The 54,082-nt window shown below is 69.2% G+C and carries 57 protein-coding genes (2 of these 57 only partly in view); 27 read left to right on the top strand and 30 right to left on the bottom strand.

Annotated elements, in window-relative coordinates; genetic code table 11:
• From BZG35_RS14410 to BZG35_RS14400, 3 genes are all read left to right on the top strand, one after another.
• Positions 1-386: the 3' portion of a DNA-3-methyladenine glycosylase gene (locus BZG35_RS14410; RefSeq protein WP_077358174.1), read on the top strand. The gene continues 271 nt to the left of window position 1, outside the view; the window shows 386 of its 657 coding nt (coding positions 272-657); its start codon lies off the left edge, out of view; it ends in the stop codon at positions 384-386.
• Entirely contained in the window at positions 383-1,057 is a 675-nt protein-coding gene (locus BZG35_RS14405) for a trimeric intracellular cation channel family protein (protein ID WP_077356584.1), read from the top strand. The genes BZG35_RS14410 and BZG35_RS14405 overlap by 4 nt, the downstream gene beginning before the upstream one ends.
• Positions 1,058-1,192: 135 nt before the next feature.
• On the top strand, positions 1,193-1,756 hold the full coding sequence (locus BZG35_RS14400) for an HNH endonuclease (protein ID WP_171982037.1): 564 nt from the start codon (positions 1,193-1,195) through the stop codon (positions 1,754-1,756).
• 62 nt (positions 1,757-1,818) lie between these two features.
• Here the strand turns inward: BZG35_RS14400 and BZG35_RS14395 are convergent, their stop codons facing one another.
• Both BZG35_RS14395 and BZG35_RS14390 read right to left on the bottom strand, forming a co-directional pair.
• Positions 1,819-2,466, bottom strand: coding sequence for a hypothetical protein (locus tag BZG35_RS14395; RefSeq protein ID WP_077356580.1), 648 nt, complete (start codon positions 2,464-2,466; stop codon positions 1,819-1,821).
• A gap of 46 nt (positions 2,467-2,512) precedes the next feature.
• Complete coding sequence (locus BZG35_RS14390) at positions 2,513-2,854, bottom strand: hypothetical protein (RefSeq protein WP_150126056.1); 342 nt, start codon at positions 2,852-2,854, stop codon at positions 2,513-2,515.
• A gap of 260 nt (positions 2,855-3,114) precedes the next feature.
• On the opposite strand from BZG35_RS14390, the gene BZG35_RS14385 reads away from it, so the two are divergent.
• A complete protein-coding gene (locus BZG35_RS14385) occupies positions 3,115-3,915 on the top strand; it encodes a transglutaminase family protein (RefSeq protein ID WP_077356576.1) in 801 nt (266 codons plus the stop codon).
• Between the two features lie 4 nt (positions 3,916-3,919).
• Here BZG35_RS14385 and BZG35_RS14380 read toward each other — a convergent pair whose 3' ends face one another.
• The 3 genes from BZG35_RS14380 to rpmB form a co-directional block, all read right to left on the bottom strand.
• Positions 3,920-5,611 (bottom strand): M1 family metallopeptidase, encoded by a 1,692-nt coding sequence (locus BZG35_RS14380; RefSeq protein ID WP_077356574.1) that lies wholly within the window; start codon positions 5,609-5,611, stop codon positions 3,920-3,922.
• Positions 5,612-5,622: 11 nt separating this feature from the next.
• Complete coding sequence (locus BZG35_RS14375; protein WP_077356572.1) at positions 5,623-7,368, bottom strand: M1 family metallopeptidase; 1,746 nt, start codon at positions 7,366-7,368, stop codon at positions 5,623-5,625.
• A gap of 125 nt (positions 7,369-7,493) precedes the next feature.
• Entirely contained in the window at positions 7,494-7,790 is a 297-nt protein-coding gene (rpmB, locus tag BZG35_RS14370; RefSeq protein WP_077356570.1) for a 50S ribosomal protein L28, read from the bottom strand.
• A gap of 229 nt (positions 7,791-8,019) precedes the next feature.
• Here rpmB and BZG35_RS14365 point away from each other — a divergent pair, with 229 nt between their 5' ends.
• Positions 8,020-8,478 carry a DUF3617 family protein gene (locus BZG35_RS14365; protein ID WP_077356568.1) on the top strand — a complete coding sequence of 153 codons (459 nt, stop codon included), beginning with the start codon at positions 8,020-8,022 and terminating at the stop codon, positions 8,476-8,478.
• Here the strand turns inward: BZG35_RS14365 and BZG35_RS14360 are convergent.
• Positions 8,475-9,380 carry a LysR substrate-binding domain-containing protein gene (locus BZG35_RS14360; RefSeq protein ID WP_077356564.1) on the bottom strand — a complete coding sequence of 302 codons (906 nt, stop codon included), beginning with the start codon at positions 9,378-9,380 and terminating at the stop codon, positions 8,475-8,477. The two genes, BZG35_RS14365 and BZG35_RS14360, sit on opposite strands and share 4 nt — an antisense overlap.
• A gap of 393 nt (positions 9,381-9,773) precedes the next feature.
• Between BZG35_RS14360 and BZG35_RS18010 the strand changes: the two genes are divergently transcribed.
• Together BZG35_RS18010 and BZG35_RS14350 are read left to right on the top strand one after the other, a co-directional pair.
• On the top strand, positions 9,774-9,950 hold the full coding sequence (locus tag BZG35_RS18010; RefSeq protein ID WP_171981970.1) for a hypothetical protein: 177 nt from the start codon (positions 9,774-9,776) through the stop codon (positions 9,948-9,950).
• 161 nt (positions 9,951-10,111) lie between these two features.
• A complete protein-coding gene (locus tag BZG35_RS14350; protein WP_077356560.1) occupies positions 10,112-11,995 on the top strand; it encodes a M61 family metallopeptidase in 1,884 nt (627 codons plus the stop codon).
• 15 nt (positions 11,996-12,010) lie between these two features.
• On the opposite strand, the gene BZG35_RS14345 is transcribed toward BZG35_RS14350, so the two are convergent.
• Both BZG35_RS14345 and BZG35_RS14340 read right to left on the bottom strand, forming a co-directional pair.
• Positions 12,011-12,922 carry an NAD(P)/FAD-dependent oxidoreductase gene (locus BZG35_RS14345; RefSeq protein ID WP_077356557.1) on the bottom strand — a complete coding sequence of 304 codons (912 nt, stop codon included), beginning with the start codon at positions 12,920-12,922 and terminating at the stop codon, positions 12,011-12,013.
• A gap of 6 nt (positions 12,923-12,928) precedes the next feature.
• Positions 12,929-13,141 (bottom strand): DUF2945 domain-containing protein, encoded by a 213-nt coding sequence (locus BZG35_RS14340; protein ID WP_077356555.1) that lies wholly within the window; start codon positions 13,139-13,141, stop codon positions 12,929-12,931.
• A gap of 309 nt (positions 13,142-13,450) precedes the next feature.
• On the opposite strand from BZG35_RS14340, the gene BZG35_RS14335 reads away from it, so the two are divergent.
• The 6 genes from BZG35_RS14335 to BZG35_RS14310 all read left to right on the top strand — a co-directional run bounded on the left by BZG35_RS14335 (position 13,451) and on the right by BZG35_RS14310 (position 19,781).
• Positions 13,451-14,434, top strand: coding sequence for an NAD-dependent epimerase/dehydratase family protein (locus tag BZG35_RS14335; RefSeq protein ID WP_077358172.1), 984 nt, complete (start codon positions 13,451-13,453; stop codon positions 14,432-14,434).
• A gap of 98 nt (positions 14,435-14,532) precedes the next feature.
• Positions 14,533-15,894, top strand: a complete 1,362-nt coding sequence (locus tag BZG35_RS14330; RefSeq protein ID WP_077356553.1) for a dicarboxylate/amino acid:cation symporter — start codon at positions 14,533-14,535, stop codon at positions 15,892-15,894.
• Complete coding sequence (locus BZG35_RS14325) at positions 15,894-17,195, top strand: MFS transporter (RefSeq protein WP_077356551.1); 1,302 nt, start codon at positions 15,894-15,896, stop codon at positions 17,193-17,195. The genes BZG35_RS14330 and BZG35_RS14325 overlap by 1 nt, the downstream gene beginning before the upstream one ends.
• A gap of 101 nt (positions 17,196-17,296) precedes the next feature.
• Positions 17,297-18,517: an NADP-dependent isocitrate dehydrogenase gene (locus BZG35_RS14320; protein ID WP_077356549.1), complete on the top strand. Its 1,221-nt coding sequence runs from the start codon at positions 17,297-17,299 to the stop codon at positions 18,515-18,517.
• Positions 18,518-18,657: 140 nt separating this feature from the next.
• Positions 18,658-19,236 carry a DUF2939 domain-containing protein gene (locus BZG35_RS14315; RefSeq protein WP_253189188.1) on the top strand — a complete coding sequence of 193 codons (579 nt, stop codon included), beginning with the start codon at positions 18,658-18,660 and terminating at the stop codon, positions 19,234-19,236.
• Entirely contained in the window at positions 19,236-19,781 is a 546-nt protein-coding gene (locus BZG35_RS14310) for a DUF2939 domain-containing protein (protein WP_077356545.1), read from the top strand. Before BZG35_RS14315 ends, BZG35_RS14310 begins: the two co-directional genes overlap by 1 nt.
• Here BZG35_RS14310 and alaS read toward each other — a convergent pair whose 3' ends face one another.
• The gene (alaS, locus tag BZG35_RS14305; protein WP_077356543.1) at positions 19,782-22,430 is read right to left on the bottom strand and encodes an alanine--tRNA ligase; all 2,649 of its coding nucleotides are present in this window, start codon (positions 22,428-22,430) and stop codon (positions 19,782-19,784) included.
• A gap of 100 nt (positions 22,431-22,530) precedes the next feature.
• Positions 22,531-22,734, bottom strand: a complete 204-nt coding sequence (locus BZG35_RS14300; RefSeq protein ID WP_077356541.1) for a hypothetical protein — start codon at positions 22,732-22,734, stop codon at positions 22,531-22,533.
• Between the two features lie 143 nt (positions 22,735-22,877).
• On the opposite strand from BZG35_RS14300, the gene BZG35_RS14295 reads away from it, so the two are divergent.
• On the top strand, positions 22,878-23,228 hold the full coding sequence (locus BZG35_RS14295) for a thiol-disulfide oxidoreductase DCC family protein (protein ID WP_077356539.1): 351 nt from the start codon (positions 22,878-22,880) through the stop codon (positions 23,226-23,228).
• A 147-nt stretch (positions 23,229-23,375) separates the two neighbouring features.
• On the opposite strand, the gene recA is transcribed toward BZG35_RS14295, so the two are convergent.
• The 5 genes from recA to chpT all read right to left on the bottom strand — a co-directional run bounded on the left by recA (position 23,376) and on the right by chpT (position 28,643).
• On the bottom strand, positions 23,376-24,458 hold the full coding sequence (gene recA / locus BZG35_RS14290) for a recombinase RecA (protein ID WP_077356537.1): 1,083 nt from the start codon (positions 24,456-24,458) through the stop codon (positions 23,376-23,378).
• A 216-nt stretch (positions 24,459-24,674) separates the two neighbouring features.
• Positions 24,675-26,561: a M28 family peptidase gene (locus BZG35_RS14285; RefSeq protein WP_077358170.1), complete on the bottom strand. Its 1,887-nt coding sequence runs from the start codon at positions 26,559-26,561 to the stop codon at positions 24,675-24,677.
• Between the two features lie 88 nt (positions 26,562-26,649).
• Entirely contained in the window at positions 26,650-27,465 is an 816-nt protein-coding gene (locus BZG35_RS14280; RefSeq protein WP_077356535.1) for a protein-glutamate O-methyltransferase CheR, read from the bottom strand.
• 32 nt (positions 27,466-27,497) lie between these two features.
• Entirely contained in the window at positions 27,498-27,869 is a 372-nt protein-coding gene (locus tag BZG35_RS14275; RefSeq protein WP_077356533.1) for a PleD family two-component system response regulator, read from the bottom strand.
• A gap of 90 nt (positions 27,870-27,959) precedes the next feature.
• Positions 27,960-28,643, bottom strand: coding sequence for a histidine phosphotransferase ChpT (gene chpT, locus BZG35_RS14270; protein ID WP_077356531.1), 684 nt, complete (start codon positions 28,641-28,643; stop codon positions 27,960-27,962).
• Positions 28,644-28,707: 64 nt separating this feature from the next.
• Here chpT and cysQ point away from each other — a divergent pair, with 64 nt between their 5' ends.
• On the top strand, positions 28,708-29,502 hold the full coding sequence (gene cysQ / locus BZG35_RS14265; RefSeq protein WP_077356529.1) for a 3'(2'),5'-bisphosphate nucleotidase CysQ: 795 nt from the start codon (positions 28,708-28,710) through the stop codon (positions 29,500-29,502).
• Between the two features lies 1 nt (position 29,503).
• Here cysQ and BZG35_RS14260 read toward each other — a convergent pair whose 3' ends face one another.
• Positions 29,504-29,932 carry a helix-turn-helix domain-containing protein gene (locus BZG35_RS14260; protein ID WP_077356527.1) on the bottom strand — a complete coding sequence of 143 codons (429 nt, stop codon included), beginning with the start codon at positions 29,930-29,932 and terminating at the stop codon, positions 29,504-29,506.
• Between the two features lie 83 nt (positions 29,933-30,015).
• Between BZG35_RS14260 and BZG35_RS14255 the strand changes: the two genes are divergently transcribed.
• Positions 30,016-30,750, top strand: coding sequence for an SDR family NAD(P)-dependent oxidoreductase (locus tag BZG35_RS14255; RefSeq protein WP_077356525.1), 735 nt, complete (start codon positions 30,016-30,018; stop codon positions 30,748-30,750).
• 48 nt (positions 30,751-30,798) lie between these two features.
• Here BZG35_RS14255 and BZG35_RS14250 read toward each other — a convergent pair whose 3' ends face one another.
• The gene (locus BZG35_RS14250; protein WP_077356523.1) at positions 30,799-32,049 is read right to left on the bottom strand and encodes a hypothetical protein; all 1,251 of its coding nucleotides are present in this window, start codon (positions 32,047-32,049) and stop codon (positions 30,799-30,801) included.
• Positions 32,050-32,200: 151 nt separating this feature from the next.
• Between BZG35_RS14250 and BZG35_RS14245 the strand changes: the two genes are divergently transcribed.
• Positions 32,201-33,298, top strand: a complete 1,098-nt coding sequence (locus BZG35_RS14245; RefSeq protein ID WP_077356521.1) for an alkene reductase — start codon at positions 32,201-32,203, stop codon at positions 33,296-33,298.
• A gap of 43 nt (positions 33,299-33,341) precedes the next feature.
• Here BZG35_RS14245 and BZG35_RS14240 read toward each other — a convergent pair whose 3' ends face one another.
• The gene (locus BZG35_RS14240; RefSeq protein WP_077356519.1) at positions 33,342-34,034 is read right to left on the bottom strand and encodes a hypothetical protein; all 693 of its coding nucleotides are present in this window, start codon (positions 34,032-34,034) and stop codon (positions 33,342-33,344) included.
• A gap of 172 nt (positions 34,035-34,206) precedes the next feature.
• On the opposite strand from BZG35_RS14240, the gene BZG35_RS14235 reads away from it, so the two are divergent.
• On the top strand, positions 34,207-36,447 hold the full coding sequence (locus BZG35_RS14235) for a bifunctional diguanylate cyclase/phosphodiesterase (protein WP_077356517.1): 2,241 nt from the start codon (positions 34,207-34,209) through the stop codon (positions 36,445-36,447).
• A 39-nt stretch (positions 36,448-36,486) separates the two neighbouring features.
• On the opposite strand, the gene BZG35_RS14230 is transcribed toward BZG35_RS14235, so the two are convergent.
• Both BZG35_RS14230 and BZG35_RS14225 read right to left on the bottom strand, forming a co-directional pair.
• Positions 36,487-38,133: a peptide chain release factor 3 gene (locus BZG35_RS14230; RefSeq protein WP_077356514.1), complete on the bottom strand. Its 1,647-nt coding sequence runs from the start codon at positions 38,131-38,133 to the stop codon at positions 36,487-36,489.
• A 41-nt stretch (positions 38,134-38,174) separates the two neighbouring features.
• Positions 38,175-38,756: a Uma2 family endonuclease gene (locus BZG35_RS14225; protein WP_077356512.1), complete on the bottom strand. Its 582-nt coding sequence runs from the start codon at positions 38,754-38,756 to the stop codon at positions 38,175-38,177.
• A 158-nt stretch (positions 38,757-38,914) separates the two neighbouring features.
• Here BZG35_RS14225 and BZG35_RS18005 point away from each other — a divergent pair, with 158 nt between their 5' ends.
• Positions 38,915-39,073, top strand: a complete 159-nt coding sequence (locus BZG35_RS18005; RefSeq protein WP_171981969.1) for a hypothetical protein — start codon at positions 38,915-38,917, stop codon at positions 39,071-39,073.
• Between the two features lie 15 nt (positions 39,074-39,088).
• Here BZG35_RS18005 and BZG35_RS14220 read toward each other — a convergent pair whose 3' ends face one another.
• Together BZG35_RS14220 and BZG35_RS14215 are read right to left on the bottom strand one after the other, a co-directional pair.
• Positions 39,089-39,469: a hypothetical protein gene (locus BZG35_RS14220; RefSeq protein WP_077356510.1), complete on the bottom strand. Its 381-nt coding sequence runs from the start codon at positions 39,467-39,469 to the stop codon at positions 39,089-39,091.
• A gap of 239 nt (positions 39,470-39,708) precedes the next feature.
• Entirely contained in the window at positions 39,709-40,044 is a 336-nt protein-coding gene (locus BZG35_RS14215; protein WP_077356508.1) for a DUF1491 family protein, read from the bottom strand.
• Between the two features lie 56 nt (positions 40,045-40,100).
• Between BZG35_RS14215 and BZG35_RS14210 the strand changes: the two genes are divergently transcribed.
• The gene (locus BZG35_RS14210) at positions 40,101-40,973 is read left to right on the top strand and encodes a hypothetical protein (RefSeq protein WP_077356506.1); all 873 of its coding nucleotides are present in this window, start codon (positions 40,101-40,103) and stop codon (positions 40,971-40,973) included.
• Positions 40,974-41,015: 42 nt separating this feature from the next.
• Here BZG35_RS14210 and BZG35_RS14205 read toward each other — a convergent pair whose 3' ends face one another.
• Complete coding sequence (locus BZG35_RS14205; RefSeq protein ID WP_077356504.1) at positions 41,016-42,731, bottom strand: HAMP domain-containing sensor histidine kinase; 1,716 nt, start codon at positions 42,729-42,731, stop codon at positions 41,016-41,018.
• Positions 42,732-42,918: 187 nt separating this feature from the next.
• Here BZG35_RS14205 and BZG35_RS14200 point away from each other — a divergent pair, with 187 nt between their 5' ends.
• Positions 42,919-43,350, top strand: a complete 432-nt coding sequence (locus BZG35_RS14200) for a SufE family protein (RefSeq protein ID WP_077356502.1) — start codon at positions 42,919-42,921, stop codon at positions 43,348-43,350.
• 242 nt (positions 43,351-43,592) lie between these two features.
• Here BZG35_RS14200 and BZG35_RS14195 read toward each other — a convergent pair whose 3' ends face one another.
• Positions 43,593-44,348: a DUF6456 domain-containing protein gene (locus tag BZG35_RS14195; protein ID WP_077356500.1), complete on the bottom strand. Its 756-nt coding sequence runs from the start codon at positions 44,346-44,348 to the stop codon at positions 43,593-43,595.
• Complete coding sequence (locus tag BZG35_RS14190; RefSeq protein WP_077356497.1) at positions 44,345-44,719, bottom strand: hypothetical protein; 375 nt, start codon at positions 44,717-44,719, stop codon at positions 44,345-44,347. The genes BZG35_RS14195 and BZG35_RS14190 overlap by 4 nt, the downstream gene beginning before the upstream one ends.
• A 291-nt stretch (positions 44,720-45,010) precedes the next feature.
• Here BZG35_RS14190 and ctrA point away from each other — a divergent pair, with 291 nt between their 5' ends.
• From ctrA to BZG35_RS14175, 3 genes are all read left to right on the top strand, one after another.
• Positions 45,011-45,718 (top strand): response regulator transcription factor CtrA, encoded by a 708-nt coding sequence (ctrA, locus tag BZG35_RS14185; protein WP_077356495.1) that lies wholly within the window; start codon positions 45,011-45,013, stop codon positions 45,716-45,718.
• 194 nt (positions 45,719-45,912) lie between these two features.
• Positions 45,913-46,629, top strand: coding sequence for a Crp/Fnr family transcriptional regulator (locus BZG35_RS14180; RefSeq protein WP_077356491.1), 717 nt, complete (start codon positions 45,913-45,915; stop codon positions 46,627-46,629).
• Positions 46,630-46,714: 85 nt separating this feature from the next.
• Positions 46,715-47,002 (top strand): hypothetical protein, encoded by a 288-nt coding sequence (locus tag BZG35_RS14175; protein WP_077356490.1) that lies wholly within the window; start codon positions 46,715-46,717, stop codon positions 47,000-47,002.
• Here the strand turns inward: BZG35_RS14175 and BZG35_RS14170 are convergent.
• The gene (locus BZG35_RS14170) at positions 46,955-47,179 is read right to left on the bottom strand and encodes a hypothetical protein (RefSeq protein ID WP_077356488.1); all 225 of its coding nucleotides are present in this window, start codon (positions 47,177-47,179) and stop codon (positions 46,955-46,957) included. The genes BZG35_RS14175 and BZG35_RS14170 overlap by 48 nt on opposite strands.
• Positions 47,180-47,311: 132 nt before the next feature.
• Between BZG35_RS14170 and BZG35_RS14165 the strand changes: the two genes are divergently transcribed.
• Positions 47,312-47,875, top strand: a complete 564-nt coding sequence (locus BZG35_RS14165) for a peptidase S14 (RefSeq protein WP_077356486.1) — start codon at positions 47,312-47,314, stop codon at positions 47,873-47,875.
• A 4-nt stretch (positions 47,876-47,879) separates the two neighbouring features.
• Here the strand turns inward: BZG35_RS14165 and BZG35_RS14160 are convergent, their stop codons facing one another.
• From BZG35_RS14160 to fliI, 4 genes are all read right to left on the bottom strand, one after another.
• Positions 47,880-48,926, bottom strand: a complete 1,047-nt coding sequence (locus BZG35_RS14160; RefSeq protein WP_077356485.1) for a Ca2+-dependent phosphoinositide-specific phospholipase C — start codon at positions 48,924-48,926, stop codon at positions 47,880-47,882.
• Positions 48,927-48,956: 30 nt separating this feature from the next.
• The gene (locus BZG35_RS14155) at positions 48,957-49,907 is read right to left on the bottom strand and encodes an endo-1,4-beta-xylanase (protein ID WP_253189187.1); all 951 of its coding nucleotides are present in this window, start codon (positions 49,905-49,907) and stop codon (positions 48,957-48,959) included.
• A gap of 261 nt (positions 49,908-50,168) precedes the next feature.
• On the bottom strand, positions 50,169-50,579 hold the full coding sequence (locus tag BZG35_RS14150; protein WP_077356481.1) for a flagellar FliJ family protein: 411 nt from the start codon (positions 50,577-50,579) through the stop codon (positions 50,169-50,171).
• 13 nt (positions 50,580-50,592) lie between these two features.
• Positions 50,593-51,933: a flagellar protein export ATPase FliI gene (gene fliI, locus BZG35_RS14145; protein WP_077356479.1), complete on the bottom strand. Its 1,341-nt coding sequence runs from the start codon at positions 51,931-51,933 to the stop codon at positions 50,593-50,595.
• Positions 51,934-52,030: 97 nt separating this feature from the next.
• On the opposite strand from fliI, the gene BZG35_RS14140 reads away from it, so the two are divergent.
• Positions 52,031-52,921, top strand: coding sequence for a sterol desaturase family protein (locus BZG35_RS14140; protein WP_077356477.1), 891 nt, complete (start codon positions 52,031-52,033; stop codon positions 52,919-52,921).
• On the top strand, positions 52,902-54,082 hold the 5' portion of the coding sequence (locus tag BZG35_RS14135) for a GH3 auxin-responsive promoter family protein (RefSeq protein ID WP_077356475.1). The gene runs 517 nt beyond the window's last position; only the first 1,181 of its 1,698 coding nucleotides appear in the window; its start codon is at positions 52,902-52,904; its stop codon lies beyond the right edge, outside the window. Before BZG35_RS14140 ends, BZG35_RS14135 begins: the two co-directional genes overlap by 20 nt.

The following is a 54,082-nucleotide window of genomic DNA, read 5'->3' as shown; positions in this document are numbered from 1 at the left end:
CGCGGCAGAAGGCGACCTATGGCCAGGGCATGGCGCGGGCGCAGCAGGAGGGGACGATCGACCTGGAGCATCTGGCCACCCTGGACGACGCCGCGGCGATCGAGGCCCTGGTGGCCTTGAAGGGCGTCGGCCTGTGGACGGCGGAGGCCTATCTGCTGCTGTGCGAGGGGCGGACGGACGTCTTTCCCGGCGGCGACGTGGCCCTGCAGGAGGCGATCAAATGGGCCGACGGCACCGAGACTCGGCCGGACACCAAGGGAGCCTATGCCCGGGCCGAGGTCTGGCGGCCGTGGCGCGGGGTGGCGACCCATCTGCTGTGGGCGTGGTATACCGGTGTGAAGAAGGGCGAGATCGTCCTGGACCCGCCGGAGCGCAGCGCCGCATGAGCGTGATGGTCGACCCATCCCTGCTGTCGCCCGCCCTGGCGCATCCGGAGACGGTGCTGGGCGCGCTGGACTTCGCCGGGGTGGCCGTGTTCGCCGCGACCGGAGCCCTGGCGGCGGCGCGCGAAAAGCACGACCTGGTGACCTTCGCCTTCTTCGCCGCCATCACCGGCGTGGGCGGCGGAACGCTGCGGGACGTGCTGATCGAGGCGCCCGTCTTCTGGGTGCAGGACTGGCGCTATATCGCGGTCTGCCTGGCCGGGGCGATGGCGGTGTGGCTGATCGGAGCCGGGGCCTGGCGGTTCCGCGCCCTGCTGTGGCTGGATGCGATCGGGCTTGGGGCCTACGGCGTGCTCGGCGCGGCCAAGGCGGAAGCGTTTGGCGTTGCACCGCTGATCTGTATCGTCATGGGCGCGCTGACGGCCTGTTTCGGCGGCATCGTGCGTGATCTGCTGGCCGGCCAGCCGTCGATCCTGCTGCGCCGGGAGATCACCGTCTCGGCCGCGATCGTGGCGGCGACGGTCTATGTGGTGGCGCGGGCGGCCGGGCTGGAGCAGTGGCCCGCCGCCGCCATCGCCGCCCCCGCGGGCTTTCTCCTGCGCGCCGGGGCGCTGATGTGGGGCTGGAGCCTGCCCGGGTTTCCAGGCGGTCTGGTCCGCAAGGGCGCGTCATGAAACCGCTGCACAGTCGTCATGGCGGCGGGTGCGAATCGGGTCTAGGCTGAACGGGTTAGAGCGAAGGAGAGACGTCTTCAGTCCGCATTCCTCGATACAACTGGCCCCGAGCCAGCCCGGCGTGAGCGGGAGGACCTGATGCAGGTGCTCCACAAGCCGCCGTCCGGTTTTCCAGCCCTGGTGCTGAACGCCGATTTCCGCCCCCTGTCCTACTATCCGCTGTCGCTCTGGCCGTGGGAGGAGGCGGTGAAGGCCGTCTATCAGGACCGCGTCGACGTGGTGTCGGTGTACGATCAGGTCGTGCGCAGCCCGTCGATGGAGATGCGCATCCCCAGCGTGATCGCGCTGAAGAGCTATGTCGATCAAAACCGCAGCCCGGCCTTCACCCGGTTCAACGTCTTCCTGCGCGACGGCTTCACCTGCCAGTATTGCGGCACCTCGGCCGAGCTGACCTTCGACCATGTGATCCCGCGCAGCCGGGGCGGGCGCACCACCTGGGAAAACATCGTCGCCGCCTGCTCGCCCTGCAATCTGAGAAAGGGCGGCCGCACGCCACAACAGGCCGGCATGCCGGTCCGTCGCGCCCCGCATCGCCCCAACTCGTACCAGCTGCAGGACGCCGGCCGCCGCTTCCCGCCGCACTATCTGCACCAGAGCTGGCTGGACTATCTGTACTGGGACATCGAGCTGGAGCCCTAGGGGCCGGCCACGAAAAACCCCGCCGGCGCGAGGCCGGCGGGGCGTTCCTGTCTTGGATCAGCCTAGCGGTAGAGGCCGCGCTCGCGCGAGATCTCGTCGCTGCTGTAGGGCTGCGCCGTTTCGTCGAAGCCGGTCCAGCCGGTGTCGCGATAGGCCTGGCCGCGCGTGCTGGCGTCGAAGCCCTGCTGGCCGTGCAGGATGGCTTCGATCCGGTCCTCGTCGTCGCCCGAGGTGCGGACGCTGACCAGGGTGCCGCCGCGACGGACGCCCTCGGCATAGACGTTGGCGTCCTCGTCGGAGTGACCGGCCTCCTTCAGCGCGCCGAGCAGGCCGCCCGTGGCACCGCCGGCCGCCGCGCCGACAGCGGCGCCGACGGCGGTCGAGGCCAGCCAGCCGGCGGCGACCACGGGGCCGAGACCCGGAATGGCCAGCATGCCGAGGCCGGCGAGCAGACCGGCGCCGGCCCCAATCAGGCCACCCGAGGTGGCACCCTTGCCGGCTCCGTCGGCGACGTCGTTCTCGCCGTCGCCGTTGCGGTCACCCAGCGGACCCGCGCCGGTCTTGTCGGGATGCTCGTGGCCGGCATGCCAGTTGTCGGTGTTGTTGGAGACGATGCTGATGTCGTCGGCACGGATGCCGGCGGCTTCCAGATCGGACACGGCGTCCAGCGCCTGGGTGTGGGTGTCGTACAGTCGGGTGACGGTGGCCATGGTGAGGCTCCTGATTGAGAGGATTTGAAGTCGGGGAGACGTCCGCCTATTGGGCGGTCACCACGCCCTTGTAGTCGACGGAGACGGTGGTCTCGGTGCCCTCACGGGTCGCCGGAGCCGACCAGATGCCGTTCTCGTTCTGGCTGAGGGTGCCGACGCCGGTATAGCCCTGCTTTTCGATGGCTTCGCGGGCCTGAGTCTCCGTGAAGGAGTTCGCTCCGGGCGTCAGGGCTGCGTCCTGGGGGGTCTCGGTCGTGTCGACCGCTTCATTGCGCGGCGCGTCCGATGCCGCGACGGCCGGGCCTTCGACTGGACCCGTCTCTTCGTTGCTGCCGCAAGCGGCAAGGAACGCAGCGGATGCCGCGAGGACGATGATGGGTTTGATCATGGATAGCTCCCTTCCAAGGTGCCTCAAGAAAGCTCGCCGGCTTGCGGACCGTTCCCGAAAGTCGGCATTTCGTCGGTCTCTGAATGGTGGTTCCGGACGTGAATTGCTCGTCTACGGACGATGGGTGCGGGCACCCGAAAGCCCTGTGGGGGCCGCCCCTATACGGGCCGCGCCAACCTGCTAGACACCGAGCCTCCGCGCGTGCGGAACAGGGGCAAAGCCCCGCGCGTTGCGCCCTCGTCCCATCTCCCAGGTCAATCATGAAAATCCGCGTCCGCGCCGAGCTCGTCTATCGTTTCGACCCGCCGACGGATGCGATCTACAAGATTCAGGTGGCCCATTGGCCCGGCCAGACAGTGCTCGAGGAGCGCCTGGTCAGCACGCCGCCCCAGGCCTTTCATGAGGACGAGGACGCCGATTTCGGGGCCCGCACCCTGCGCGCCCGCCTGGGGGGCGAGGTGTCGGTGGTCTATGACGCCCTGGTCGAGAACGGCACCCTGCTGGGCCTGCCGCCAGGCGTGACCCAGCACGACTGGAACGACCTGCCCGCAGAGGTCCTGACCTATCTGTGGCCCAGCCGCTATTGCCCGTCGGACCAGTTCGGCCGGTTCGTTGAGCGTCAGTTTGGGGAAACCAACGGGGGCGAACGGGTCCTGGCGATCCTGGGCTGGATCACCGAGAATCTCGACTACGAGCCGGGCGTGTCGGATTCGGAGACCACGGCGGCGCGGACCTTCATCGACCGGGCGGGCGTATGCCGCGACTTCACCCATATGGGGATCACCCTGTGCCGGGCGTCCGGCATTCCGGCCCGAGCGGTCAGCGCCTTCGCCCACCAGCTGAACCCGCCGGACTTCCACGCCATCTTCGAGGTCTGGCTGTCGAACGGCTGGTGGCTGGTCGATCCGACGGGCCTGGCCCCGATCGAGGGCCTGGTGCGCATCGCCTGCGGCCGCGACGCCGCCGACATCGCCTTCCTGTCGACCCAGGGCACCTGCGAACTGGTCCGCCAGTCGATCACCGCCGCCGCCGAAGACGACGGGTCGCGGCAGGCGGCCTGAAGGCTCAGCGCGCCGGCCGGGCCCGATAGGCCTCCACGAAGTCCAGCCGGCGCAGCACCTTGTTGGCCGGATCGACGATGACATGGGCCCCCGCCGGCACGGTCAGGGAGCCGCGCCCGTTGGTCATCGGCACGGTCTGGACCTGGCCGTCGACCTCGAGCTCGACCGGCATGGGGAAGACCCCGCCGTCGCCGGTGGTCCAGCTCAGGTTCAGCCGGTCCCCCTCTCGGGTCTGGTTCAGAACCGGCAGGGCGGCGTTGTAGAGATAGCCCTGGAAGAACCAGCCATAGTCCTGCCCCGTCACGGCGTTGACGATGCGCAGGAAGTCCGGCGTCGAGCGGTACAGGGGCGCGAAATTCCCCGGCTTCGGATCCGGCCGACCATAGACCAGGGTGGTCACCGCCTCTTGGAAGGCCGCGTCCCCGATCCGCATCCGCAGCGAATGGGCGATCAGCGCCCCCTTTGAGTAGATGTCGTTGCCCGGCCCCTTGTCGCCGTCATAGACCTCTTCCTCGCGCATGGGCCGCCCCGACACGATCGGATAGCGGTTGATCAGCCCCTGCTGCATCTTGGCCAGCTCGGTCTGCATATAGCGGTCGCCGTTCAGCCAGCGGCCGTACAGAGGCTGCATATAACTGCCCAGCCCCTCGTGCAGCCACATGTCGTCGGCGTTGACGTTGGTCAGCTGGTTGCCGAACCATTCGTGCGACAGCTCGTGCTGCAGCAGCCAGTCATAGCCGCGCCCGTCCAGCTTGTAGGCATTGCCATAGGCGTTGATGGTCTGGTGCTCCATGCCCAGGTGCGGCGTCTCCACCACCCCCATCTTTTCGTCGCCGAAGGGGAAGGGACCGACCGTGGCCTCGTAGAAGTCCATCTGCTGCGGGAATTCGGCGAACAGGGCGGCGGCCTGGGCCGGGTCGTCGGACGTCAGGTGCCAGAACTGCATGGGGAAGGTGTTGCCGAAGCGGCTGCGATAGTCGGCGCTCAGCATCGTGTAGGGGCCGACGTTCAGGGCGATTGCATAGGTGTTGGGGTTGGCCGCCGACCAGTTCCAGGTGGTCCAGCCGTCGCCGTGATCCTCGCTACCGACGAAGCGCCCGTTCGACGGGGCGGACAGGCCGGTCGGGACGGTGACGTGCAGGTCCACCCGCTTCGGCTCGGCGAGGGGGCTGTCGATGCAGGGCCAGAACAGGTCGCAGCCCTCGCCCTGGACGGCCGTGGCGATCCAGGGCTCGCCGCCGGGGGCGGTCGACCAGACGAAACCGCCGTCCCACGGCGCACGGGGGGCCTCGCGCGGCGAACCGGCATAGGCGATCCGCAGGGTCGTCGTCTCGCCGGCCGCCAGGGGGCGGGGCAGGGCGACGGTCATCCGGCCTTCGGGGTTGGACCATTCGGCCGGACGGCCGTCGACGGACACGGCCGAGACGGCGAAGCGGGTGTCCAGCTCGACCACCAGCGCGGCCACGGGGGCGGTGGCGGTGAAGGTCAGGACCGCCACGGCGTCGATCGCCTTGGCCTCCGGGATGACCTTGATCGACAGGTCGGCCAGATCGATCCGCAGCGCCTCCTGCTCCGGTGTCCGGGGCTGGTCGGTCTGCAGGGTGAACGGCGTGGACTCAGGCGCGACCGGGTCCTGGGCCAGGGCCGAACCGGCGGTCGACAGGAGGACGGCGAGGCTGGTCAGGACAGGGCGCATGCGGCGACCGATCAGTCGGCCGTCGCGGTGCGCGCCGCCCGGGCTTCGCGCCTGTAGGCGGCGTAGTCGTCTTGGAAATCCAGCTGGCGCAGGATCTTGTTGTCCGGGTCGATCAGGATCAGGGCCTTGGCCGGCACCGTCAGGGTCGCCTGGCCGTCCGTCATCGGCACCGTCCGGGCCTGGCCGTCGACCTCGATGTCCACCGGCATGGGGAAGGCGCCGTCCCCGCCGACGGTCCAGGACAGGGTCAGCTGATCGCCGGACCGGGTCTGGTTCAGCACCGGCAGGGCGGCCTGGTACAGATAGGCGTCGAAGAACCAGTCATAGTCCTGGCCGGTGACGTCGTTGACGATGGCGTTCATCTCGACGGTCGAGCTGAGCTGGGGCGCGAAATTACCCGGCCGCGGATCGGGCCGGCCGTAGACCAGGCGGCGGATCACCTCGAAGAAGGCGTCGTCGCCGATCGTCATGCGCAGGGTGTGGGCGATCAGGGAGCCCTTGTTGTAGATGTCGCCGCCCGGACCTTCCGATCCGCCATAGACCGCGTTGACCGTGCGGTTGGTGCGAGACACCACCGGAAATTGGTTGGCCAAGCCTTCGCGTTGATCCTTCAGTTCGGCCTGCATGTAGCGCTCGCCGTGCAGGAAGCGGGCGTAGAGCGGCTGCATATAGCTGCCGAGCCCTTCGTGCAGCCACATGTCGTCGGCGTTGCGGTTGGTCAGCTGGTTGGCGAACCACTCGTGGGCGAACTCGTGCTGCAGCAGGGTGTCGTAGCCGTGGCCGTCCACCTTGTACGCGTTGCCGTAGGCGTTGATGGTCTGGTGCTCCATGCCCAGGTACGGCGTCTCGACCACCCCCATCTTCTCATGGCCGAACGGATAGGGGCCGACGGTCGATTCGAAGAAGTCCAGCATCGGCGCGAACTCGGCGAACAGCCGCGCCACCTTGGCCGGGTCGTCGGAGCGCAGGTGCCAGTAGGACATCGGGAAGGTGTTGCCGAACCGGCTGGCGTAGGGGGCGGTGACCTCCTCATACGGGCCGACGTTGATGTTGATGGCATAGATGTTCGGCCGCTCGGCGCGCCAACTCCAGGTCTTGGTGCCGTCGGCGTTGTCGGTCATGCCCTGAAAGACGCCGTTGCCCGGGGCCATGACATTGGCCGGGGTGACGACGTGCAGATCCACGACGCCGGGCTCGGCATTGGAGTTGTCGATACAGGGCCACAGCAGGTCGCAGCCGTTCAGCTGCATGGCCGACCCGACCCAGGCCTCGCCCGTCGGGGCGGTCGACCAGACGAAGCCGCCGTCCCACGGCGAGCGCGGCGCGACGCGGGGCTGACCGGCATAGGCGATGGTCAGGGTGGGGGTGTCGCGCTCCGCCAGGCCGGTCGGCACCTCGACCGTCAGGCGGCCGTCGGGGTTGGACCAGCGGTCGGCCGGCACGACCGCGCCGTCCAGCCGCACCTCCGAGATGACGTAGAGCGTGTCCAGCTCGACCGCGAGGCGCTGAATGGGGGCGGTGACGGTGAAGTCCAGCACCGCCACGCCGTCGATGGCCTTGTCATCGGGCAGGACCTTGATCGTCAGGTCGGCCTTGTCGAAGCGCACGGCCTCCTGCTCGGGGGTGCGGGGATTGTCGGTCTCGAGCGTGAAGGGCGTCGAGACCCGCGCCGGGCCCTCCTGGGCCATGGCGGCGCCGGCACAGGCCAGCAGCAGGACCGAGACCGCAGGCACGATCAGGCGAGACGAGACAGACATGGGCAACCCCCGAAAGACAATCCGGTCAGACTAGGGGCGCATCGGCCGCGCGCAAAGAAAAAGGCCGGGCTTTCGGCCCGACCTTTCGCAGATTTAATGTACAGCGGCGGGGCCGCCGGGGCCGATCAGGCGGCGGCTTGCTCGGCCAGCTTGGCCTTGACCTGGCGCTTGATGCGCTGGGCCGCGACCGACAGCTTCTCGTCGTCGGCCTTGACGATGAACGGATCCAGGCCGCCCTTGAAGTCCAGGGTGCGCAGCGCCGCGTTCGAGATGCGCAGGGTGTAGGATTGCCCCAGGGCTTCCGACGCCAGCTTGACCTTCTTCAGCGACGGCAAGAACCGGCGCTTGGTCTTGATGTTCGAGTGGCTGACCAGGTTACCGACCATGGGGCCGATACCGGTGAGTTCGCAACGACGCGACATCGTCAGATCCTTAAGAGCACGGCGTCCGTTCCGAAGCATGGGGGACGCATGAAACAAATGCGCGCGGGGTGGCTCCCCGCGCGAGAGGGGGCCGTATAGAGGAACCGATCCCGCGCCGTCAAGGCTGGACATGATCCTTTGGGCGAGCACGTCCTTCATTCATGCGTCGTTCAATCGCCATCGTCCACGGCTTAGGATAGTCGGGACCGTCCCGAACGAGAGACCGCCGATGACCCTGCCCGCCCTTGTTGTTCGCACCCTCGCCGTCGCCGCCCCCGCCCTCGCAGGGGCCCTGCTGCTGGCCGCGCCGTCCTCGGCCCAGGCCCCGACCAGCGAGGTCCTGCCCGGCTACTGGGAATACACCACCAGCGCGGTGGGCATCCGAAGCACGGAACAGAAATGCGTGCGGCCCAGCGAGATCAACCGGTTCTTCGGCGGCCTGTCGACCCGGCGCTGGCGCTGCGTCTATCCGACCCGCGAGGTCGGCAACGGCAATGCCCGCTTCGAGGGAACCTGCACCGACCCGCGCGGTCGCCGCGTCAACGTCCGCCTGAGAGGGCCCTACCAGGCCGAGACCTTCCGCTTCACCGGCGGGGCCCAGCTGGCGCGCGGCACGCCCTATCTGCCGGCCAGTATCACGGCCCGTCGCATCGCGGCCGTCTGCCCGGCCGACGCCGAGTATTTCTAGAGGGCGGCGATGATCGCGGGGTCGGCGGCCGCCTCGGCCAGCAGCCAGTCGCGGAAGCGGGCGATCTTGCGCGACCGCCGCCGGTCCTCGGGCCAGGCGATCCAGTAGCCCTGGGACAGCGTCACCGTCTGGGGGAAGGGGCGGGTCAGCAGGCCGGCGGCGATCTCGCGCGCGAACAGGATGGGAGACCCCAAGGCGATGCCCTGTCCACCCAGGGCGGCGGCCACCTCCAGCCCCTGGATATCGGCGCGCAGCCGGGTCGCCGGCGTGGTCGGCGGCGTGACCCCGGCGTTGGCGAACCAGGCCGCCCATTCCTTCTCGTCGCCGACCCGGGGCGCGTCCAGCAGGTCTTCCGGTCGCTGCAGGTTCAGGGTGGCGCACAGAACCGGGCTGCACAGGGGCACGAAGACGCTCGGCATCAGCAGGGCGGCCTCGGTCCCCGGCCATTCCCCGTCGCCCGATCTCAAGGCGACGTCGACGTTCGATCGGGCCAGGTCGACGATGGTCGGACTGGTGTCCAGCCGCACCGCCAGGCCGGGGTTGGCCAGCTGAAAGGTCCCCAGTCGCGGCGCCAGCCACTGGGTCGCCAGGGTGGTCAGGGTGGTGACGGTCAGAACGCCCTGATCGACCTCCGTCACCTCGGCGAAGGCGCGTCTCAGGATGGTGATGGCCTCGGTGGCGGCGCGCGACAGCCGTTCGCCCGGCTCCGTGGGCCGCACCTCGCGCGGCAGACGGCGGAACAGGCTCAGCCCCAGCCGTGTCTCAAGCGCCTTGATCTGCCAGCTGACCGCCGCCTGGGTCATGCCCAGCTCCTCCGCGGCACGCGTGAAACTGTTCAGCCGCGCCGCCGCCTCGAACACGCGGATGGAGGACAACGGCAGGCCGGACAGTGGATCTGACATAAGGTCCCCTAGGTGTTGACTCGACTACTACTGGTTTGCGATCCGCGGCTCAAGCGGCGATTACGCACTGCACAAAGCCTTTCACCAAGGAGAACGTCGTGGAAGAGATGTATCGCACCCATAAGGAACCTCCCTTGGGCTGATTCGGCTTGCTGCTGGAGGCCGTGACGCGCCTCCGGACTCGCACACCGGCCTCTCGCGGCGGCGTGGTCACGCCCTGGAGCAGCCGTTCCCCAAAGGGCTGGTCCGCCTGATCGTCCTTGCCGTGCGTTCGCGATCCGCGCGCGGTATCGTTCTCGACCATAAGTCTCTGTTGAAGTTGATCACCACAAGTGACGACGCGGCGGCTTGCGATTGCCTGCATCATGTCTTCACCGCATGGGGGGAAGACGGGTGGCGCAGCACAGTAGATCTCTGTCTCAACTGGGTGTCGAGAGCGAAGGCGCGACGACACTGGGGCGTTCGCTCAAGACCTCGATCATCCTCATCATGATCGGCTTGTTGGTCGGCATCGTCTGGCGAGAGGTGATCAACCTCGTCATCGGCGCAGTCGGCTATCTGACTCCTTAGGGCGACGGCTTCATCTCATCCCGCGCGGTCAGGCCTTCGGCTTCTCGAACGCGATCCGGCCTATCGGCGATCGCGATCGGTTCTGGCAAATGGATCGCGGTTCAGGCAACCGGTAACCTCGGGAAATCAGCGGCCGTCCGGCCCTGAGGGGGATGAGAACGATGCAAACCAAGGTCTGGGCGTTAGCGACGACAATTCTGGTGGGCTGGAGCGGTCTGGCCCAGGCTCACACAGCGGGGGCCCACACGGCGGGGGCCCAGGCGGCGAGGGCAGGGGCGGCGGCGAGCGCGCCCGTCGAATATGACCTGCGGTTCGACAATGCCGTACACCAGGAGGCGCGGATCACGGTGACCTGGCGGGAGATCGGCGACCGACCGCTGCGCGTGCAGATGTCCCGGTCCTCGCCAGGCCGCTACGCGCTGCATGAGTTCGCCAAGAACGTCTATTCGGTCTCGGCCACGGACGGGGCCGGACGGCCCCTGTCGCTGCAACGCACCGATCCCTACGGCTGGACGGTTCCGGGCCACGACGGCACGGTCGTGCTGACCTATACCCTGTACGCCGACCGGGCGGACGGCACCTATTCGCAGATCGACGCGACCCACGCCCATCTGAACATGCCCGCGACCCTGATGTGGGCGACGGGGTTCGACGATCGTCCGGCCCTCGTGCGCTTTCGGCCCTATGCCCCGGACTGGACGATCGCGACCCAGCTGGAGCCCACGGCGGCGGCCGACACCTTCACGGCTCCGGACCTGCAGTATCTGATGGACAGCCCGACCGAGCTCAGCGCCCACGCGGTGCGCGCGTGGCAGGTCGACGACGACGGGGTGGCGCGCACGATCCGGCTGACCGTGCACCATGCCGGCACGGAGGCCGAGGTCGATACCTTCGCCGCCAAGGCCAAGAAGGTGGTGGACCAGCAGATCGCCGTGTTCGGGGATGTGCCGGACTTCGACTACGGCACCTATACCTTCCTCGCCGACTACCTGCCGCATGTCACCGGCGACGGCATGGAGCATCGCAACTCCACCGTCATCAGCAGCACACGGTCCTTTCAGCAGACGAATTTCGGTCAGCTGGGCACCCTCAGCCACGAGTTCTTCCACGCCTGGAACGTGGAGCGGATCCGCCCGGCCGAACTGGAGCCGTTCGACTTCACCCGCGCCAATCCGACGCCCTCGCTGTGGTTCGCCGAGGGGTTCACGAACTACTATGGCCCCCTGGCCATCCGGCGGGCCGGCGAGTCCACCGTCGACGCCTTTCTGGCGGACCTTTCGCGGACGCTGAGCGGCATCGTCAACGCGCCGGGGCGGGCCTATGGATCGCCGCAGGAGATGAGCCTGCGCGCCCCGTTCGCGGACGCGGCGGCGGCCATCGATCCGACCAATCCCAACATCTCCACCTCCTACTACCCCTACGGCCAGATCGTCGCCCTGGCGCTGGACCTGAGTCTGCGCGAGCGGTTCCCGGGGGTGACGCTGGACGACTACATGCGTCGGATGTGGCAGGTGCACGGCGTGACCGAGCGGCCCTATACGCCCGACGACCTTCGCCTCGTGCTCGGGGCCGTGACGGGCGACCAGGCGTTCGCCGACGCCTTCTTCGCGACCAGTGTAGAGGGCAGCGCCCTGCCGGACTTCGCGCCCCTGCTGGCCCAGGCCGGGCTCGTTCTCGCGCCGGCCCGGCCGGAGGCGGCCTGGGCGGCAGCGGCTCCGATCCGCGCCACGGGGACGGCGCTGATGGTGACCGAAGCCCCGGCACCGCAGACGCCGCTCTATGAGGCCGGGCTGGATCGCGGCGACGAGATCGTCAGCGTGGACGACACGGCGATGGACTCCGACGCCGACTGGACGGGGATGCTGCGGGCGCGTCAGCCGGGCGACACGGTGCAGATCCGCTTCCTGCAGCGCGGCGTTGAGCGCACGGTGGCTGTGCGCCTGGCCGCCGATCCCGCATTGCAGATCGTTCGCGCCGAAGCGACCGGTGGCGCGCTGACCGACGCGCAGCGCGCTTTCCGTGCATCCTGGCTCGGCGTTGAATAGGGGACGGTTACCGGCTCACACGGTCAGGCCGTCGGCCCGGCGCAGGCTGTTGTGAATATCGGTGGCGGCGACCGCGGCCTCGGCCGTGGCCACCGCGATCTGATTCAGCCCACGCACCACGTCCCCGGCGGCATAGAGGCCGGGGATGCTGGTGGTCTGGTGCAGGTCGGTCTCGACGCGGCCGTCCTCCGCCACCCGCACGCCTATGCCTTTCAGCAAGCTGTTGTTCGCGGTGGTGCCCAGCGCCGAATACACCGTGTCGAAGGCGCTGAACGCCCCGTTCCAGCACAGGGCGGTGACCCGGTCGCCCTCGATGCGGACATTCTCGATCGCGGTCTCGACCAGCTGGATGCCCAGTCGCGTCAGGGCGTCCCGTTCGGTCAGGGCTTCGGACGGGCCCGTGTGGATCAGCGTCACCTGGTCCGAATAGGACAGCATGAAGGCCGCCTCGCGCACCCCGGCGTCGCTATCGCCGATGATGGCGATCCGCTGATCGGTCGCCTCGAAGCCGTCGCAGATCGGGCAGATGCGGATCAGGGCCCGTTCGATCGCCCGCTCGACCCCCGGCAGGTCGGGATGGTGGTCCACGACCCCCGTCGCGACGAGCACGGCGCGGGCCGTGATCGTTCGGCCATTCAGGCTGGCGACGAAGCCGGTCTCGCCCTGTGTCAGCTCCTCGACCCGGCCGTCCTCGACCACCGCGCCGTATTCCTCGGCCTGTTCGCGCATCCGGCGCAGGATGGCGTCGCCGGTGATCCCGGCCGGGAAGCCGGGCATGTTGTGGCTCAGGGGAATCCAGCTGGCCCGAGCGTCCCCGCCGTTGGCGACCAGGACCGAGCGCCGGAATCGTCCGAGATAGGTGGCGGCCGTCAGTCCCGCGGGCCCCGCGCCGACGATCAGGACATCGACATCAGGGCGATCGGTCATTTGAGGTCAGGCCTTGCGCAGTTCCGACGGTTTGTGGGCCGCCTTGGCACCGGTCTTGGTGCTTTCCACCAGATATTCGGGATTGTCCTTCGACGCCGCAACCTTGTGCGACTTGATCTTGGTGGGCGACGTCAGTTTTTTGACCACCTTGCCCTTGGTCGTGCCCTGGCTGTGGTCCCAGGCGACCGTATCGCCGGCCTTGAACGTCTTGTCCGTCATCGTCTGTCCTCTTGCGGCAGGGGGCCGTCCAATACAGCGCGCATCAACACGGGATCGACGATGATCGGCATCTCGCAGAAGGTCACGATCCACCGCTGGACAAGCGCCTCCGTCTCCTCATCCCAACTCATCGCCATACCAAGCCTCACGCGCACAGGTTGTCGAAACACGTGGGCGAGCAAGCGGTTCACGAGAAGAACGTGCCGCCTACGGATTCAGTTGTCCCCAGCCCGGGCTTGAAAAAGGGCGCGGCCTGGCGGCATGGGAGCGTGGCGCGACGCCGCCGTCGCCGAGTCGGAGGAAGTTGCGATGCCTGTCCTGGTCACGGGCGCGGCCGGGTTCGTCGGCATGCATGTCGCCGAACGTCTGCTGGCCGAGGGTCGGTCCGTGATCGGCGTGGACATCTTCAACGCCTATTATGATCCGGCCCTGAAACGGCTGCGCGCCGAGCGTCTGGCGGCCTTTCCGGCGTTCCGGATGGTCGAGGCCGATATCGCCGAACCCGAGGTGATGGCGGCCCTGGTTCGCGACAACGGCGTCAAACAGGTCATCCATCTGGCCGCCCAGGCGGGTGTCCGATATTCGATCGACCACCCCTTCACCTATGAGCGATCAAACCTGGCGGGGCATCTGTCGATGCTGGAAGCGTGCCGACACGGCGGCGTCGAGCATCTGGTCTATGCCTCGTCCAGCTCGGTCTACGGCGACCGGCCGCTGGAGGGGGCGGGGTTCCGGGAGGACGATCCCACCGTCTCGCCCGTGTCGCTGTACGCCGCCACCAAACGCTCGTGCGAACTCTTGAGCCAGAGCTATGCGGCCCTGTACGGCTTTCCCCAGTCGGGGCTGCGGTTCTTCACCGTCTACGGGCCGATGGGTCGGCCCGACATGGCCTATTTCGACTTCACCGAGAAGATCATGCGGGGCGAGCCGATCGACGTCTATGGCGAGGGCCGGATGGCGCGGGACTTCACCTATATCGACGACATCGTCGACGGGGTGCTGGGCGTGCTGGACCACCCGCCGGAGCGGGGCGGGCATGAGGTCTACAACATCGGGGATTCCAAGCCGGTCGGACTGATGGACATGATCGCCATCCTGGAGCTGGCCCTGGGCCGCGAGGCCATCAAGATCATGCGGCCCATGCAGCCCGGCGACGTGACGGCCACCTATGCCGACATCGGCAAGCTGCAGGCCCTGACGGGCTATGCGCCCAAGGTGGCCCTGGCCGACGGCCTGCCCCGGTTCGTGGACTGGTGGCGCAGCTGGAACGGACGGAATCAGGCCCGGGGCTGACCGGCCCACGAGACCGCATCGGCTGGCCCCAAGGCGAAAAATCATGGTGCTTGCGTCGCTTATCGTGTTCGAAAGGGGCTGAACCGCAGGAGACCGATTTGGCCGGACCCGTTCCATCCTCCCCGCCGACCCCAGCGCCGCACCGCCCCTGGTACCGGCACCTGTATGCCCAGGTCCTGGCCGCCATCGTGCTGGGCGGGCTGATCGGGCATTTCTTCCCCGCGTTCGGCGAGAGCCTGAAGCCGCTGGGCGACGGCTTCATCAAACTGGTCAAGATGATCATCGCCCCGGTGATCTTCCTGACTATCGTCACCGGCATCGCCGGCATGCGCGACCTGGGCCGGGTCGGGCGGGTGGCGGCCAAGGCCTTCGGCTATTTCCTGGTGTTCTCGACCCTGGCCCTGATCGTCGGCCTGGTGGTCGGCAATCTGATCCAGCCGGGGCGGGGGCTGAACATCGATCCGGCGACGCTGGATCCGGCGGCGGTGGCCCAGTATTCGACCGCCGCCCATGAGACGACCCTGATCGGCTTCCTGCTGGGCGTCATTCCCGACACCTTCGTCAGCGCCTTCTCGACCGGCAACATCCTGCAGGTGCTGTTCGTCTCGGTGCTGTTCGGCATCGCCCTGGCCAGCGTGGGCGACGCGGGCAAGCCGGTGCTGACCCTGCTGGAGGCGGTCTCGACCGCCTTCTTCAAACTGGTCGCCATCCTGATGAAGGCCGCGCCGATCGGGGCGTTCGGGGCCTTCGCCTTCACCATCGGGGCCTATGGCATCGCCACGGTGGTCAATCTGATCGCCCTGGTCGCCACCTTCTACCTGACCGCCGCCATCTTCGTGCTGGGCATCCTGGGCCTGGTCGGGGTGGCCAACGGCTTCTCGATCTTCAAGCTGATCCGCTATCTGAAGGAGGAGCTGCTGCTGGTGCTCGGCACCTCCTCGTCGGAGGCGGCCCTGCCCAGCCTGCTGCAAAAGATGGAGCGGGCCGGGGCGTCCAAGTCGGTCGTCGGCCTGGTCGTGCCGACCGGCTATTCGTTCAACCTGGACGGCACCAACATCTACATGACCATGGCGGCCCTGTTCATCGCCCAGGCGCTGAACATCGAGCTCAGCCTGCAGGACCAGGTGCTGCTGCTGCTGGTCGCCATGCTGAGCTCCAAGGGGGCGGCGGGCATCACCGGGGCGGGCTTCATCACCCTGGCCGCGACCCTGGCCGTGGTGCCCAGCGTGCCGATCGCGGGCATGGCGCTGATCCTGGGCATCGACCGGTTCATGAGCGAGTGCCGGGCCCTGACCAACTTCATCGGCAATGCCGTGGCCACGATCGTCGTCGCCCGCTGGGAAGGCGAGCTAGACCGCGACGCCCTGCGCGCGGCGCTGGACGGCGCGCCTCGCGCCCTGGCGGCGGGGCCCGATCCGGCCGCCGGCCCGGGTGACGACCTGGTCGTGACGAAGGATTGATGGACACCTCGCTCCCCGTGCACCGGCCGATGTCGCGGGGCTCGATGGCCATCGCGGCCTTCTCGACCGTGGTCGAATGGTACGACTTCACCCTGTATCTGTATCTGGCCACGGTGCTGTCGCGGGTCTTCTTCGGCGGCGGGGAGGGCTCGCTGCTGGTGACCCTGGGCGGGTTCGCGGTGGCCTATCTGATGCGGCCGATCGGGGCGGTGGTGTTCGGCCATATCGGCGACCGGCTGGGCCGACGCCGCGCGCTCCTGCTGTCGGTCGCCCTGATGACGGCCGCGATGCTGGCGACGGCGGTGCTGCCGACCTACGCCCAGATCGGGCCGGCGGCGGGGCTGCTGCTGCTGCTGATCCGCTGCGTGATGGGGTTCTCGGTCGGGGGCGAATACACCGGCGTCGTCGCCTATCTGCTGGAGGGAGCCCCGGCGCATCGGCGTGGCCTGGTCGCCTCGTCCGCCTCGGCCGCCAGCGAGATCGGGGCCCTGCTGGCCGTCGGCATCTCGGCCCTGACCGTGCATCTGCTGAGCCCGCCCGATCTGGACGGCTGGGGCTGGCGCATTCCCTTCCTGATCGGAGCGGCCTTGGCGGGCAGCGTCTGGATCGCCCGGTCGACGATGCAGGAATCCCCCGATTTCGAACGCCAGCAGGCCGCCGGCACCGTGCCCCGCCATCCGCTGAGACACGCCCTGACGCATCACCGCGTCGGCATCGCGCGGGCCTTCGCCATCTCGGCTCTGGGGTCGATCACCTACTATGTCGGCATCACCTATGTGCCCGCCTTCCTGACCTCGGCCGGGGCGTTCGGCGAGACCGAGGCGCTATGGCTGGCGACGATCGCCGCCGTGGTGGTGATCGCCGTGACGCCCTTGGCCGGTCTGCTGTCGGACCGCATCGGGCGGAAGCCCGTGCTGATCGGACTGGCCGTCTGCGCCGCCGTCCTGCCGATGACGATGTTCTGGCTGATGGGCGAGGGGACCACCGCCCGGGCCCTGCTGGGGGCCGTGGTCCTGGCGGGGGTGGCGGGCGGGGTCAGCGCGGTGGGCGCGGTGGCCACCGCCGAACAGTTCCCGGGCGAGGGGCGGCTGACCGGGCTGGCGCTGGGCGCGACGGCGGCGACGGCCGTGTTCGGCGGCTTCACGCCTTGGGTGGCCGAACTGCTTGTGGCCCGCACCGGATCCAGCGTGGCCCCCGGGGCGATGATCGCCGTCGTGGCCCTGGCCGTGATCCCGATCTTCTTCCTGGCCCCGGAAACGGCCCCGCTCGGCAAGGCGGGGTCGGGTTCCGGCGACGCTTGAGCGAGGGCGAGGGCCGCTCGCGCTCCGCCTTTGCGTCCCGGCCCCGGCCTCGCTATACCGCCCGCCACCTCCCTGTTTTTCCAGCATCCAAGGACCCTCCCATGGCCAAGATCCAGGTCGCCAATCCCATCGTCGACATCGACGGCGACGAGATGACCCGCATCATCTGGCAGTGGATCAAGGACAAGCTGGTCTTTCCGTTCGTCGACCTGAAGCTCGACTACTACGACCTGTCGATGGAGAACCGCGACGCCACCGACGACCAGGTGACGATCGACGCCGCCCACGCGATCCAGACCCACGGCGTCGGCGTCAAATGCGCCACCATCACCCCGGACGAGGCCCGGGTGAAGGAGTTCGGCCTGAAGAAGATGTGGAAGTCGCCCAACGGCACGATCCGCAACATCCTGGGCGGCGTGGTCTTCCGCGAGCCGATCATCTGCTCGAACGTTCCGCGCCTGGTGCCCGGCTGGACCCAGCCCATCGTCGTCGGCCGCCATGCCTTCGGCGACCAGTACAAGGCCACGGACTTCCTGGTCCCCGGCCCCGGCAAGCTGACCATGAAATGGGTCGGCGCCAACGGCGAAGAGCAGAACTATGAGGTGTTCGACTTCCCCTCGGCCGGCGTGGCCATGGGCATGTACAACCTGGACGACTCGATCACCGACTTCGCCCACGCCAGCTTCGCCTTCGGCCTGCAGCGCAACTATCCGGTCTATCTGTCGACCAAGAACACCATCCTGAAAGCCTATGACGGCCGCTTCAAGGACATCTTCCAGGCCGTGTTCGACGAGCACTATGCCGCCGAGTTCAAGGCCAAGGGCCTGACCTATGAGCACCGCCTGATCGACGACATGGTGGCCGCGGCGATCAAATGGTCGGGCGGCTTCGTCTGGGCTTGCAAGAACTATGACGGCGACGTCCAGTCCGACATCGTGGCCCAGGGCTTCGGCTCGCTGGGCCTGATGACCTCGGTCCTGCTGACCCCGGACGGCCGGGTGCTGGAATCCGAGGCCGCCCACGGTACGGTGACGCGTCACTACCGCCAGCACCAGAAGGGCGAAGCCACCTCGACCAACTCCATCGCCTCGATCTACGCCTGGACCCGCGGCTTCGCCCACCGGGCCAAGCTGGACGATAACGCCGAACTGGCCACCTTCGCCGCCACCCTGGAGCGGGTCGTGGTCGAGACGGTGGAGGCCGGTTACATGACCAAGGACCTGGCGCTGCTGGTCGGCGACCAACAGGGCTGGCTGACCACCGAAGGCTTCCTCGACAAGGTGGCCGAGAACCTCAAGGCCTCCCTGCCCGAGATCGGCTGAGCGATCACGGTTCGGAATATTTCGACCCCGCCGGAGCTTCTCCGGCGGGGTTTCGTTTGAGCCGAGGCTTCGCCCGTGCATGATGCTGTGGACGCCGGAGGAGGGGAGACCACCGCGTGAAGATCATGCTAGGAAGGCTTTTGCTGACTGTCATCGCCTCGGCGGTGGCGTCGTTCTTCGCCGCCCCGGTGGTCGCCTTCTTCGGCATCCGTTCGGCGGCCCAGGTCGACGATGTCGCAGGCCTGCAGCGGCTGGTCGATTTCGATGCGGTGCGCGCTTCACTGCGGCCTCAACTGTCGGCGCGGGCCGAGGCCCTGGCCCCGCCGCCGTCCTTCATGACCGATCCGATCGGGGCGGTGCGCCGCCAGTTCCAGGACACGGTCGCGCCCCAGGGGCCGAACCCCGACGCCTATCTGACGCCTGACGCCATCGACGGCCTGACCCGGGGGGAGGGGCGGGCAGCCCTCCTGCGCACGCCGACCCTCGCCAAGGACGCCGATCCCGCCCCCTGGCCCCGGCCGACCTATTGGGGTGTCAACCGCGCCCGCATGGCGGTCAGGAATGCGGCGGGGGCTGACACGGCCTTCACCTTCGAGCGGCGCGGCCCGTTCGAGTGGAGGCTGGTGCATATCGGCCTGCCCGATGGCGCCGCCCCGGCCCCTGCCCGCGCGACGGCTCCCCGAGCGACCACGACCACCCCGACCCCGGAGACGAATTGATGACGCGCCTGTTCAAGGGACTGATCGGGCTGGCCGTGATCGGCTTCCTGGTCGCCTATTTCGGCAGTCCCTTGCTGACGGTTCGGGCCCTGGTCGCGGCGGCGGAGGCCGGCGACGAGGCGGGGCTGGAGCGGATGGTGGATTTCCCGGCCTTCCGCGACAGTCTGAAGGACGAATTGACCGCCCGACTGATGGCCGAGGCCCAGGCCGACCCCCGGGTGCGCGACAGTGGTCTGGGCGGGCTGGGCATGATGCTGGCACCCATGCTGGTCGGGGGGGCGGTGGACGCCTTGGTCACCGCGCCGACCGTCGCCGCCATGGTGCGGACGGCCGATGTGCCCGATCCGACCGAGGGCGCGACCGCGCCAGCCCCGGCCGAAAACGACAGCCCCGAGATCCGCCGCAGCTACGGCTATCGCGACCTGAACACCTTCGCCGTCCGCCTGACCAACGTCGAACGGCCGAACCAGACCCTGAAGCTGCTGCTGACGCGCCAGGGTCTGTTCGACTGGCGGCTGACGGGCATCGACCTGCCGGAGGGCTGATCAGCCCCCCAGCGTCGCCCGCACCGCCGCCAGGCCGGCCTCGGCCTTCGAGCCGTCCGGCGCTCCGCCCTGGGCGAAGTCGGCCTTGCCGCCCGCGCCCTGACCGCCCATGGCAATCACGGCGGCGCGGGCCAGGTCGGCGGCGTTGACCCGGTCGGTGACGTCCGAGGTCGCGGCCACGGTGACCGCCGCCTTGCCGTCGGTGACGCCGATCAAGGCCACCACGCCGGAGCCGACCTGTTTGCGGAAGTCTTCGGCCACGCCGCGCAGGCCCTTGCCGTCGACGCCGTCCAGGATGCGGGCGATCAGCTTGATGCCGGCGATCTCCTCCGGGGCGGCCGCGGCCGAGCCGCCGCCACCCAGCGCCAGCTGCTTCTTCAGATCGGCGACCTGCTTCTCCAGCGCGCGGCGGTCGGCGACCAGGGCCTCGACCCGGGCCGGGACGTCCAGGGGCTGGACCTTGAACGACTGCGCGAGGGTTCTGGCCACCCCGGCCTGGGCCAGCAGATACTGGCGGGCGGCCTCGCCGGTCAGGGCCTCGATGCGGCGGATGCCGGCGGCGACGCCCGTCTCTGACACAATCTTGAACAGGGCGATGTCGCCGGTGCGGGCCACATGGGTGCCGCCGCACAGTTCGACCGAATAGGGCTTGGCCGCATCCACCAGCGACCGGCCCAGGGTCAGGACCCGGACCTCGTCGCCGTATTTCTCGCCGAACAGGGCGATGGCGCCGGCCGCGATGGCCTCCTGGGGGGCCATCAGCTGGGTCTCGGCGGGCAGGTTCTGGCGGATGACGGCGTTAACCTCGTCCTCCATGGCGGCCAGTTCGGCCTCGGTCACGGGCGCATTGTGGCTAAAGTCGAACCGCATCCGGTCGGCGTCGACCAGCTGACCCTTCTGGGCCACGTGCGGGCCCAGCACATGAGCCAGGGCCGCGTGCAGCAGGTGCGCCGCCGAGTGGTTGGCGCGGGTCGTCAGGCGCGCCTCGGGAGCCGCGCGCAGCTGAGCGCGGGTGCCGACGGTCAGGCTGCCGGCGATGACCTCGACGGTGTGGGCATAGAGGTCGCCGGTGGGCTTGAGCACGTCGAGAACGCGGGCACTGCCGCCCTCCCACTCGATCTCGCCCTTGTCGCCGGACTGGCCGCCGCCCTCGCCATAGAAGGGGGTCTGGTCGAACAGGACCTCGGCGGTCTCGCCGGTCTCGACGCTGTCGGCGGCGCTGCCGTCCTTCAGGATGGCCAGGACCTCGCCCGAGCCGTCGACGGCGTCATAGCCGGTGAAGACGGTCGGCCCCAGACGGTCCTTCAGCGCCAGCCATTCGCCGGTCGAGGCGGACTGGCCGGAGCCCTTCCAGTTGGCCTTGCCGCGCGTCTTCTGCTGTTCCATGGCCGCATCGAAGGCGGCGGTGTCGACGGTGAAGCCGCGCCGGCGCGCCTCGTCCTGGGTCAGGTCCAGCGGGAAGCCATAGGTGTCGTACAGGGTGAAGGCGGTCTGGCCGGGGATGACCCCGCCCTCGGACAGGTCGCGCGTGGCGTCCTCCAGCAGGCCCATGCCGCGGCCGAGGGTGGTGCGGAAGCGGATCTCCTCCTGCTTCAGCGTGTCCTCGATCGAGGCCTGGGCGCGGGCCAGCTCCGGATAGGCCTCGCCCATCTCGCTGACGAGCGTCGGGACCAGACGGTGCATCAGGGGATCTGCGGCCCCCAGCAGGTGGGCGTGGCGCATGGCGCGGCGCATGATGCGGCGCAGGACATAGCCCCGGCCTTCGTTCGACGGCGTGACGCCGTCGGCGATCAGGAAGGACGAGGAGCGCAGGTGGTCGGCGATGACGCGGTGGCTGGCGGCGCGGTCACCTTCCGACTTCGTCGAGGTGGCGTCCTCGGAGGCGGCGATCAGGGTCTGGAACAGGTCGGTGTCGAACACCGAGTTCTTGCCCTGCAGCACGCTGGTCATCCGCTCCAGGCCCATGCCGGTGTCGACGCTGGGCTTAGGAAGGCTGCGAACGATCTCGTCGTTCTCCTTCTCGAACTGCATGAAGACGTTGTTCCAGATCTCCACATAGCGGTCGCCGTCCTCGTCGGGCGAACCCGGAGGGCCGCCGGCGATGTGGTCACCGTAGTCCCAGAAGATCTCGGTGCAGGGGCCGCAGGGACCGTTGTCGCCCATGGCCCAGAAATTGTCAGAGCCGGCGATGCGGATGATCTTGTCGTCGCCGAAGCCGGTGACCTTCTTCCAGATCGCGGCGGCCTCGTCGTCGTCGATATAGACGGTGACGAGCAGCCGGTTCGGATCGAGCCCGTAGCCTTCGGTGACCAGTTTCCACGCCTGTTCGATGGCGTGGTCCTTGAAATAGTCGCCGAAGCTGAAGTTGCCCAGCATCTCGAAGAAGGTCAGGTGCCGGGCGGTGTAGCCGACATTGTCCAGATCATTGTGCTTGCCGCCCGCGCGGACGCATTTCTGCGAGCTGGTCGCGCGCGGGTAGGGGGGCGTGGCCGCGCCGGTGAAATAGTCCTTGAACGGCACCATGCCCGCATTGACGAACATCAGCGTCGGGTCGTTCTGCGGCACCAGGGGGGCCGAGTGAACCTTGGCGTGACCGTCGGCCGCGAAGAAGTCGAGGAAGGTCGAACGGATCTGTTTCAGGCTGGACATGGCGTTTCAGTCGGCTGCGCGCGGGAGAGAGCGGGGCGTGGGGAAACGCATATAGAGACGGGCGGCGCGGTCAGCCAAGGCTTTCCGCGCCGGGGGGACCTCAGTCGGCGTCGTCCACGGCGTCGACCGCGTCGTCCTCGTCGGACAGCAGGGCGTCGAGCGCCTCGATGATGGCGTCGATCTGCTCGGCCGAGGCCGCCAGTCGCATCACATTGCCGTCGTCGCCGCCGATTTCCAGCAGATAGCCGTCGTCGGTCTCGGCCAGGTTGAACTGGGTCAGGGTCTGGATGTCGCTGTCGGCCATGGTCGTCTCCTTGAGTGGTCGAAGAACCACCGACCGGGCGGAAGGTTCAAGCGGTTTATCGGGTTTTGTCCACGACGGCCTTGGGCAGAGCGCGGCGTCGCGGCGCGGCGACGAAACCGGCCAGCGGGTCTAAGGGGGAGGGCATGAACACGCTGGACGTCTGGTTCGACGGGGACTGCCCCCTGTGTCGGCGCGAAATCGCCTTGATGCGCCGGCTGGACCGGCGTGGAGCCATCCGTTTCATCGATGTGGCGACGGGGCAGGGGCAGTGTCCGATCGACCGCGCCGACCTGCTGGCCCGGTTCCATGCGCGCGAGGACGGGCGGCTGGTCTCGGGGGCCGAGGCGTTCGCGGCCATGTGGCGCGCCATTCCGGTGCTGGCCCCGCTGGGGCGGCTGGCGCGCAACCGGCGGGTCCTGGAGGTGCTGGAGCGCCTGTATGTGGCGTTCCTGCGGGTCAGGCCCCGGCTGCAGCGGGCCTTGCGGGACCGCTGAGGCGCGCGGGGAAGAAAGAAGGCCGCCCGGCTTGCGCCGGGCGGCCTGACTCCGCCCGGCCCGAGCCCCGCGGGGGTCGGCGGCGGGTCGCGGGGACCAGCCGGGCGGAGTGTTCGTGGAGCGCGGACCTCCAGGTCCGCCTTTCCTCTAGCCCTCGAGGTCCTGGCCCTCGTCCGGCTCGGGCGAGCCCAGCAGCTCCTCGGCGATCTTGGAGGTGGATTTGCGCACCCGGTCCTCGATGGCGTCAGCCATGTCGGGGTTGGCCTTGAGGAAGGCGCGCACGTTCTCGCGGCCCTGGCCGATCCGGGTCGAATCGTAGCTGAACCAGGAGCCGGACTTCTCGATGATGCCGGCCTTGACCCCCAGGTCGATGATCTCGCCCAGTTTGGAGATGCCTTCGCCGTACATGATGTCGAAGATGACCTCGCGGAACGGGGGGGCGACCTTGTTCTTGACCACCTTGACCCGGGTCGTGTTGCCGACGACCTCGTCGCGGTCCTTGATCGCGCCCGTGCGGCGGATGTCGAGACGGACCGAGGCGTAGAACTTCAGCGCATTGCCGCCCGTGGTCGTCTCGGGGCTGCCGTACATGACGCCGATCTTGTGGCGGATCTGGTTGATGAACAGGACGATGCAGTTGGACTTGGAGATGGAGGCGGTCAGCTTGCGCAGGGCCTGCGACATCAGACGGGCCTGAAGACCCGGCAGGCTGTCGCCCATTTCGCCCTCGATCTCGGCCCGCGGCGTCAGGGCGGCGACGGAGTCGACCACCACGATGTCCACGGCTCCCGAACGCACCAGGGTGTCGACGATCTCCAGCGCCTGTTCGCCGGTGTCCGGCTGGGACACCAGCAGGTCGTCGAGGTTGACGCCCAGCTTCTGGGCATAGCCGGGGTCCAGCGCGTGTTCGGCGTCGACGAAGGCGGCGGTGCCGCCCGATTTCTGGATCTCGGCCACGGTGTGCAGGGCCAGGGTCGTCTTGCCCGAGGATTCCGGGCCGAACACCTCGATCACCCGCCCGCGCGGCAGGCCGCCGATGCCGAGCGCCATGTCCAGGCCGAGCGAGCCGGTGGACACCGAGGGGATCACGTCGGCGATCCCGCCCTTGCCCAGTTTCATGACCGAGCCCTTGCCGAAGGCGCGGTCGATCTGAGCGATCGCCGCCTCCAGCGCGCGCTGCTTGTCGCCGTCGTCCTTGCCCACCAATTTCAATGCCGCCTGCGATGCCACCTTGCCACTCTCCCTTGCCATGATTCCCGTTGAGACCCTGTCCTGAGGACGCTGGGGGAGAGGCCCGCCTTCGGTCCGATGACCGTGACCCGCTCCCGTGTGAGCCCAGAGAGTACACGGTTTGTTCCGGTTGGCAATTTGTTCTTTTCCGTCCCATCGAGTTCATACGTCCGATTTTGACGTAGGAGGCAGCGGAGCGGAGAAGCTCTGGCTGCCCTAGGTCGGGCCGTCCGCGCTCGGCGGCGGCATGGGCTCGACCGAACGGGCGGTGAGCGACAGGCCGCAGGCTAGGATCAGGCTCGCGGCCGCGGCGGCCGCGAGGGTGGCGCGGGCGTCGGGCGGGGCCAGGGGGCGGGCGAACAACAGGATCAGCAGCGCCATCAGGGCCAGGACGCCGGGAATGTCCATGCCGACACCCAGGAAGACGGGATGGGCCAGGGAGACGATCCAGGCACCGCCCAGCACCGTCGCCAGCGCCGCCGGGAGCAGGGCGCGGGGATGTTCGAGCCGGGCCCCGATCAGGGCGCAGCCCGCGGCCGCGAGGGCCGCCAGCAGGCCCGGCCAGACGAAGATCAGCGCGGCCTCGGGGGCTGCGGCCTGGGCCACCCCGCCCAGGATCAGGACGAGTGTCATCAGGCCCAGCCAGCCGCCCCAGACAGTCCGGGGGGCCGCCTGGCTCCAGAGCGAGAGCGTGAGGGCCACCGCGCCGGCCCCGAGCACCAGGGGGTCGACGCCGTTCAGCAGCGTGACCGTCGCCACCGCCGCGACGACGACCCCCGCGAGAACCCGGGGTCCGAGCGCCGCCCGCCCCGCCAGCGCCGCCAGCGCCACGGCGAGCACGGCCAGACCGGTGCCCGCCTCCATCCACGGCAGGCGTCGCAGAAGGGTGTAATAGACGTCGGCCGATTCGGCCCGCGCCGCCGAAGGTCCCGCCAGGGCGCGAACCCCGTGGGTCACAACGATGCCCATGGCCAGCAGCCACAGACCCGACAGCAGGCCGCGCCCGACGTCGGCCGCCGGCAGCCGCGTCGCATGGCGCGCGCCCCAGGCCGCGAAGGCCAGCAGGCCGGCCGTCAGCGCCAGCAGCGTCCAGCCCAGGCCGGTCGAATGGACGATGAACAGACGTCCCAGCACGTCGCCATAGACGACATTGGCGCTTGCGGCCGGCAGGGCCCGAGTGCGCAGGTGGGCGTCGGTCGCCTCCAGGGCCTGGGCGCCGATATGCTGCAACGCGCCCCGGTCGAGATTGTCGGGCGTGGCGGTCGGCGAATGGTACTGCGAGGGGCGGCCGATGAAGGCGAAGTTGACCCCCGCGATGCCCCGGTTCTTCGGAATGGTGAAGTCGGTGCCGTTGGGCATGGTCTCGTAGACGAAGATCGACAGGGCGTTGGAAGTCGCGCCACCGTCGGCCCGGGCCGAGGCGCGGGCGAACAGGGCGATGGTCTGGGCATTGCCCCGTCCGGTCTCGAACATCATCGCCCGACCGCCCCCGCCGCGCGCCTCCAGATTGACCACCGCCCCGACCCGATCCCGCAGGGGGTGTTCGGAGAAGAAGATGCGCGCGCCGTCGAGATTCAACTCCTCAGCGTCGGTCAGCAGGACGATCAGGGTGCGGTCCGCTCCGCCCCGCGCCCGGATGGCGCGCACCGTCTCCAGCACCGCGGCCACGCCCGCGCCGTCATCCGCTGCGCCCGGGGAGCCCCAGGCGCTGTCGTAATGGGCCATCAGCACGACCGCCGCGGCTGCCGGATCGCGCCCTGGCAGGATGCCGACGACATTGACCGCCGCATTGTCCGCCGCCGCCGGGTCGCCACCCCAGCGCGTTAGGCTGTTGACCGCCGCGGGCGACAGGGCCCCCGCCTGCAGGACCGGGTTCAGCCCCAGGGCGCGCATCCGGTCGACCAGCCAGGCCTGGACCCGGGCGTGATCGGCCGAGCCGACCGGGTGAGGTCGCGCCCCGATCACGCGGACATCGGCCATGGCGCGTTCGGCCGAAAAGGCGGTCGCCGGCGCGTCCAGGCCGCGGGGCGCCGGCACCTGCAGCGCCCAGATGCCGATCATCAGGGCGAGCGCAAGCGATCCCAGAAACAGCGCCCACCGCATGATCGTCATCCCCGACACACGGGGAGGATAGGGGGCGGGAAGCGGTGGTGTCGACCGTACAATTCCGACCTGATGGGGGAGGGTCTGCCTAGGCCGCCCGGCTGAGGGCCGAGGGGGCCTTGACGTAGAGGCCGCGGCGGCCGTTGACGGGGCGGAAGGCGACCGTGTCGCCGTCGATCCGTTCGTCCATGCCCAGGATCAGCACGCCGTCGTCGACCAGACGACGCTCCAGATTGTCCACCACCGCGCCGCGTCGGGTCGGCTCCATCTCGGACAGGACGTTGCGACAGACGATGATGTCGAAGCGCGCCTCGTCGGTCGGGGCGTCCAGCAGGTTGTGCCGGGCGAAGCGGACGGCGCTGCGGAGCTGGGGCCGGGCCGCCCAGGCATCCTCGGCCGGCTCGAACCATTGCAGCATGGTCTGGGCCGACAGGCCGCGCTGGATCTCGAAGGCGCTGAAGATGCCGGACCGCGCCTTGTCCAGAGCGCGCTGCGAAAGGTCGGTGGCCAGCACCTCGACATTGGCGCCCCCGTCCAGCGCACCCATGGCCAGGGAATAGGCTTCCTGTCCGCTGGAGCAGCCGGCCGACCAGACCCTGACCAGGCCTGCGGGCCGGACACGACCGATGGCGGGCAGCAGCTCGCGGCTGAAGGTGTCGAACACCGCGCGGTCGCGGCGGAACCAGGTCTCGGGATTGAGCAGGGCCTCGATCACGGCCCAGCCCAGCGATGCCACCGGCTTGACCCACAGGGTGGCCAGCAGGGCGTCCACGCTGTCGAAGCCCTCGCGGCGGGCCACCGGGGCCAGCCGGTGCTCGGCCAGGTGGATGCGCTCGCGGCCCAGGCGGAAGCCGGCTCGCGAGGCCAGCAGGGCCTGCAAGCGATCGAAATCGTCCTCGGTCATGGCTGAACTACGGAAGAGGGCATGGCGCGGCTTCAGACGGCTCCGACTTCGGACAGTTTCGACTGCAGGATCTCGCCGTCGAACGGCTTCATGATGTAGTCGTCGGCCCCGGCCCCCAGGGCCTCGGCGATCCGCTCGGGCGCGGTCTCGATGGTGCAGAACAGCACCTTGGGGTGGCCGCCGTTAGGCTGGGCGCGCAGGCGGCGGATGAAGGTCAGCCCGTCCATGACCGGCATGTTCCAGTCCAGCAGGATCACGTCCGGCATCAGGCCGGCGCAATGGGACAGGGCCTCGATGCCGTCGGCCGCCTCGTCGACCTCGAAGTCCAGAGCCTCGACGATGCGACGCGCCACCTTCCGGATGATCCGGCTGTCGTCCACGATGAGGCAGGTCCGGACGTCCACGGCGTGTCGTTCTCCCAACGGACGGAATCAGGCCGCCGTTTCCCCGGCATCATCGACGATCGTGGGTTAACGAGCCGTTCGGATGTTGGATTAAGACGTCATCGTTGCCCTCAAAACCACACGACCGTCGACGGTCTCGACGTCCAGGGTCCCGCCGGCCTGCTGCACGGTCAGCCACAGCCAGTAGGGCTGGACCCACTGGCCCGCAAGACCTTCCGTCAGCCGCTGACCCGCCAGCCCCGTCGCCGCCTCGGGCTTGAGCCGGGCGCGCGCGCCCTCGGCGACCCCCTCCAGCACGAGCCCGGCCGCTCCGGCGCGCGCCGTGACGACGGCCTGGCCGCCCATCGGCAGGGCCGCGATCGTCAGATAGGCCAGGTTCATCAGGGCCCGGGCCTGGGGCTTGGCGTATTCCGCGACCTCCAGCCGCCAGTCCAGGGTGGCCCGCCCGCCCTGGGTCACGCCGTCGACCAGGGCCTGGAGCTCGCTGCCCGTGAACCGCTCGGCCGTGGTGGCGGCCCCGAAGGCGACGCGGCAGAACTGCACCAGGGCGACCATCTTCTTGGCGCTGTCGGTGATCAGGGCGATGGCGTCGTCGCGCATGTCCTGCGCCGACGGATCGTTCAACAGGTCCAGGCCCGAGACGATCGCCCCGGACGGGCTGATGAAATCGTGGCACAGCTTGGCCGCAATCAGACTGGCCAGTTCGGGGCCATCCATCGGCAGGCGATCCAGCGGCAGAGTCTGCAACGGGGCGTCGAAGGCGGTATCGGTCATGGTTAGCAAGCTGGGGTGATTTGCCCCTTCGCGAAACCACCCCGGATGGTCTATCCCCCGCGAAATGACCTCAGACCTCGCTTCCGACCTCGCCTCCGGTGCCCTGCACGACCGTATCGCCGACATCGCCGAGGACGCCGCGCGGGTCATCCTGCCGTTCTGGCGGGCGGGGGGCGAGGTCTTCACCAAGGCCGACGACAGCCCGGTCACCCTGGCGGACCAGCAGGCCGAGGCCCTGATCCTGTCGCGTCTGGCGGCCCTGTATCCCGACATCCAGGCCGTGGCCGAGGAGCAGTCGGAGGCCGAGGGCAGGCCGGCCAGCGCTGACGCGGTGTTCTGGCTGATCGATCCGCTGGACGGCACCAAGGGGTTCGTGGCGGGCAAGGAGAGTTTCACCGTCAACATCGCCCTGATTCAGGACGGTCGTCCGGTCGCCGGCGTGGTCACCGCCCCAGCGACGGCCACGACCTGGCGCACGGCGCCAGGCGGCGGGGCCGAGATGCGCCGCTATGCCGAGAGCGGCAACGACCCTTGGCGCGCCATCAAGGTCCGCAACCGGCCGGACGAGGGCATCGCCCTGCTGAGCCACAGCGTGACGGACGAGGAGGCGACCCGTCTGGCCGCCCGCCACGGCTGCACGAAATGGCAGGGGACGGATTCGTCGTTGAAGTTCTGCCTGATCGCCGAGGGCCGGTTCGACGCCTATCCCCGCACTGGCCCGACCTCGGAATGGGACACGGCGGCCGGCCAGGCGGTGCTGGAGGCAGCGGGTGGTCGCGTGCTGGCCGCCGACGGATCGCCGCTGGGGTACGCCAAGCCGGGCTTCCTGAACGGGCCGTTCGTGGCGATGGGCGGCTAGGTCAGACGCCGGCCGTTCCCTCGGCGCGCGACGCGGCCAAGGCCTCGCGTCGGGCATAGACCTTCTGAACCTCCGCCATGTTCTCGGTGCCCCAGGTGCAGAGTCCGACGAGGGCCTGCGCCAGGCTCTGCCCGAGCGGGGTCAGGCTGTAATCCACGCGGGGCGGGACTTCCCGATAGTCGTTGCGCCGGACCAGGTCGTCGGCCTGTAGTTCCTTCAGCTGCTGGATCAGCATCTTGTCGCTGACGTCCCGGATCGCCCGCCGCAACTCGCCGTAGCGGGTCGGCCCGCCCTGCGCCAGGAAGTAGAGGATCAGCGGCTTCCACTTGCCGGAGATGACCCGCAGGGTCGCGTCCAGGCCGCAGGTGAAGCCGGGCAGCGTGGGGGTGCAGGTCTGGGCGGGCGAGGGATCGACGGGTTCAGCGGACATTCTGCCTACTTACCAAAAGGTGCATACTTGTCCATAGGTGGGTAGGCCGCCAGCTTCTGTCCACTCAATGACAGGAGCACATCATGAGCAGACTTCAAGGGAAGACGGCGGTCATCACCGGCGGTGGCACGGGCATCGGGTTCGGGGCGGCCAAACGCTTCATCGAGGAAGGGGCGTTCGTCTACCTGTTCGGCCGGCGGTCGGCGCAGCTGGACGCGGCGGTGGCGCAACTTGGGACCAACGCCCGGGCGGTGGTCGGATCCATCACCGACCCCGCCGACCTGGACCGGCTCTATGCGACGGTGAAGGCCGAGCGCGGCGGGTTGGACATCCTGTTCGCCAACGCCGGGACCGGAGCCTTCGCCGCCCTGAGCGAGATCACGCCCGAGCACTACGACCAGACCTTCGACATCAATGTGAAGGGCACGGTCTTCACCGTGCAGAAGGCCCTGCCGCTGATGTCGGCGGGCGGGTCGATCATCCTGACGGGGTCGAGCACGGGGGTGATGGGGACCCCGGCGTTCAGCATCTACAGCGCCACCAAGGCCGCGATCCGCAACCTGGCCCGCAGCTGGGCCCTGGACCTGAAGGGCAGCGGCATCCGCGTCAACGTCCTGTCGCCCGGGCCGATCACGACCGAACTGGCGTCCGAGGTCCTGGGGGCCGAGGGCCTGGCGGCCATCGGGGCCTCGACGGTGCTGGGGCGGATGGGCGAGCCGTCGGAGACGGGCGCGGTCGCGGCCTTCCTGGCGTCGTCGGATTCCAGCTTCATGACCGGGGGCGAGGTGTTCGTCGACGGCGGGCTGGCCCAGGTCTAGGCCATCCGAACCCTGGCCCGAATCCCCGCGGCCTGATGCCGAGACGACTCAGGCCCGGACCGCCAGGCCCAGCATCAGCCCCTTGGCCCGGTCGGCCAGCACCGGCACGCCGTGGTCGCGGACGGCCTCGGCCGCTTCGGACAGGACGAAGGCGGCCTGACCGGGGTCGGCGTCCATCAGGCCGGCGCGGGCGATCATGACCCGGGCCATGGCGATCTGATCGACCGCCCAGTCGACGGCGGACGGCGGCCCGGCGCGCTCGGCCAGGCAGCGGCGGATCCGGGTCTCGATCCGGGTCAGGGCGATCAGGTCGCCGGCGTCGATGGCCCGCTCGACCTCGCGGGCGATGAGCAGGTCAACGGCCAAGGCGCCGAGCACCGTGCCTCGGCCCGTGGTCAGGGCTTCGGCCTGGGTCAGGGCCGCGGCAGGGGTAGCCGGATCGACCGCGCGGGCCACCTGGATGGCGACCCAGTCCATCGGGCTGTGGTCGGGGGTGAACTGGTCGGCGGCGGCCTCGAACATCGCATGTCCGGCCTCGATCGCGCCCGCGTCGTCCGCCATGGTCGCCAGGGCCGAGAGCCCCGCGCCGCACAGGGCCAGGGCCCGGGCCCGCGTCAGGGGGCGAGTGTCAGGCGAGGAGGCCTCGACCAGGGCCTTCAGGTCCCGCCCGGCCTGGTCCAGCAGGCGAGGATCGCGCTGCAGGATGCCACCCTCCAGCGCCAGGGCGGCGCTGTCGAGCCGCAGTTCGTCGGCTTCGGCCGGATTGTGTTTCAGGGCGGCGGTCAGGGCCGCATCCATCAGGGCGGCAGCGTCCAGACGGTCGGCGGAGGTGTCGCTCAGCCGCGCCTGGCGGGCGCGGATGCGGGCATGGACCCCGGCGCTGGTGGCCAGGGTGGCCAGGCGGCGCGGCCGGGTCTCGCGCGCGGCATGGGCCGCCTCTTCCAGGGTCTCGCGGTCGCCGAAAAGATCGAACGAGACCAGCAGGGCCAGGGCGCGCGCCAGGCCGGAACGGGCCGTATCGTCTTCGGTCGTCGACGCCTTGGCGGCATCCTCGGCGGTGGCCAGGGCCTTGGCGAGGCTGTCGCGGTGGCCGGTGCGCCGGGCATGCTCCCGCCACAGGGCCGAGGCCCGAAGCCAGGTCCGGCCCGGCTGGCGGCACGACACCCGACCGCCGTCGGTGGTCAGGGCCCGCGCCTCGACGGCCAGCAGATCGATGCCGATCAGCTCCAGCCAGCCCAGGTCGTCGCTGTCGCGGGCTTCACCGAACAGTTTGCGGATGTCCCTGCCGAACTCGAACATGGCCACGTCGTCTCTCCGTCTGTCCCGGTTCGGGACCGCTTCGTCGCGTCTGGACGAACTGTAGCAAAGGCGACGCCGCCTGGAAGTTCCCGGTTGCGGTGCCGCAACGCCATCCCCACCTTTCGCGCTACCGCAACAGCATGTGTGCTCAATGACTTCCCTCTTCGATCCGTTCGACCTCGGCGCCATCCATGCGAACAATCGCATCGCCATGGCCCCCCTGACCCGCAGCCGCGCGATCGCGAACGAGGTCCCCAATCCGATGGCGGTCGAATATTATGCCCAGCGCGCCTCGGTCGGCTTGATCATCTCCGAGGCCACCCAGATCAGCCGCTCGGGCCAGGGCTATCCGGCCACGCCCGGCATCTTCACCGACGAACAGGTCGCCGGCTGGAAGCCGATCCTGGACGCGGTCCACGCCAAGGGCGGCAAGATGGTGGCCCAGCTGTGGCACGTCGGCCGCGTCTCGGTCTCGGCCTACCAGTCGGACGGCCTGCCGGGCTACGGCCCCTCGGCCATCGCCGCCGTCGGCCAGATCATGAAGCCCGACTTCACCATGACCCAGATGGAGACGCCGCGCGTCCTGACGGAGGATCAGATCGCCGCCATCGTGCAGGACTATGTCCATGCCGCCGAGATGGCCAGGAAGGCCGGGTTCGACGGCGTCGAGATCCATGCCGCCAACGGCTATCTGATCGACCAATTCCTGAAGGACGGCTCCAATCAGCGCGACGACCGCTATGGCGGCTCGATCGAGAACCGCACCCGCTTCCTGCTGGAGGTCGTCACGGCCGTGGTCGCGGCGATCGGCGCCGACCGGGTCGGCGTCCGCCTGTCGCCGTCGAACGGGGCCAACGGGACGATGGATTCGAACCCGGGGCCGCTGTTCCTGCACGTCGCCGCGGCGCTGAAGCCGTTCGGCCTGGCCTATCTGCATGTGATCGAGGGCGAGCCCGACACGCCGATGGCGATCAAGGGCGGCGCGCCACAGCTGGCGGCGCAGATGCGCGAGGCCTTCGACGGCCCCTTCATGCTGAACGGCGGCCTGACGAAAGAACTGGCTCAGAAAGCGATTGATGACGGCCGCGCCGACCTGGTCAGCATCGGCGTGCCGGTTCTGGCGAACCCCGACCTGGTCGAGCGCTGGAAGACCGACGCCCCCCTGAACACCCCCGACCAGGGCACCTTCTACGGCGGCGGAGCCGAGGGCTATATCGACTATCCGACGCTGGAGACGGCCGCGGCCTGATCGGCGACCCGACCGCCGGCCGAGCGGCCGGCGGTCGTCCGCGTCAGGACTTGAACCGCGCATTCTCGGGGATGTCCGCCGGTTCGCAGTGTTTCCACTGATCCTCCTCGACGGTTCCGTCGATGGCCAGGCGGGCGGTGCGTTTCAGCGTGCCGGCGTCCAGAACTTCATAGCTGATCGTATAGGCCCCGGCGTCTCCACCCAACTCGGTCTGGCAGCGCTGCTCCTCGCGCCAGCTGTTGGGACCAGTCTGTTGCCAGGGGCCGGGCTCGCAGCCGCCGAAATCGATCGTGAAGGCGGTCGGTGTGGCGAAGGCCAGATCGCCGTCGCCGGGCCAGACCTCGGCGCAGTCCTTGTCGCCCCTAGCATAGTAGCCGAGGGCCAGGGCAATGGGGGCCGGCTCGCTCTCGCCCTCGGCCAAGGTGACGCCCTTGGCGACCGGCGCGTCTGGCAGGGTCGGGCCGGCCTCGGTCTCGCCCAGAAGGTCCTCGAGCGTTCGCTCCGCCGTGCGCGGCGCGGCCTCAGGCGCGGACGCCCGGGGCGGGACGGGCTGGGCGAGGGGCGGCTGGGCGTTGGGCCGGGGCGTCAGCACGGACCCGGCCGGACCGGTGTTCAGGGACCGGGTCGTGGCGCTGCCCTGGTCCTGGGCCGAGGCCGATGCGCCCGTCAGCAGAAGGCCGCCCGCGAACAGGATCAGCCTCAGGCTCGGACGTGGGGGTGAGGAACGTTCGATCATGCGTCTCTTCCATCATGCGGTCGCGACAGAACAATGGCGGGCGGGGCCGAGAGTTTCACAGACCGCATCGAGCCCGGCCCATCTGGCCGCGCGAGGGTCGCGTTTACCGTGTCGGGAAGAACGTTGTTAGGTATCGCGCGCTACTGTGACGCTTGGACATCAGGGGCATCCGTTGCCACAGCGCGCGAGGGCGAAGAACGAGGTTTGGAAAGTCGCCGGCGGGGGCCTGCTGGCGATCGTTCTGCTGGGCGTCACCCTGACCCGGATGTCGGACAGTTTCGACCGCGTGTCGCGCGAGCGCGAGCAGGTCCTGGTCGACAACGGCCTGGCGTCGCGCGTCGCCGAGATCGGGCGCGGCGTGGTGCCCCAGGCGGTGTGGGACGAGGCCGTGGTCCATCTGGACAACCGTTTCGACCGCGGCTGGGCCCGGGACAACATCGGCACCTATCTGCACGTCACCGACGGATTCCAGTTCTCCTGGGTGCTGAACGCGGAGGACAGGCCACTCTACGGCATGGACGGCGGGCGCGATGCGCCGCTGTCCGCCTACAAAAACCTCGAGCGTCCGATGGCCGGCCTCGTGGCTCGGGTCCGCCAGGCGGAGGCGCTGCGCATCACGACCACGACCCCATCCCAGGCCAACAAGCCCATGACCGCCCTGACCGCCAGCGCGATCGACCGGGTGGGCGAGGATCTCTTCGTGCTGTCGGCCACCCTGGTGCAGCCCGATTTCGGCACCGCCCGGATCCAGGGCCGCCGGGCCCCCGTCGTCGTGACCGGGCATAGGGTCGATCAGGCCTTCATCGACGCCTTCGCCGCGCGCTACATGCTGACCGACGCCCATCTGCATCTGGACGACGCCCGCGACGAACCCGGCGAGGCCCACGCCAGCATCGCCGATCCCCGGGGCACGGTGGTGGCCACCGTGGACTGGACCCCTCAGCGGCCGGGCGGGGCGCTGCTGGCCCGTTTCCTGCCCCTGACGCTGGCCTTGCTGTCCGCGATCCTGATCGTAGCCCTGGCGGCCTATCGTCGCGCCTATGCCGCGACCGTCGCCGTGATCGAAAGCGAGCAACGGGCGGTGCATATCGCCTATCACGACACCTTGACCGGCCTGGGCAACCGCGCGGCCCTGGAGGCCCGGCTGGCGGAACTGGTCGAGGTCGAGGCGACCGACGGGCCGCGCTACGCGCTCCACTGCATCGATCTCGATAACTTCAAGGACATCAACGATATCAGCGGTCACAGCCTCGGCGATGAGCTGCTGCGGTTCGCCGCGCGTCGTCTGCGTCGGATGGCGGACGCGGAGGCGGTCTGTTACCGCATCGGCGGTGACGAGTTCGCCCTGCTACAGCCGCTGACCGACGCGGATTCGGCGCAGGCCTGGGCCGAGGCGATCGTTCAGGCCATCGCGCGACCCTTCGCCCTCAGCATCGGCCGGATCCAGACCAGCGCCAGCGTCGGCGTGGCCCTTCTGAGCGCGGAGGACCGCGACGCGGGCGACGTGCTGCGGCGGGCCGACCTGGCCCTGTTCGCCGCCAAGCGCCAAGGTCGATCGCGGTTCGCCGTGTACGATCCAGACATGGACGAGGCCTTGCGCCTCCGGCGGGGCATGCAGGAGGCCCTGAAGCGCGATCTGCATACCGGGGCCCTGACCATGGTCTACCAGCCCCAGGTCGATCGGGCGCGCAACCTGATCGGGGTCGAGGCCCTGGTCCGATGGACCTCCAGCACCTACGGCGCCGTCTCACCCGCCGTCTTCGTGCCCCTGGCCGAGGAGTGTGGTCTGATCGAAGCCCTGGGCATGTTCACGCTGAAGCGCGCCTTCAGGGACAGTCTGCGCTGGCCGAACGTCAAGACGGCCATCAATGTCTCGGCGCTGCAGCTTCGGGACGGCGGGTTCACCGCCCGGATCGTGGCCCTGGCCGAGGCCATGGGGGTGCAGCCGTCGAACATAGAGCTGGAACTGACCGAGGGGGTTCTGGTGGATCAGGGTCAGGAGACCGCCGCCCAGCTGCGGGCGCTGCGCGCGGCCGGTTTCTCCCTGGCCATCGACGATTTCGGCACCGGCTATTCCAGCCTGTCCTATTTGAGCCGGTTTCCAATCGGTAAGATCAAGATCGACCGCTCGTTCGTGGTCGAGATCGGCCTGTCGAACTGCGCCGATGTGCTGGTCTCGACCATCATCGATCTCGGCCGCTCGCTGAACATGCGGGTGATCGCCGAGGGCGTGGAGACGACCGAACAGTGGCTCCGCCTGGCGGCGGTGGGCTGCAACGAGTTCCAGGGCTATCTGTCCAGCCCGCCGGTCGGGGCCGACCTGATCGCCCGGATGTACGACGGCCAGAAGGTCGACCTGCCGGGCCAGGACGCGCGGTTCGCCCCCGAACGCCGCATCGCCTCGGCCGCCTAGGCGCTCGCGCAGGGGCGTTACCGGACGGGGCGGTTCGGCTCAGCCGCGTTCCCGGGTCTTTGTGAAGGCCACCTTCGGGAACCGCTCTGTCACATAGCCCGTCTCCCACGACGACTTGGCCAGGAAGACCGGGGCCTGATCGATGTCGCGGGCCATCTGGCCGCGGTATTTGGACATGAAGTCCTCGACGTCGGCGGGCGCGCCGTCGATCCAGCGGGCCTCGGCATAGGGGCTGTGCTCGAAGATGACCTCCAGCCCGTATTCCTCGCCCAAGCGGTCGGCCATGACCTCGAACTGCAGCTGGCCCACCGCCCCGACGATGAAGTCGGCGCCGATCTCCGGGCGGAACAGCTGGGTCACGCCCTCTTCGGCCAGGCCGTCCAGCGCCTTCTTCAGGTGTTTGGCCTTCAGCGGATCCTTGACCCGGACGCGTTGCAGGATCTCCGGGGCGAAGTTCGGCAGACCGGCGAAACGGATCATGCCGCTTTCCGACAGGCTGTCGCCGACGCGCAGGACGCCGTGGTTGGGGATGCCGATGACGTCGCCGGCGAAGGCGTCCTCGGCCAGTTCGCGGTCGCTGGCGAAGAACATGATGGGGGCGTTGACCGACAGGGACTTGCCGGTGTTCTGCACCTTCAGCTTCATGCCGCGCTTGAACGACCCCGAGGCCATGCGGAACATGGCGATCCGGTCGCGGTGGTTGGGGTCCATATTGGCCTGAACCTTGAAGACGAAGCCGGTGACCTCGTCCGAGCCGGGCTGGATCGACAGCTCGACCGGAGCCGGGGCGTTCCGGGTCTCGGGCGGGGCTTCCTTGCGGGCCGGCATGACTTTCGGAGGGGGGGCCCATTCGCCGATGGCGGCCAGCAGCTCGTCGATGCCGAAATGGCGCAGGGCCGAGCCCCACAGCACGGGCGTCATATGGCCCTCGAGGAAGGACTGGCGGTCGAAGGCCGGGTAGCCGCCGGTGACCAGCTCGGCCGCGTCCATCAGTTCCTGATGCTCGCCCGGCTCGAAATAGTGGGCGGCCTCGGACAGGGGCAGGGCGGGGGGATGGCCGGCGTCCTCGGTCGCGCCGGGGATCTTGCGGGCATAGGGCTGGAAGGTGCCGGTGTTCATCTCGACCATGCCACGCAGCCGGTTGCCGCTCTGAGCCGGCCACCAGACGGGGGCGGGGTCCAGCTGCAGCTTGGAGGCGATCTCGTCCAGCAACTCAAGGGGGTCCAGGGCTTCGCGGTCCAGCTTGTTGATGAAGGTGATGATCGGGATGTCGCGCAGGCGGCAGACCTCGAACAGCTTCAGGGTCTGGGGCTCGATGCCCTTGGCGGCGTCCAGCACCATGATGGCGCAGTCGGCGGCGGTCAGGGTGCGGTAGGTGTCTTCCGAGAAGTCCTCGTGCCCCGGTGTGTCGAGCAGGTTGAACATCTTGGCCACGCCGTCGGACGTGGTGTGTTCGAAGGTCATGACCGAGGCGGAGACGGAGATGCCGCGCTCCTTCTCGATCTTCATCCAGTCGGACTGGGTGCGCCGGTTCTCGCCCCGCGCCCGCACGGCCCCGGCCGCGCGGATGGCCCCGCCGGACAGCAGGATATGCTCGGTCAGCGTGGTCTTGCCGGCGTCGGGGTGGGCGATGATGGCGAAGGTCCTGCGCCGCAGGGCCTCCTCGTTCAGGGTCAGTTTCGACATGGAGGCGGGAGGTAGCCCGGACGGCCCGAAATGTCGAACCGCTATGGGGCCAGGGTGACGCCGTCGTAGGCGTCCGCCGGGGAGAGGTCCACGCCGATGCCGGTCAGCGGCAGGACCGCCTCGATCGTCTCGAAGGCTTCGAGACTCCATCCTTCGGCATTGCGGGTCCACATCATGACCTTAACGACGTCCGCCTCCATCAGAACGATGTGCTTGAGGCTTTCCAGCGTCTTGTATTCTTCGGTCTTCTTGACGAGATCGATCAGGCGCGTCGAGGGCGACAAGACCTCGAACAGTACGGTCGGGACGCTGGTGGAGAGGCTGTCGGGGTTAGGCGGGCCGCAGTCGATCGTGACATCGGGGCGGCGGATATTGCCCGTCGGCATGGCGGTGGCCTGATCGGCCGTCTTGACCCGGCAAGGCCCGCGACGAAGTTTCTGATGCAGGTCCGCGATCAGATTGGTGACGATCCGATCATGCCGCTCGGTCGCGCCGGTCATCAGGTCTGTCGAGCCGGCGTGGCGCAGGACGGGATGGCCGCTGACGAACTCCCAGCTTTCGGCCTGCTGCTGGCTCCAGACCAGGAACTCGTCGGCGGTCATGCGTTGGAGCGCGGCGTTCATGCCCGCAGAATAGCCGAGATCCAGCGGTGCTGCGACGATTTCGGCGACGGGCCCCGAGGTCGCAAAAACCCCTCGCCAGACGGGGTTATCGAGCGCATCCTCCCTTTGCGAGACGTCATGGACGCGAGCCTGACGCCGCAGGGAAGAAGGAGACGATCATGGCCTTGCTTGACTCAGGACACCGCCTTTCGACCGCCCGGCATGGCCGGGACACGCCGAAAGGCACACTTCACCCGGCGATCGGCCTGGCGGGAGGCTTCGGCTTCATCGTCGTGACGGCGCTGCTGGTTCACGTGGCGATGGCGGCGCTGTTCTAGGACAGCGGCGACGGCTCAGGCCGCCATACGGCCCCAGACGGCGCGGTCGGCCGTGACCGCGTCCAGCCGACCCTTGCCGCTCTTGGCCTGCAGCTGACGCAGGACGGCCGCCGGCAGGGCGCAGAAGCGCGGCTCGACCAGAGCCGGATCGCAGTCGTAGTCGGGCGCGGCGAACAGGGCGGCGTTCACCTCGGGCGACCGCTGATGGATCAGCCAGGCCAGGCGGCGCGCCCGTTCCGGATCGCTCCGATGCAGCAGCGGGTCCGCGGCGAACAGCTCGCAGCCCAGCTCCATCAGATAGTCGAACCCCAGTTTCTCGAACCGGCGCGCGTCGGCCGACGGGACCGGAGAGGCCTCGTCCAGGTCGAACACCACGTCGTTCATCAGAAACAGCATAGGGGGGCACTCGATCGCGCCGACGGCTCTGTCGACAGCCCGACCGTAGGCCCGGCTGGTTTTCGGTTCCGTGTCTGAACGGGGTTAGCGAGGTGTTAGGGGAGGGGGGAGAGGCGGTTGCGTGGCTGGTGGCTGGTGGCTGGGGGTCAGGGCGGTCCCGCTTGTCGAACGGCTCCGGTGAGCGGGCAAAGGCCTCGGCCCGCCATGCCGCATTGCTTGGCAGCAACCAGCCACCCCCTCTACCCTCCCGCATCCTCCACTTTCTCCGTCAGAAAATGCCGCCCCTGGCGGTCCTCGATCTCGACCACCCACAGGTCGGGGTCGTAGCCGCGCTGGCGGTCGATCCAGGCGTCGATATCGCTCTCCGTGCCGCTGACGGGCTGGATCCACAGACGGTCGCCGTCGGTGCCGACGGCCTCGGCATAGGCGCGGGCGGTGCGGTCGGAGGTGTTGTAGGCCTTAACGATCACCGTCCCGGCGCGGGCGTCGCCTCGGCGCACGACGGTGGCATTGGCCCCCTCGATCTGGGCGCGGCGGATCAGGGCGCCGACCCACAGGTCTGAGTTCAGAAGCACTTCGGTAACCTTGCTCGGAAACGGGACCGGAACGACGACGTCCTTACGGTCGGGGGATGAGGATAGGCTCTTTCCCCCGCACCGCCAGCGCCGTGGCGATCGCCGCCGTCGTGGCGCTGTCGCCGGTGCTCGCCTCGGCCGAGGGCGGCGGGACCTATTACGACCGGACCTTCGTTCTCGCCGCCGACAAGAAATGCCGCCTGTTCGGCGCGCCCGTGGCCGGGGCCCTGGGCGCGGCGACGCTGCAGGCGCGCGGCGCGGCGCTGCGAGGCGGGGTCAGCGAGACGACGTTGAACGCCACCGCCGCGCGGGCGCGGTCGCGGGCCGCGCGGGTCGACTGCGCCAACCCCGAACTGGCCACCGTCCGCCACCGGGTCGCCGACGCCTTCGCCGGCTGGCAGCGTATTCCGCGCATGGAGTTCACCGGCGACCGCGCCACCTGGACCGCCGATCGGGTCCGGCGGGTCGATGTGGCCTGGCGTCTGGTCCAGCCGTCGGTGGTCGGGGCCTCGCCGGTGCGGTTCGGGCTCAGCGCCATGCCGACGGGGGGAAATGCCCTGACGGCGGTGGTGTCCTTCGTCGGTCGGCCGCGACCCTATGCGGCGCGGATCGTGATGCGCGATCCCGCCCTGGCCAGCCGTCCGTGGCTGACCCCGGCCGGGTCCGCCGCCCTGCCGCCCGAGCGCGCGCGCAAGACGATCTGGTCGGCCGGCACCGGCCCGGCCGCCCCGACCCTGCTGGCCACCGGCCGGACCCAGGGCGAGATCTGGCGCTTTCCGGCCTCGGGGGCCGACGCCCTGGCGGTGCTGGACCCGCGCGAGCCCTTCCTGGTCGAATTCCTGTTCCGCGACGGCAGCGTCGCCACCACCCTGTTCGAGGCCGGGGATTTCGCGGCGGCCCGCGCGTTCGTGGGGCTGGGGACGGTCTGAAGACCGGACTCTCCTTCCCCCGAAGGGGAGGGAGAGGCTCGTCTACCCCCCCGCGTTCAGCGGGATGATTTCCGCCCCTTCGACCGGCACGGGTCGGGCGACCGTGACGACGGGCAGGCGGACGGTGACGGCGGTGCCCTCGCCCAGGGTGGAGTCGATGCTCATGCGGCCGCCGTGCAGCTCGGCCAGGGCGCGGACCAGCGACAGGCCCAGACCGGTGCCCTTGGCCTTCTGGTCCGCCGCCCCGGCCTGTTCGAAGGGGCGACCCAGGCGCTGCAGGTCGCGGGCGGCGATACCGACGCCGGTGTCCGAGACGATCAGCTCCAGATAGGGCCCGATGGTCTCCAGCGTCAGGGTCACGGAGCCGCCCGCCGGGGTGAATTTGATGGCGTTGGACAGCAGGTTGAGCGTGATCTGCTTGAGCGCCCGGCGGTCGGCCTCGACCTCTAGGACCTCGTCCGGCAGCAGGCTGGCCAGGCTGACCTCCTTGTCCGTGGCGGCGACCCTGACCAGGGCCACGGCCGCCGACACGACCTCGCGGGCGTCGAAGGGTTCGCGATTCAGCTCATAGCGTTCGGCCTCGATCTTGGACACGTCCAGCACGTCGCCGATCAGGTCCAGCAGGTGCGAGCCGGCCTCGTGGATATTGTCGGCGTACTCTCCGTATTTGGGCGACAGGGGACCGAACAGGCGCTGGCGCATGACGTCGGAGAAGCCCAGCACGGCGTTCAGCGGCGTGCGCAGCTCGTGGCTCATATTGGCCAGGAAGCGGGTCTTGCCGGCGTCGCGGGCCTCGGCCTCGGCCCGGGCGGCCTCCAGACCGACCTCGATGGCGAACTGGCGGGTGCCGTCGAAGGCCTGGGCGATCAGGCGGGGCGGGCCAGAGGACGCGGTGTGGCCGTCGTCAAAGCGCCGCAGGATCAGGATGACGCGCCGGTCCAGGGCCTGACGCGGGGCGAAGGCGACCTCGGCGGCCTGGCCGCGCAGGGCCGCGTCGATGGCGGCCAGGATCGCCGGGCGGTCGGGCGCGTGGACGGAGGCGATCAGCCCCTGATCGAACAGGGGATCGACCAGCAGGGCCGGGGGGGCGGAGCCATAGGCCCCGATCACCCGACCCGTCGGCTCCAGCACCAGGGTCAGGCCGGGCTGACCGGACAGCAGGCCCTCGACCCGCCGCGTGGCCTCTTCCGCCGCCGTCAGACGGGATTCGCGCAAACGCCAGGACAGGCGCACCGCCAGGACCGCCGCGAGCGACGCCAGCAGGCTGGACGCCGTCGCCATGCCGATGTCGAGGCCCGGGGCACCGATGAAGGCGGCCGACATCTGACCCCCGACAGCGGCGACCGCGCATCCCAGGGCCCCCCCCTGGGCCAGGCGAACGCCGTGTCGCGGTCCGCCCAGGGCGAGGGCGGCCACGAACGGCATGGTGATGAATCCGACCAGAGGCCCGCCCAGTCCTCCCGACAGCACGGCGGCGGCCACGGCGGACACGGTCCAGACGACCAGGACCAGGGCCCGCTCGCCCGTTCCGTCGCGCGCCATCAGGGCCAGGCCCGCCAGGCCGGGGACCATCATGGCCAGGCAGCCGAAGGCCGCCGGCCCGTCCAGGGCTCCCGGCCAGAGCCCGCCCAGGGTCATGACCGTCGCGGCGGCCGCCCAGGCCCCGTGCCAGGCCGCCAGGGCGGGCACGCCTTCGCCCACGCCCGGCCGAACCGGAGCAGGCGGGGCGTCTGGGGTTGACGGGGGGGATGCGGTCAAGCGGAAATCCGGACGGCCTTGGGCAAAACGCGGGCAGGAGGGGAGGGCCCGACCCTTTATCCTAGAGGTCCGGGTGAGTCGGCCAAAGCCCGCACCCGTGCAAGGCGAACCCGAGGCCGAGAGGGGGCACCGGCCAAGGACGATCGGTCCCGTTGTCCTGACGGGTCGGCCGGACTATCTGCGCCCCATGACCGACGCCGCGACGATCGACGACACCCTGGCCGAACTGATCGAGGATTTCGACGTCCTCGAGGACTGGGAGCAGCGCATCGCCTATGTCATCGATCTCGGCAAGGACCTGGAGCCCCTGCCGGACGCTGATCGGATCGAGCCGAACAAGGTGCCCGGCTGCGCCGCCCAGGTCTGGCTGGCCTCGGGACGCGAGGGCGACCGGCTGGTCTTCCGCGCCGACAGCGACAGCGCGATCTCCAAAGGCAATGTGGCCCTGCTGCTGAAGCTCTATTCGCGGCGGCCGGCCGACCAGATCCTGGCCTTCGACGCCAAGGCGGCGCTGGACCGCCTGGGCCTGCCCCAGGCCCTGACCCGGCAACGGGCCAACGGGCTGAACGCCATGGTCGGCCGGATCCGGCAGGAGGCGATGGGGGAAGTTAGGCAGTAGGCAGTAGGCAGTAGGCAGTAGGCAGTAGGCGGTCCGCGGGCCGGGTGGTTATAGTGCGTTTTCCCTTAGCTTAAGATTTTCCTGTTGCCTGTTGCCTGTTGCCTGTTGCCTGTTGCCTGTTGCCTGTTGCCTGTTGCCTGTTGCCTGTTGCCTGTTGCCTGTTGCCTGTTGCCTGTTGCCTGTTGCCTGTTGCCTGTTGCCTACTGCCTACTGCCTACTGCCTACTGCCTACTGCCTACTGCCTACTGCCTACCGCCTATCCCGTAATGCGCCGCCAGCGCCGCCAGCCCCTCCTTCAGCAGCAGCTTGCCCTGTCGACGCGGGACGCCCAGGGCGCGCTCGGCGGCCTGGAGGGCGGTGTCGCGCAGACAGGCCTGTTCGACGAAGGCGCGGCAGCGGGGGCCGCAGGCGCTCAGCGCCTCTGCGACCCGGCGTCCGGCGGCCAGGGCGCGGTCGCCCGGCTCGATCCGCGCCGCGGAGCCTCCGCCCGCGCGCGGCAGGGCGTCCCAGCGCATGGTCAGGGACGGACCGGCCTGGGCCAGTTCGGCGTCGTGTCGCAGGCGTTCGGCCGCCGCGACCTCGGCCGGCTCCAGCCAGGGCCGGCCGTGGGCATCCTTGCGGCGCGCCAGCCAGGCGACGGGGCTTTCGCCCAGATTGGACCGGTGGGTCGTGAGGCGGCCGTCGGCCTGCATCACAAGCCTTTCGCCGGCGATGCGGCTAGGAACGCCCGCGGGGGGAGGGGCGGCCCCGGCCCGGGACGGGACCGCGACCCAGCCGCCCTGGGGCCTGGCCTTCAGTCCCGGCGAGGCGACCAGGGCGCGGAAGGTGGTCTCGTCCAGGGTCATGATCGGCCGCGTCCGGCGATCGGCCGTCAGCCGCAGGCCGTAGCGGCCGGCCGCCGCTTCGGCCAGCCAGGCGCTGGGCCGGGCGAGCAGGCGACGGGCACGGGCGACTGTGGGAGAGTCGGGCAGATCCCACGCCTCCGTCTCGACGCTCACGCCGCCGCCGGCACGCCAGGCGCGCCGTCTCCAGGTTGGCCGACGATGGCGTGGATGGCCCCCTCCAGCTCGTTCAGCAGGGCGTTCAGCTCGGCGTTGTCGCGCGCGTCCTCGATCCGGACGCAGGCGTTGGCGGCGGTCTGGCGATTGACCGCAAAGGCATGGGCGACCCGTTCTTGGGGCCATTCGAACGAGACATAGGCCAGATACATGGCCACCCGCCGGGCCCGCAGCGCCGCGCGCGACAGCCGCCCGTCCGCCCGGATCGCCGTCACCGGCAGGCCGAACCGCAGCGAGACGATCTGAACCACCAGATCCGCCCTGCCGCGATCCTCTTCCGACACGGCGACGCGGTATGCGCTCCTCATCATGATCGTCCCCTCCTTGAAACGAGGACGTCGGCTGACCCCTCTCGCAAGGCTAGGAATATAGTCTTGTGACCCGTCAGAATCGGTCGTGTCGTGCAGGCCCGAACGAAATCTTAAAATAATTCGAATCGTTGACTCGCGGAGTCTCGACCTCGATTCGCAAATCAGCCTAGATTCGTCTCAATAGGGGACACGTTAACCATTCTTAAGTTTTTCGCCGGTTAACTCTCGAACAAGGTTACCCGGAACCATCAGCCGGGTCATATGATCAAGCTTTGCCTGGAGGGGCACCGAATGCGCGTTCTGCTTATCGAAGACGATCACGCGACCGCACAGAGCATCGAGCTCATGCTCAAGTCGGAAGGCTTCAACGTCTACACGACGGACCTGGGCGAAGAGGGCATCGATCTGGGCAAGATCTATGACTACGACCTGATCCTTCTGGACCTGAACCTGCCCGACATGAGCGGGCTTGAGGTGCTGCGGCAGCTCCGCGTGGGCAAGGTCAACACCCCGGTGATGATCCTGTCGGGCTCGACCGAGATCGAGACCAAGGTCAAGACCTTCGGCGGCGGCGCCGACGACTACATGACCAAGCCCTTCCACAAGGACGAGCTGATCGCGCGCACCCACGCCGTGGTCCGTCGCTCCAAGGGTCACGCCCAGGCCATCATCCACACCGGCGAGATCGCCGTGAACCTGGACGGCAAGACGGTCGAGGTGCACGGCCACCGAGTCCACCTGACCGGCAAGGAATACCAGATGCTGGAGCTGCTTTCGCTCCGCAAGGGCACTACCCTGACCAAGGAAATGTTCCTGAACCACCTGTACGGCGGCATGGACGAGCCCGAGCTGAAGATCATCGACGTCTTCATCTGCAAGCTGCGCAAGAAGCTGGCCACGGCCGCCGGCGGCAAACACTACATCGAGACCGTCTGGGGCCGCGGCTATGTCTTGCGCGACCCGTCTGAAAACGCGTCCCCGGTCAGCGCCGCCGCCTGACGACCTGGCTCCGGCCAACCGAATCCACGCCCGCCGGGAGACCGGCGGGCGTTTGGCGTTCTCAAGGACCGTGGGTCGCACCCTCGAGCGGATCCCGGCCCTGACCCCGACGTCGCGAGGCCGCAAGCCGTCTCCAAGTTGAACTATGTCACTTTCTGACTGACGCCGCGCAGAGCGATCCGTTAGGGGCCTTTATGGCTAAGCTTCACCGACGTAACGCGCTTCTCGAACAGCTCAGCAAGACCGACCGTGACGCCATCGCGCCGCATCTGTCGGACTTCAACTTCAAGCTCGGACAGGTGTTCGGCGAACCTGACGAAGACGTCCGCCACATCTGTTTCGTGAACCACGGCATCATCTCCGCTGTGTCGATCATGACCACCGGCGAGACCGTCGAGGCCTATATGGTCGGCTTCGAGGGCTTCACGGGGGTCACGGCCTGGCTCACCCCCTATCGCACCTCCGTCCGGTATGTGGGTCAGCTGGCGGGCAACGCGCTGCGGATCGAGGCGCGACGCCTGCGGGAACTTTCGTCCGACCACCCTGGCCTGCGCAATGTCCTCGCCCTCTACGACGCGTCGCTTCAGGTCGAACTGGAGCAGTCCGCGCCCTGCAACGCGCTGCACCGGACCGAGCAGAGGTTCGCCAAATGGTTGCTGCGCGCGCACGACCGAGCGGGCGGTGACACCCTGTTCATGAGGCAGGAGTTCCTCGCCAACATGCTGGGGGCCCAACGGACCACGGTGAACGAGGCGGCGCAGTCCCTGGCGTCCGCGGGGGCCATCACCTATTCCCGGGGCAAGGTCGTGATCACCGACCGCGTCATTCTGGAGCGCGCCGCCTGCGAATGTTACGCCGCGGCCAAGGGCGTCGCCGACCGGAGGCGCGCATCGCCGGCGGGCGAAACCTGAGGATAAATGCCGCGCCCTTCGATTTTCGATGGAAATCGACCGGCGAATTCTCAATATTGATCGAAGGCCGTGCTGGAGCCTTCCGATGCCGCGTTACAAGCTGCGCCTTCATGACGGTCCCTCCCGGTCTCCGTTGACGGAGTCGATCGAGCTGGATGGCGACGACGATGCCAGGGACATCGCCCAGGTGACGCTGCTCATGACGCGCGACTATTCCCACGTCGAGGTCTACCGGGACGCCGCCCTGCTCGGGTCGTTCAAGCGGGACAGCCGTCGCGTTTCGCCGCCGGGGCAAGGCCCGCTGGCGCTCGCGAATACGGCCGGCTCAGTCCTCGGACCCGATGTCGTGCAAGAGGGCCTTCGGCCCGGCTGAGCGCGAGGGGGCCGCCGACGGCGCGGGCGAGGCGGCCGGCGGGCCCGGGTCGGCCGGGCTGGTGATCCTGCCGATCAGGGTGATGCCCGAAACGGCCAGGGCGCGGGCCAGATTCTCGCGTCGTTCGAACTCGCGCTCGGCGGCCAGGATGGCGTTCTTGTGGTCCTTGTCGATCATTGCGCCGGGTGATGCGACGGCGATGTGCAACCATCAAGCGTGGCCATGGAAAAAGGCCGGGCGTCGATGTCGCAGAGGGAACCGGACAGGCCGGTCGGCGCTGTCTTCGCCTCCTCATAGCGACACCGGACCATGACCGACCTGAACGCCCTTGATTTCGCGCGCCCCGCCATCCTGCTCGGCGGGGACGTCGACTACGCCATGTACTGGAATTTCCGCGCCCAGCTGGACGCGGCCCCGCAGACGGGGCTGGTCGTTCTGGAGCTGTCCACCCTGGGCGGCGATCCCGAGGTCGCGCGCATGATGGGGGAGGATATCCGCTTCCAGTCCGAGATCAGCCCCGACCGGCGGTTCGCCTTCCTGGGCAAGGCCGTGGTCTATTCTGCGGGCGCGACCCTGATGGGCTTCTTCGCCCCGGGAAACCGGTTTCTGACGCGGGGCACGCGGCTGATGATCCACGAGCGCAAGATGGACAAGACGCTGGCCATCAACGGGCCGCTCACCAGCTGCCTGGCCACGGTGAAGGCCATGCTGCACGAGCTCGAGCATTCGATCCTGATCCAGCGCGAGGGGTTCCGGAACCTGATCATCGGCTCGTCGGTGACGCTGGACGATCTGGAAAGCCGGGCGCCGGCCAACTGGTATATCGAGGCGAACGAGGCGGTCGAACTGGGCCTGGTGTCCGCGGTGATCTAGGGGTTCAGGGGTGGTCGCCCCCGCCGGCCGCCGCGGCCCGGGGATTGGGCTGGGAGAAACCGTCGGCCAATCGGACGACGAAGCCGAGGCCCAGGGGATCGGGCGCGCCGGGATAGTAGTCGGTGCTGATGATCTGGGCCCCGGCCTGGACCGCAGCCTCCAGCCGGCCGAGGTCGCCCGCGCGGGCCTCGACCGTGCCGGAGTCGGCGCGGCTGCGGACCAGGAAGCCCTGGGCCACCAGTCGTCGGATCGTGGCGCCCTCGGCAACCGGGTCCTGGATGTTGAAGATCGCCGCCTCGTCCGCGTCCTCCGGATAGAAGCCGAACATCGCCCGACCGCGCAGACCCGGATGGCCCTCGGCGTACAGGGCGTTCAGGCGCGATCCGGTGTCATGCACCACCAGCACCTTGCCACGCGCGGCCTCCACGGTCGGCCAGGCGCGGGCCAGGACGGCGTCGCGCAGACTGGCGTGGTCGCCGCGAACGCGGTCCGGCGTGATCAGCCGGTCCGGGCCGAAGACGCCGCGAATGGTGACGTCGACCGCGTCCAGACCTTCGGCCGTATAGGGCTCGGGCGCATCGCGATTGTTGACCAGGATGACAAGCAGGGGATGGCCAGGATGCGCGTCCGACCAGTCGGCCACGCCCTGCAGGCACAGGGCCAGCGTCAGGCAGTCGGTGCGATAGTCGAACGGCGGAATGTGCAGCACCTTGGCCCCGGGCGCGCGCATGATCCGCAGAGCCTCGGGATCGTCGGCGTAGGGGGCGGCGAACAGGCCGCCGGCGCTGTCGGAGACGGGGTCGAACTCGAACTGGCGGACGCCCAGCGCCAGCTGCTGATCCAGCGGCGGATGGCCGTACTCCAGACCGGCCACTTCGGTCGGGGCGACCGCCCGGACCGCCGCCAGCATCGCCGCGTCGGGGTAGGGGCGATAGGAGTTGTGGCTGCCCAGGATCTGGATCTGGTTGATCCTCAGATCATCCTGGGCCGAGGCCGGAGCGGCGAACAGCAGGCTAAGGGCGGCCAGCAGGGCCTTGGACAGAAACGACATGGCGCAGCGGCTCCGGTTTACAGCCGTCCCCTATCGGGCGCGTATGACACCGGCTACCGCGTCGAACATCGGCGTCGGCTGTCCCGCGGCGTCGAACAGCAGCGGGCTGTCCTTGCCGTCGTCGCGGGCGTCGCGGCGCAGCCAGCTGTCGGTGTCGCGCATGCCCCAGACGGTGAAGGCGTAGCGCTGGGCCGGGGGCAGGGCGACGAAGGCCTCGGTCAGTTCGGCGACGCGGGCGGTCTGCTGGTCGATGCGCTGGCGCGGCGAGCGGGTGTCGATCCGGCCCTCGGAACGCAGAGAGGCGTCCAGCTCGGAGACATGGATCGGCAGGCCGAAGGCGGCGGCGTCGCGGAAGAAGGCGCGTGTCTGGCCGGCGGGGATCTCGATGTCGAGGTGCGACTGGGTACCGAGGCCGCCGATCGGCACGCCGGCCTTCAGCAGCCGCTCGACCAGCCTGAGGAAGGTCGCGCCCTTGGTCGGATTGTTCTCCAGATTGTAGTCGTTCAGGAACAGCACCGCGTCGGGGTCGGCGGCCTTCGCCTGTTCGAAGGCGCGGGCGATATAGCCGTCCTGGCCCAGGGCGCGGCTCCAGTGGCAGTCGCGAAGGCCGTTCCCGTCCTCGGCCACGGCCTCGTTGACCACGTCCCAACCGACCGCCCGGCCCCGGTAGCGGCCGGCCACGGTGGCGATATAGCCGTCGAAGGCTTCGATGAAGCGGGCGCGGTCCAGGCCCTCGAACACCTCGGCCCCTTGCGCGTACCAGATCAGGGCATGCCCATGCAGGCGCAGGCCGTGGGTCACGCAGAAGGCGGCGATCCGGTCCGGGGCGTCCCAGCGGTAGTCGTCCGGCCCGGCCAGGATATATTCCATCTTCATCTCCCACTCCGGCGTGAGCTGGGAGACGTGGGTCAGGGCCAGATGGACCCAGGCGGGGTCGTCGAACTGGCCCGCCATGGCGGCCGTGCCGATGGGAAAGGGCACGAGGGACTTCAGCGGGGTCGCCGGGACCGCCGGCGCGGCCTCGGTGCGGGCACAGGCGGCGAGGGCGAAGGGCGCGGCGAGGACGAGGCGACGCGACGGTCCCTTCTCCCCTTGCGGGAGAAGGTGGCCCGAAGGGCCGGATGAGGGGTGATTCCCGGTCTGGCCGTTGGGGGCTATTGGTCGCATCGCATCCGCGTCCTTGTACCCCTCATCCGACCTCGCTTTGCTCGGCCACCTTCTCCCGCAAGGGGAGAAGGGCCGTCAGGCGCTACGCTTCCGCAGACCCATTTCATCAAACGCCGCCGTTTCGCGCTTGCCGGCGGCGATGAGGGCGTTCAGGCGGGTGGTTTCGGCGACGTGTTCGAATTTCTTCAACTCGGAATAGGCCCCGGTCAGGGCGTCGCGGGCGCCTTCTTCCTCGGCGTCGAGGGTGGACAGGGTGGATTCGGCGGCCCCCTTGCGGGCCTTCCAGCCGGCCAGATAGGCCTGCAGCAGCATCCCGGCCTCGGCGTCCATGCGGGCGCGCTCGCGTTCGACCTCGGCCTCGGCCTCCAGCACGGCCAGGCGCATCTCGGCCGAGGCCTTGCGGGCGCTGATCTCGGACAGGCGCTTCTGCAGCGTCTCGACCTCATAGTTGGAGATGCGGATCAGGGAATGGGCCCAGGCGGTCATCGATAGTCTCCGGTCACTGCAGCAGACCTTGGTTCAGAATGCTTTCCAACCGGTTGAAGGAATCGGCCATCCGGGTGACGTCGTCCTTGTCCTGGCCGAGGAAGGCTTCCAGCGCCGGATTGAGGGCGATGGCGCGGTCGGTGATGGGGTCGGCACCGGCGCGATAGGCCCCGATCTTGATCAGTTCCTCCATGCTGGAATAGGCGCTGAGGCATTGGCGAGCGCGGCGGTTCAGCTCGCGCTCGGGCGGGGTCTGGCAGGCCGGCAGGGTCCGGCTGACGGACTTCAGCACGTCGATGGCCGGGAAGCGGCCGCGCTCGGCGATCTTGCGGTCCATGACGATGTGGCCGTCCAGGATCCCGCGCACCGCATCGGCGATGGGCTCGTCGTGATCGCCGCCGTCCACCAGCACGGTGAACAGGGCCGTGATGGGCCCTGCCGTGGTCCCGTCCGGCCGGATTGGCCCCGGTCCGGCGCGCTCCAGCAGCTTGGGCAGTTCGGAAAAGACGGTGGGGGTATAGCCCTTGGTGGTCGGGGGCTCGCCCGCGGCCAGGCCGATCTCCCGCTGGGCCATGGCGAAGCGGGTGACCGAGTCCATCAGGCACAGGACCTCCAGATCCTGGTCGCGGAAATACTCGGCGATGGCCAGGGTCATATAGGCCGACTGGCGCCGCTTCAGCGCCGGCTCGTCGGAGGTCGCCACCACCACGACCGCGCGACGCAGGCCCTCCTCGCCCAGGGTCTCCTCGATGAACTCGCGGACCTCCCGACCCCGTTCGCCGATCAGGCCGACGACGACCACGTCGCAGGTCGCCTGCTTGGCCAGCATCGACAGCAGCACCGACTTGCCGACGCCCGACCCGGCGAAGATGCCCAGGCGCTGGCCCCGGCAGGTGGTGGTGAAGACGTCCATGGACCGGACGCCCAGGTCCAGCCGCTCGCCCACCCGGCCGCGCGAATGGGCGGCGGGCGGCGAGGCGCGCAGGGGATAGGGGGCCGGTCCCTGGGGCAGGGGGCCCTTGCCGTCGATCGGCTGGCCGAAGGCGTCGATGATCCGGCCCAGCCAGGCCTTGGTCGGATAGACCGCCGCCGCCTGGCCGATGATGTGGATGTCGGCCCCCGGAGCCACGCCCTCGACCGGACCGAAGGGCATCAGCAGGGCCTTGGAGTCGCGAAACCCGACCACTTCGGCGGGCAGGGGGGTGGTGCCGCGCCGCCCGATCTCGGCCCGTGCCCCGACCGCCAGACGGGACAGCCCGCCGCGCGCCTCGATCAGCAGGCCGGACACGCCGGCGACCTTGCCCGTGACGACCAGGGGATCGACGGCTTCGACGGCGGCGACGAGATTGCGCATGGGTTAACGGATGCGGGATCGTGGTTAACGCAAGGTGAAGCCTGGCCGTGACGACGCCGGCATTGTCCGCGCCGAAGAAGTTTGGCAGGGTTCGGGGATGACGATCGGGGCCGTGCAGCGTCTCTTCTACCCGGCCGTCATGATCGTGGCGGTGGCGCTGCTGTGGGGGGCACTGGCCCTGGATTTGCCCCTGGCGGCCGCGCCCTATCTGGCCATCGCCGTCGCCGGCCCGCTGATCGTGGTCGGCGAGCGGATCATACCGTTCCGGCCGGCATGGGCCCCGGACCTGCATGAGCTGCTGGACGACGGCGCCTTTCTGGTGATGGTCCAGATCGTCGTGCCGCTGGTGCTGGGGTGGATCGCCATCTTCGGACTCCAACGCCTGCTCAGCGCCAACGGCCTGACGTTCGACGTCTGGCCGCAGACCTGGCCGCTGTGGGCGCAGGTGGTGCTGAAGATCCTGGCGGGCGATCTGCTGCGCTACGGGCTGCACCGGGCGTCGCACCGGTTTCCGCCTCTGTGGCGGTTGCATGCGGTGCACCACGCCCCGACCAAGCTGTATGCGCTGAACGTCTTTCGCTTCCATCCTCTGGACAAGGGGCTGCAGTTCCTCGGCGATACCCTGCCGTTCATCCTGATGGGGGTGGGGCCCGAGGTGCTGGCCTATTATTTCGTGGTCTATGCGGTCAGCGGGCTGTTCCAGCACAGCAATGTCGATGTGCGTCTGGGCTGGTTCAACTATCTGATCAGCGGGCCCGAGGTGCACCGCTGGCACCATTCGCAGGTCGTGGCCGAGAGCGACGGCAACTATGCCCACACCTTTGCCGGGTGGGACGTGCTGTTCGGCACCTATATCCGGCCACGCCGTCCGATCGGGCCCTTGGGCCTGCTGGATCCGGCCTATCCCCGCACCTTCGCGGGCCAGATGATCGCGCCCCTGCGCTACAGTGGATCCGCGCCAAAGCCCGATGCGTCGCCGCGCCTCTGACAGCGTCAGCCGTCTGACCTTCGAGGCGGCGATGGCGACGCAGGGCCGCGCCGCCCTCGACGCCCTGATGCGCCCCGCCGCCGATCCGCGCCGGGCCCAGGCCGAGACCCTGAGGCGGATCCTGGCTGCCCATCGCGACACCGGGTTCGGCCGCGCTCACGACTATGGGGCGCTGCGCACCTTTGACGATTTCCGGCGGGCCGTGCCGATCCGCGACTATGAGGGGCTGCGGCCCTGGATCGAACGCCAGATCGCCACGGGCGAGCCGGCCCTGACGGCCGAGACGCCCCTGATGTACGCCCGCACCAGCGGCACGACCGGTCTGCCCAAGCTGATCCCGGTGACGCCGGACGCCCTCGATCGCCTGCGCCGGGCGCAGAGGGCGGGAGCCTATGTGCAGCACCGGGCGGGCAGGCTGTTCGCGGGTCGGATCCTGGCCCTGGTCGGGGCCATGCGCGAGGACAGTCTGGCGGACGGCACGCCGATAGGATCCGCCACCGGCCTGATCTATGCCTCCATGCCCTGGGTGGTCCGCAGCCGTTATGTCGTGCCCCCCGCGGTCTTCGCCATCGAGGACGCGGACGTCAAATACCGGATCGTGACCCGGCTGGCGCTGCAGCATCCGGACCTGTCGGCCGTGTCCACCGCCAATCCCTCGACCCTGCTGCGGCTGCGCGACACCTCGCGCCAGCACTGGGCGGACTTTCTGACGCAGATCGCGGCGGGGACCTGTCCCGACGTCGACGGCCTGCCGGACGCGCAGAAGGCGGACATCCTGGCGGCGATCCGGCCGGAGCCCGGGCGGGCTGCCGCGCTGGACCGGGCGGCGCAGGCGGGCGAGCCGACCATCGCCCAGCTGTGGCCCCGGCTGGCAGGGGTGGTCACCTGGACCGGCGGCAGTTGCGCCATGGCCGCGGAGGCCGTGGCCGACGCCCTGGCCCCCGGGGTCCGGCTGATGGAGGCCGGGTATGTCTGCAGCGAGTTCCGGGGCACGATCGTGGTCGATGCGGCGCAGGATTTCGGCCTGCCGCTGCTGGACGATGTGGTGTTCGAATTCGTGCCGAGCGCGGCCTGGGACGAGGGGAGCCGCGAAACCCTGCTGATCGACGAGCTAGAGGAGGGGCAGGCCTATCAGGTCATCGTCACCACGGTGTCCGGCCT

Source organism: Brevundimonas sp. LM2, assembly GCF_002002865.1.
Classification (GTDB): Bacteria; Pseudomonadota; Alphaproteobacteria; order Caulobacterales; family Caulobacteraceae; genus Brevundimonas.
This window is presented reverse-complemented; position numbering and strand designations above follow the sequence as displayed.

What these genes read in the sequence shown, in the direction of transcription:
- BZG35_RS14170 (WP_077356488.1), bottom strand. Translation starts at nt 47,179, where the DNA reads ATGATCGACAAGGACCACAAGAACGCCATCCTGGCCGCCGAGCGCGAG.
- BZG35_RS14140 (WP_077356477.1), top strand. Translation starts at nt 52,031, where the DNA reads ATGACGATCGGGGCCGTGCAGCGTCTCTTCTACCCGGCCGTCATGATC.
- BZG35_RS14395 (WP_077356580.1), bottom strand. Translation starts at nt 2,466, where the DNA reads ATGGCCACCGTCACCCGACTGTACGACACCCACACCCAGGCGCTGGAC.
- BZG35_RS14350 (WP_077356560.1), top strand. Translation starts at nt 10,112, where the DNA reads ATGCAAACCAAGGTCTGGGCGTTAGCGACGACAATTCTGGTGGGCTGG.
- BZG35_RS14245 (WP_077356521.1), top strand. Translation starts at nt 32,201, where the DNA reads ATGACTTCCCTCTTCGATCCGTTCGACCTCGGCGCCATCCATGCGAAC.
- alaS (WP_077356543.1), bottom strand. Translation starts at nt 22,430, where the DNA reads ATGTCCAGCCTGAAACAGATCCGTTCGACCTTCCTCGACTTCTTCGCG.
- BZG35_RS14345 (WP_077356557.1), bottom strand. Translation starts at nt 12,922, where the DNA reads ATGACCGATCGCCCTGATGTCGATGTCCTGATCGTCGGCGCGGGGCCC.
- BZG35_RS14320 (WP_077356549.1), top strand. Translation starts at nt 17,297, where the DNA reads ATGGCCAAGATCCAGGTCGCCAATCCCATCGTCGACATCGACGGCGAC.
- BZG35_RS14160 (WP_077356485.1), bottom strand. Translation starts at nt 48,926, where the DNA reads ATGTCGTTTCTGTCCAAGGCCCTGCTGGCCGCCCTTAGCCTGCTGTTC.
- BZG35_RS14385 (WP_077356576.1), top strand. Translation starts at nt 3,115, where the DNA reads ATGAAAATCCGCGTCCGCGCCGAGCTCGTCTATCGTTTCGACCCGCCG.
- BZG35_RS14335 (WP_077358172.1), top strand. Translation starts at nt 13,451, where the DNA reads ATGCCTGTCCTGGTCACGGGCGCGGCCGGGTTCGTCGGCATGCATGTC.
- BZG35_RS14280 (WP_077356535.1), bottom strand. Translation starts at nt 27,465, where the DNA reads ATGACCGAGGACGATTTCGATCGCTTGCAGGCCCTGCTGGCCTCGCGA.
- BZG35_RS18005 (WP_171981969.1), top strand. Translation starts at nt 38,915, where the DNA reads ATGGCCTTGCTTGACTCAGGACACCGCCTTTCGACCGCCCGGCATGGC.
- BZG35_RS14300 (WP_077356541.1), bottom strand. Translation starts at nt 22,734, where the DNA reads ATGGCCGACAGCGACATCCAGACCCTGACCCAGTTCAACCTGGCCGAG.
- BZG35_RS14240 (WP_077356519.1), bottom strand. Translation starts at nt 34,034, where the DNA reads ATGATCGAACGTTCCTCACCCCCACGTCCGAGCCTGAGGCTGATCCTG.
- rpmB (WP_077356570.1), bottom strand. Translation starts at nt 7,790, where the DNA reads ATGTCGCGTCGTTGCGAACTCACCGGTATCGGCCCCATGGTCGGTAAC.
- BZG35_RS14260 (WP_077356527.1), bottom strand. Translation starts at nt 29,932, where the DNA reads ATGTCCGCTGAACCCGTCGATCCCTCGCCCGCCCAGACCTGCACCCCC.
- BZG35_RS14210 (WP_077356506.1), top strand. Translation starts at nt 40,101, where the DNA reads ATGAGGATAGGCTCTTTCCCCCGCACCGCCAGCGCCGTGGCGATCGCC.
- BZG35_RS14225 (WP_077356512.1), bottom strand. Translation starts at nt 38,756, where the DNA reads ATGAACGCCGCGCTCCAACGCATGACCGCCGACGAGTTCCTGGTCTGG.
- BZG35_RS14150 (WP_077356481.1), bottom strand. Translation starts at nt 50,579, where the DNA reads ATGACCGCCTGGGCCCATTCCCTGATCCGCATCTCCAACTATGAGGTC.
- chpT (WP_077356531.1), bottom strand. Translation starts at nt 28,643, where the DNA reads ATGACCGATACCGCCTTCGACGCCCCGTTGCAGACTCTGCCGCTGGAT.
- ctrA (WP_077356495.1), top strand. Translation starts at nt 45,011, where the DNA reads ATGCGCGTTCTGCTTATCGAAGACGATCACGCGACCGCACAGAGCATC.
- BZG35_RS14220 (WP_077356510.1), bottom strand. Translation starts at nt 39,469, where the DNA reads ATGCTGTTTCTGATGAACGACGTGGTGTTCGACCTGGACGAGGCCTCT.
- fliI (WP_077356479.1), bottom strand. Translation starts at nt 51,933, where the DNA reads ATGCGCAATCTCGTCGCCGCCGTCGAAGCCGTCGATCCCCTGGTCGTC.
- BZG35_RS14295 (WP_077356539.1), top strand. Translation starts at nt 22,878, where the DNA reads ATGAACACGCTGGACGTCTGGTTCGACGGGGACTGCCCCCTGTGTCGG.
- BZG35_RS14200 (WP_077356502.1), top strand. Translation starts at nt 42,919, where the DNA reads ATGACCGACGCCGCGACGATCGACGACACCCTGGCCGAACTGATCGAG.
- BZG35_RS14360 (WP_077356564.1), bottom strand. Translation starts at nt 9,380, where the DNA reads ATGTCAGATCCACTGTCCGGCCTGCCGTTGTCCTCCATCCGCGTGTTC.
- BZG35_RS14390 (WP_150126056.1), bottom strand. Translation starts at nt 2,854, where the DNA reads ATGATCAAACCCATCATCGTCCTCGCGGCATCCGCTGCGTTCCTTGCC.
- BZG35_RS14190 (WP_077356497.1), bottom strand. Translation starts at nt 44,719, where the DNA reads ATGATGAGGAGCGCATACCGCGTCGCCGTGTCGGAAGAGGATCGCGGC.
- BZG35_RS14375 (WP_077356572.1), bottom strand. Translation starts at nt 7,368, where the DNA reads ATGTCTGTCTCGTCTCGCCTGATCGTGCCTGCGGTCTCGGTCCTGCTG.
- BZG35_RS14340 (WP_077356555.1), bottom strand. Translation starts at nt 13,141, where the DNA reads ATGACGGACAAGACGTTCAAGGCCGGCGATACGGTCGCCTGGGACCAC.
- BZG35_RS14285 (WP_077358170.1), bottom strand. Translation starts at nt 26,561, where the DNA reads ATGCGGTGGGCGCTGTTTCTGGGATCGCTTGCGCTCGCCCTGATGATC.
- BZG35_RS14380 (WP_077356574.1), bottom strand. Translation starts at nt 5,611, where the DNA reads ATGCGCCCTGTCCTGACCAGCCTCGCCGTCCTCCTGTCGACCGCCGGT.
- cysQ (WP_077356529.1), top strand. Translation starts at nt 28,708, where the DNA reads ATGACCTCAGACCTCGCTTCCGACCTCGCCTCCGGTGCCCTGCACGAC.
- BZG35_RS14175 (WP_077356490.1), top strand. Translation starts at nt 46,715, where the DNA reads ATGCCGCGTTACAAGCTGCGCCTTCATGACGGTCCCTCCCGGTCTCCG.
- BZG35_RS14165 (WP_077356486.1), top strand. Translation starts at nt 47,312, where the DNA reads ATGACCGACCTGAACGCCCTTGATTTCGCGCGCCCCGCCATCCTGCTC.
- BZG35_RS14230 (WP_077356514.1), bottom strand. Translation starts at nt 38,133, where the DNA reads ATGTCGAAACTGACCCTGAACGAGGAGGCCCTGCGGCGCAGGACCTTC.
- BZG35_RS14405 (WP_077356584.1), top strand. Translation starts at nt 383, where the DNA reads ATGAGCGTGATGGTCGACCCATCCCTGCTGTCGCCCGCCCTGGCGCAT.
- BZG35_RS14250 (WP_077356523.1), bottom strand. Translation starts at nt 32,049, where the DNA reads ATGTTCGAGTTCGGCAGGGACATCCGCAAACTGTTCGGTGAAGCCCGC.
- BZG35_RS14310 (WP_077356545.1), top strand. Translation starts at nt 19,236, where the DNA reads ATGACGCGCCTGTTCAAGGGACTGATCGGGCTGGCCGTGATCGGCTTC.
- BZG35_RS14180 (WP_077356491.1), top strand. Translation starts at nt 45,913, where the DNA reads ATGGCTAAGCTTCACCGACGTAACGCGCTTCTCGAACAGCTCAGCAAG.
- BZG35_RS14325 (WP_077356551.1), top strand. Translation starts at nt 15,894, where the DNA reads ATGGACACCTCGCTCCCCGTGCACCGGCCGATGTCGCGGGGCTCGATG.
- BZG35_RS14255 (WP_077356525.1), top strand. Translation starts at nt 30,016, where the DNA reads ATGAGCAGACTTCAAGGGAAGACGGCGGTCATCACCGGCGGTGGCACG.
- BZG35_RS14365 (WP_077356568.1), top strand. Translation starts at nt 8,020, where the DNA reads ATGACCCTGCCCGCCCTTGTTGTTCGCACCCTCGCCGTCGCCGCCCCC.